Source organism: Nocardia rosealba (assembly GCF_020216065.1).
GTDB lineage: Bacteria > Actinomycetota > Actinomycetes > Mycobacteriales > Mycobacteriaceae > Nocardia > Nocardia rosealba.
On sequence record NZ_JAIWNA010000003.1, the window covers coordinates 474,291 to 531,961 of the forward strand.

Below are 57,671 nucleotides of genomic sequence, written 5' to 3' on the forward strand. Positions count from 1 at the left end.
GTGACGACGGGAGACGATGAATGACGAAGACCAAAGCAGCCCTTGTGCTGGAGGACGGCCGCGTGTTCCGCGGTACGGCCTTCGGCGCCGAGGGGCAGACCCTGGGTGAGGCGGTGTTCTGCACCGCGATGACCGGGTACCAGGAGACCCTGACCGACCCCAGCTACGACCGCCAGATCGTGGTGGCCACCGCCCCGCAGATCGGCAACACCGGCTGGAACGACGAGGACGACGAGTCCGGCAAGATCTGGGTCGCCGGCTACGCCGTGCGCGACCCGTCGACGATCTCGTCGAACTGGCGCGCCACCGGCACCCTGCAGGATCAGCTCGACAAGCAGAACGTGGTCGGCATCGCCGGCATCGACACCCGCGCGGTCGTGCGCCACCTGCGCACCCGCGGCTCGATGAAGGCGGGCATCTTCTCCGGCGCCGCCCTCGCCGGTGACGAGGAACTGCTCGCCCGCGTGAACGGTCAGCCGTCCATGCTCGGCGCGGACCTGGCCGAAGAGGTCAGCACCGACGGCATGTACACGATCGAGCCGGTGGGTGACCACCGCTTCACCGTCGTCGCGGTCGACCTCGGCATCAAGACCAACACCCCGCGCATGTTCGCCGAACGCGGTGTGCGCACCCACGTGGTGCCGTCGAACACCTCCCTCGACGACATCCTCGCGCTGAACCCGAACGGTGTGTTCCTCTCGAACGGCCCCGGCGACCCGGCCACCCAGACCGGCGCGATCGCGCTCACCCAGGGTGTGCTCGAGCGCGGGATCCCGCTGTTCGGTATCTGCTTCGGCAATCAGATCCTCGGCCGGGCACTGGGTCGCGAGACCTACAAGATGAAGTTCGGCCACCGGGGCATCAACATCCCGGTCATCGAAGAGGGCACCGGCCGCATCTCCATCACCGCGCAGAACCACGGCTTCGCCCTGGAGGGCGAGAAGGGCGAGCAGTTCGACACGCCCTTCGGCAAGGCCGAGGTCTCCCACGTCTGCGCCAACGACGGCACCGTCGAGGGTGTGCGACTGATCGACGGTCGCGCCTTCTCGGTGCAGTACCACCCCGAGGCCGCCGCAGGCCCGCACGACGCCGCATATCTGTTCGACCGTTTCGCCGGTCTCATGGAAGGAGCCTGATGCCTCGCCGCGAGGATCTGAAGCACATCCTGGTGATCGGCTCTGGCCCGATCGTGATCGGCCAGGCGTGCGAATTCGACTACTCCGGTACCCAGGCGTGCCGGGTGCTGCGGTCCGAGGGACTGCGCGTGTCGCTGGTGAACTCCAACCCGGCGACCATCATGACCGACCCCGAGTTCGCCGACTCCACCTACGTGGAGCCGATCACCCCGGAGTTCGTCGAGAAGGTCATCGAGAAGGAGCGCCCCGACGCGATCCTGGCCACCCTCGGCGGGCAGACCGCGCTCAACACCGCGGTCGCGCTGCACGAGAACGGGGTGCTCGCCAAGTACAACGTCGAGCTGATCGGCGCCGACTTCGACGCCATCCAGCGCGGCGAGGACCGGCAGAAGTTCAAGGACATCGTCGCCAAGGTCGGCGGTGAGAGCGCCCGCAGCGCCGTCTGTTACACGATGGACGAGGTGCGCGACACCGTCGCCGAACTCGGCTACCCGGTGGTCGTCCGCCCCTCCTTCACCATGGGTGGCCTCGGCTCGGGCATGGCCTACAACGAGGAAGACCTCGACCGCATCGCCGGTGGCGGCCTGTCGGCCTCGCCCACCGCGAACGTCCTGATCGAGGAGTCCATCCTCGGCTGGAAGGAATTCGAGCTCGAGCTCATGCGCGACGGCCGCGACAACGTGGTCATCGTCTGCTCCATCGAGAACGTCGACCCGATGGGCGTGCACACCGGCGACTCGATGACCGTCGCCCCCGCGATGACGCTCACCGACCGCGAGTACCAGAAGATGCGCGACCTGGGCATCGCCATCCTGCGCGAGGTCGGCGTCGACACCGGCGGCTGCAACATCCAGTTCGCGGTGGACCCGAAGGACGGTCGCCTGATCGTCATCGAGATGAACCCGCGTGTCTCGCGCTCCTCGGCGCTGGCATCGAAGGCCACCGGCTTCCCGATCGCCAAGATCGCCGCCAAGCTGGCCATCGGTTACACCCTCGACGAGATCGTCAACGACATCACCGGCGAGACCCCGGCCTGCTTCGAGCCGACCCTGGACTACGTCGTCGTGAAGGCGCCGCGGTTCGCGTTCGAGAAGTTCCCCGGTGCCGACGCCACGCTGACCACCACCATGAAGTCGGTGGGCGAGGCGATGTCGATGGGCCGCAACTTCTCCGAGGCCCTCGGCAAGGTGCTGCGCTCGCTCGAGACCAAGGCGGCCAGCTTCTGGACCGCCGAGGACGGGCAGTGGGCGCCCAAGGATCCCAGCGACCCGGCCTCGGTACGCGAGGCCATCGACGCGATTCTCGCCGACCTGCGTGTGCCGACCGAAGGCCGCATCTACCAGGTGGAGCGGGCGCTGCGCTACGGCGCCTCGATCGAAGAGGTCGCCGAGGCCTCCGGAGTGGACCCGTGGTTCGTCGCCGAGGTCGCCGGACTGGTCGCGCTGCGCCAGGAGGTGCTCGACGCACCCGTCCTCGACGAAGACCTGCTGCGTCAGGCCAAGCACTACGGCCTGTCGGACCGTCAGCTCGCCGCGCTGCGGCCCGAGCTCGCCGGTGAATCGGGCGTGCGCTCGCTGCGCCATCGCCTGAACGTGCGGCCGGTCTACAAGACGGTCGACACTTGCGCCGCCGAGTTCGAGGCGAAGACGCCGTATCACTACAGCTCCTACGAGCTGGATCCCGGCGCGGAGTCCGAGGTCGCGCCGCAGCGTGAGCGCGAGAAGGTCATCATCCTCGGCTCCGGCCCGAACCGCATCGGTCAGGGCATCGAGTTCGACTACTCGTGTGTCCATGCGGCGCAGACACTCTCGGCCGCCGGGTACGAGACCGTGATGGTCAACTGCAACCCCGAGACCGTGTCCACCGACTACGACACCGCCGACCGCCTCTACTTCGAGCCGCTGACCTTCGAAGACGTGCTCGAGGTGTACCACGCGGAGTCGGAGTCGGGCACCGTCGCCGGTGTCATCGTGCAGCTCGGCGGCCAGACCCCCCTCGGTCTGGCGCAGCGGCTCACCGACGCCGGTGTCCCGGTGGTCGGCACCTCCGCGGCCGCGATCGACCTGGCCGAGGACCGTGGCGAATTCGGTGACGTGCTCGTCGCCGCCGGCCTGCCCGCCCCCAAGTACGGCACCGCGACCACGGTCGAGCAGGCCAAGAAGATCGCCGCCGAGATCGGCTACCCGGTGCTGGTCCGCCCGTCCTACGTGCTCGGCGGGCGCGGCATGGAGATCGTCTACGACGAGAAGTCGCTCGAGGGCTACATCTCCCGCGCCACCGAACTCAATCCGGACCACCCGGTGCTCGTCGACCGGTTCCTGGAAGACGCCATCGAGATCGACGTCGACGCCCTGTGCGACGGCGAGGAGGTCTACCTCGGCGGCGTGATGGAACACATCGAGGAAGCGGGCATCCACTCCGGTGACTCCGCCTGCGCGCTGCCCCCGATCACCCTGGGCCGCAGCGACATCGAGGCCGTGCGCCGCTCCACCATCGCGCTGGCCAAGGGCATCGGCGTGAAGGGCCTGCTCAATGTGCAGTACGCCCTCAAGGACGACGTGCTCTACGTCCTCGAGGCCAACCCACGCGCCAGCCGGACGGTGCCGTTCGTGTCCAAGGCCACCGCGGTGCCGCTGGCCAAGGCGTGCGCCCGGGTGATGCTCGGCGCCACCATCGCCGAACTGCGCAAGGAAGGCATGCTGCCACCCGAGGGCGACGGCGGCCACGTGCCGCTCGACGCGCCGGTCGCGGTGAAGGAAGCCGTGCTGCCCTTCCACCGGTTCCGTCGCGCCGACGGAACCGGCGTGGACTCGCTGCTCTCCCCGGAGATGAAGTCCACCGGCGAGGTCATGGGCATCGACGCCGACTTCGGCACCGCCTTCGCCAAGAGCCAGGCCGCCGCCTACGGCTCGCTGCCCACCCAGGGCACGGTGTTCGTGTCGGTCGCCAACCGCGACAAGCGCGCCATGGTGTTCCCGATCAAGCGCCTGCACGACCTCGGCTTCCGCATCCTCGCCACGGCGGGTACCGCGGAAACCCTGCGCCGCAACGGCATTCCCTGCGAACAGGTGCGCAAGCACTCCGACCCGGCGACCACCGATCCGGCCACCGGCATGCCGGAGGCCTCCATCGTGGAGCAGATCCGCGACGGCGAGATCGACATCGTGTTCAACACCCCCTACGGCAACTCGGGTCCTCGCGTGGACGGCTACGAGATCCGCACCGCCGCGGTGGGCGCGAACATCCCGTGCATCACCACCGTGCAGGGCGCGGCGGCCGCGGTGCAGGGCATCGAGGCCGGCATCAACGGTGGTCTCGGGGTGCGTTCGCTGCAGGAACTGCACTCGAAACTGCGTGGCTGACATGACATTCGGTCACCGGTTGCAGCACGCCATGCGGCAGTTCGGTCCGGTGTGCGTCGGCATCGACCCCCACCCCGCCCTGCTGCGGGCGTGGGGGCTCGGCGAAGACGTCGAGGGGCTCGAGGCGTTCGCCGAGATCTGTGTGGAGGCTTTCGACGGTCGCGTCGCCCTGGTGAAGCCGCAGGTCGCGTTCTTCGAGACCTACGGTTCGGGCGGTATCGCGGTTCTGGAGCGCACCATCTCGGTGCTGCGCGCCTCGGGCACCCTGGTGCTCGCCGACGCCAAGCGCGGCGATATCGGCTCCACCATGGACGCCTACGCGCACGCCTGGCTCGGTGACGGGCCGCTCGGTTCCGACGCTGTGACGGTCTCGCCGTACCTCGGTTTCGGATCACTCGAGCCGGCGCTGAGCCTGGCCGAGACCAACAACCGTGGCGTGTTCGTCCTGGCGGCGACCTCGAATCCCGAAGGGGCGCAGCTGCAGCGGATCGTGGCGGCCGACGGGCGAACGATCGCGCAGACGATGGTCGACGAGGCAGCCGCACGCAACACGGGCGACGGATTCGGCTCCGTCGGTGTCGTCGTCGGCGCGACGCTCACCGAGGCGCCCGACCTGTCGAAGCTCAACGGGCCCATTCTCATGCCGGGAGTGGGTGCCCAGGGTGGGGGAGCGGACTCGATCCGCGCGCTCGTCCCCGCGGCGAACCTGTCGGCGGTGGTCCCGAATGTGTCGCGTGAGGTGCTCAACGCCGGCCCATCGGTGACGGCGTTGTGCGACAAGACCGCTCAGCTGCAGGAGGAGTTCGCCTTCCTGCAGGCCTGACATCTGCTGTGACGGAGCCGGAGTGGCGTGCGAGCCGCTCCGGCTCCGTTGTCGTACCCCCGTAATGGCGCCGAAATGGCCTCTGGCGCAATTGTTTTCGAGTTCCGGATGGTCTGGGTGGATCGACGCGTTCAGGCGGCGACGAGAGCGTTCCTGGCCCGCCACCAACCGAACGCGCCGACTCCGACCGGGACGAGCAAGGTGACGAACCCCGACAGCGGTTGGTAGATCAGCCCGCACGCCGTCACCAGCGCCAGCGTGCCGAGCACCGGGGCGGGCACGAACCCGCGCGCCCGTTCCAGGTCGATCATGGCCAGCCCGAGGCCGACGCCGACCACGCCGAACAGGGTGAACCAGAACGACAGCTCCGTGTCCTGATCACTCGCCGCGAGCAATGCGATGCCCATGACCGTGTGCACGCCCGCGATGAAGATCAACGACGCTCCGGCGACCGGAAAACGAGTTTTTGAATTCATATTCATAAACTGTGCCACTAGGCTGACGCGGTGGCAAGACCCCGTCTCTTCACCGACGATCAGGTGCTCGACGCCGCCCGTGACCTGCTCGCCGACCCGGCCGTGACCAGGCCGTCGATCGCCGCGATCAGCAAGGCCGCGAGCGTGCACTCCGGCTCCATCTACGTGCGTTTCGCCTCACGTGACGAACTCCTCGCTCGCTTGTGGCTGCGTTCGATCCGGCGCTTCCATGAGGGTTTCGTCGCCGCGCTGCGCGGTCCCGAGCCGTTGCTGTCGGCAGCCGTCTTCCTGCCTCGCTACTGCCGTGAGCGGCCCACCGAGGCCAGGGCGATGAAGATGTTCCATCGGGAACAATTGCTCGATGTGGGGCCCGAGGAGTTGCGCGCCGCGATCGCGAGCGTCAACGACGAGATGCAGGCCGCGCTGCTGGCCGCCGTGTCGACCGAATTCGGCGTCGTCGACGACGAATCCCGGGCCGTCGCCGAGGCTGCGGTGAAGGCGATTCCGTACGGATTGGTCCGCGATTACATCGCCCGCGCCGCCCCGATTCCGGACTGGATCGACGACGTGACCGCGACCGCCGTCGAGGCTGTGCTGGACCGATTTCGTGCCCGGAAGTGACGACACGCGGTACGAAAACGTGCGACACGCGCATAAATTCGGGAAAGTCGCTGGTCGCGCCGCACCGGGTTTGCCGGACCGGCCGACCGTGCTCACGCTACCGAGTGGCTAACATCGCCCAAAACGGTATAACCGCAGGTCCAGACGTGTTTTCAGAATTCGGCGGTACGATCGGATGGCGGGAATCCGACCTCGCCGCATCATGCCCGCGCGCGCCATACGGCATCCGTAATCCGCCCCTGACCTGGGGGTCGGGTTCGCAATCGGCGGGCACCGTGGGTACGGTCGCACAGACCGTCCGGGTAACCGGCGGTAGATCTAGCAATGAACGATGAGACGGAGGAACCCGTGGCCCTTCCCCAGCTGACTGACGAGCAGCGCGCCGCTGCTCTGGAGAAGGCGGCTGCCGCTCGCCGCGCTCGGGCAGAGCTCAAGGAGCGCCTGAAGCGAGGCGGCACCAACCTGAAGCAGGTCCTCACCGACGCCGAATCCGACGAGATCCTCGGCAAGATGAAGGTGTCGGCGCTGCTCGAGGCTCTGCCGAAGGTGGGCAAGGTCAAGGCCGCCGAGATCATGACCGAGCTGGAGATCGCCCCCACCCGGCGTCTCCGTGGCCTGGGCGACCGTCAGCGCAAGGCGCTGCTGGCTCGCTTCGACTTCGACTCCTGATCCAGGTGGTCGAACAACACACGCGGAAGGGCCGACTGGTTGTACTGGTCGGCCCCTCGGCCGTCGGCAAGTCCACGGTCGTGCGGTGCGTGCGGGAACGTCTGCCCGAGCTGGTTTTCAGCGTGTCGGCCACCACCAGGGCCCCGCGGCCCGGTGAGGTCGACGGACGCGACTACCGCTTCGTTTCCCGAGCCGATTTCGACGCCATGATCGAGGCGGACGAATTGCTCGAATGGGCGGACATCCATGGGGGGTTGCAGCGATCGGGCACCCCCGCGGCGCCGGTGCGTGAGGCACTGGACGCCGGACGATCGGTACTGCTCGAAGTCGACCTGGCCGGTGCGCGGTCGGTCCGGCAGGCGATGCCGGAAGCGCTGCTGGTGTTTCTCGCCCCGCCGAGCTGGGAAGAACTGGTCTCGCGGCTGCGTTCACGCGGTACCGAGACCCCCGAGGTGATCGAGCGCAGGCTCGAGACCGCCCGGGTCGAATTGGCCGCACGTGACGAGTTCGACACGGTCATTGTGAACGCCGAGGTGACGACCGCCTGCGAGCAGTTGGTATCCTTGTTCGTTAGCACAAATTCGAGTTCTTGACCCACTAAACCGCAGGAGCCTCCCCTAGTGAGCACGGACATCACCGCTGCACCCGCGTACGACACTCCCATCGGCCTGACCAACCCGCCGATCGATGAGCTGCTCGAGCGCACCTCGTCCAAGTACGCCCTCGTGATCTACGCGGCCAAGCGCGCCCGGCAGATCAACGACTACTACAACCAGCTCGGTGACGGCATCCTCGAGTACGTCGGCCCGCTCGTCGAGCCGGGTCTGCAGGAGAAGCCGCTGTCGGTCGCCATGCGCGAAATCCACTCCGACCTGCTCGAACACACCGAGGGCGAGTGACAATCCCCAGCCGGGAGGCGTAGAGACCATGCGGATCGTCGTCGGGGTCGGCGGGGGCATCGCCGCCTACAAGGCGTGTGCCCTCGTTCGCCGTTTCACCGAGACCGGGCATCAGGTGCGGGTCATTCCCACCGAGGCGGCGCTGCAGTTCGTCGGCAAGGCGACCTTCGAGGCGCTGTCCGGTCAGCCGGTGCACACGGACGTGTTCACCGACGTGCCCGAGGTGCCGCATGTGCGGATCGGCCAGGAGGCCGATCTCGTCGTCATCGCCCCCGCCACCGCGGATCTGATGGCTCGCGCCGCCCAGGGGCGCGCCGACGATATGCTCACCGCCACCTTGCTGACGGCCCGATGTCCGGTGTTGTTCGCACCCGCGATGCACACCGAGATGTGGGAGCATCCGGCGACGGTGGCCAATGTCGCGACGCTGCGCGCGCACGGCGCCAACGTCATGGAACCCGCGTCGGGCCGGCTCACCGGTGCCGACACGGGTCCAGGACGGCTGCCGGAACCGGAGGAGATCTTCGGTCTGGCCTCGCTGCTGCTCGAGCGCGCCGACGCACTGCCCCGCGACCTGACCGGTCGTCGCGTGGTGATCACCGCAGGCGGGACGAGAGAACCTCTCGACCCGGTGCGTTTCCTCGGCAACCGCAGCTCCGGTAAGCAGGGCTACGCCCTGGCCAGGGTCGCCGCCCAGCGTGGCGCCCAGGTGACGCTGATCGCGGGCAACACCATCGAGCTCGCCCCGCCCGCCGCGGTCGAGCTGGTCCACATCACCACCGCCGAACAGCTCAAGACGGCCGTCGACAAGCACGCCGTGGGCGCCGATGCGGTCGTCATGGCGGCCGCGGTCGCCGATTTCCGTCCGACCCATGTGGCGGCAGCGAAGATCAAGAAGGGCGCCGACGAACCCGACGTGATCCCGTTGACCAAGAACGCCGATATCCTCGCCGGTCTGGTCGACGCCCGCACCGAGGGCAGGCTCGACGGCACCGCGATCGTCGGTTTCGCCGCCGAGACCGGGGACGACAACGGTGACGTGCTCACCCACGCCCGCGCGAAACTGGCCCGCAAGGGCTGCGACCTGCTCGTGGTCAACGCCGTGGGTGAGGGCAAGGCGTTCGAGGTCGACACCAACGACGGGTGGCTGCTCGGGGCCGACGGCACCGAGGTGGCACTCGATCACGGTTCCAAGGCACTGCTGGCGAGCCGGGTGCTCGATGCGCTCGTGCCGCTGCTGCGCTGACCGGGTAAAACCGCCGTTTCGTGCGCGAAAACCGTTGCGCCGCAACGATCTCGCGCAGTGTACCGCGCACGGGTGTGTTCGTGGTGTGGGTTGTCCTAACCCGCCACCTTGTCGGTGGTTTGGAATAGTCTGAAGAGAAGTAACCCGTTGAGGGAGAGGGAATAACTGTGCGTACGACAGGTAGTCGGCTATTCACCAGTGAGTCTGTGACCGAGGGCCATCCGGACAAGATCTGTGACGCGATCAGCGATTCCATCCTCGACGCATTGCTCGCCGAGGATCCGGGCAGCCGCGTCGCGGTGGAAACCCTGGTCACCACCGGCCAGGTCCATGTCGCGGGCGAGGTGACCACGTCGGCCTACGCCGACATCCCGCGGATCGTGCGCGAGAAGGTCCTCGAGATCGGATACGACTCCTCCGCAAAGGGTTTCGACGGCAACTCCTGCGGTGTCAACATCGCCATCGGCGCGCAGTCGCCCGATATCGCCCAGGGTGTCGACACCTCGCACGAGGCGCGCGTCGGCGGGTCCGACGACGAGATCGAACGCCAGGGCGCGGGCGACCAGGGCCTGATGTTCGGCTACGCCACCACCGACACTCCCGAGCTCATGCCGCTGCCGATCGCGCTCGCGCACCGGCTCTCGCGCAAGCTCACCGAGGTCCGCAAGTCCGGCGTGCTGCCCTACCTGCGGCCCGACGGCAAGACCCAGGTCACCATCGAATACGACGGTGACCGCCCGGTCCGCCTCGACACGGTCGTCATCTCCACCCAGCACGCCGCCGATATCGACCTGGACAACCTGCTGGCACCCGATATCCGCGAGAAGGTCGTCGAGGCGGTCATCGGCGATCTGGAGATCCCGTCGCTCGACACCTCCGACATCCGCCTGCTGGTCAACCCGACCGGCAAGTTCGTGCTCGGTGGCCCGATGGGTGACGCCGGTCTCACCGGTCGCAAGATCATCGTCGACACCTACGGCGGCATGGCCCGCCACGGTGGTGGCGCGTTCTCCGGCAAGGACCCGTCGAAGGTCGACCGTTCGGCCGCCTACGCCATGCGCTGGGTCGCCAAGAACGTGGTGGCCGCCGGCCTGGCCGACCGCGTCGAGGTGCAGGTCGCCTACGCCATCGGCAAGGCTGCCCCGGTCGGTCTGTTCGTCGAGACCTTCGGCACCGAGAAGGTCGACCCCACCCGCATCTCGACCGCCATCTCCGAGGTGTTCGACCTGCGTCCGGGCGCGATCATCCGCGATCTCGACCTGCTGCGCCCGATCTACGCGCCCACCGCGGCCTACGGTCACTTCGGCCGCACCGATGTCGACCTGCCCTGGGAGCACACGGACCGCGCCGACAAGCTGCGCGCGGCCGTCGGCCTGTAGTACCCACGGCCCGCGTGACCGCGGACGAACCATCGACAGCAGCGGGACACCCGATCGCCCGGGTGCTCCCGCTGCTGTCGCCCGCGCACCTGGACCGCGATTTCGACTACCTCGTCCCGCCCGAACTGGACGAGATCGCCCAGCCCGGTGTGCGCGTGCGCGTCCGCTTCGCCGGCCGCCTCGTCGACGGCTATCTCCTGCAACGCCTTTCGTCCACCGAGCACACCGGCAAAATGGTGAAGCTCGAGCGCGTGGTCTCCCCGGAACGCGTCCTCACCCCCGAAATCCTGCGCCTGGCCACCACCGTCGCCGCCCGCTACGCAGGCACCCGCGCCGACGTCCTGCGCCTGGCCATCCCACCCCGCCACGCCCGCACCGAGGCGAGCGGGGCATCAGCCACCACATCGAAGAAGTCCGCCGCCCGCGAGGGAGAAACGCGCGGCACGGACAAGGGCGCAGCCCCCGGATCCGTTCAGGCCCTCCACGTCACGGCCACATCAGTCGGCGCGACCGCCGAGCCGCCGACATCCGACGGCGCCATGCCTGGACCTTCCGAGGCCGGGACTGAATCATCGAGTGCGGCAGCCGAATCCAGCGCTGGGCCCGCTCAATCCGACCGCGCTGCCGACGCACATGGTTCCCCTGCGGCTGGGTACACCGCCGCGGGTGGTTCTGTTGCGTCGGGTCCGGTCGCCGCCGAGTCAGGTTTCGGCGGCGGTGTGACTGGATCTGCCGCCGTCGGGGCCGAGACCGATTCAGCCACAGCGGAATCGGCAGTGGATGTCGACGTGTCGGCCTGGGAGCGGTATCTGCACGGCGGGGCGTTCGTGGCGGCGTTGCGGCAGGGGAAGGGGCCTCGGGCGGCGTGGCAGGCGATGCCGGGGGAGGACTGGGCGGCACGGTTGGCCGAGTTGGCGGCGACTGTGGTCGCGGCGGGGCGCGGGGCGGTGTTGATGGTGCCCGATCAGCGGGATCTGGACCGGCTTCTCGCGGAATGTGTTCGGCTGGTGGGTGATTCGGCGGTCGGGTTGTCGGCGGGGTTGGGGCCCGCGGCGCGGTACCGGCGGTGGTTGTCGGTGTTGCGGGGGCAGGCGCGGATCGTGGTCGGTACGCGGGCGGCGGTGTTCGCGCCCGTTCGTGACCTCGGCATGATCGCCATCTGGGACGACGGGGACGACACCTACGCCGAACCGCGCGCACCATATCCGCACGCGCGGGAGGTCGCGATGCTGCGCGCCCACGAGACAGGTGCGGCCTTCGTGGCCGCCGGTTTCGCGCGCACCGCCGAGATCCAGGCGGTTGTCGAAACCGGTTGGGCCCATGACCTTCTCGCTGAGCGTGCGACCCTGCGCGCGGTGATGCCCCGGATCAGCGCCCCCGGCGACAGCGACTTCGCGCTGGAACGCGACGCGCTGGCCAGAGCCGTACGCATCCCCGGTGTGGCCTTCACCGCCGCCCGTGCCGCGATCAAAGAGAACGCGGCCGTGCTGGTTCAGGTGCCCCGCCGCGGATATGTGCCGTCGCTGGCATGTGCCAAATGCCGAACCCCCGCGCGCTGCCGACATTGCAACGGGCCCTTGGCATTACCCCATTCGAACAATGGTGAAGCAGCCAGTCCGCACTGCAAATGGTGCGGCATCACGGAGGCGGCGTTCCGCTGCCAGGCGTGCGGGGCCCGCGCACTCCGGGCGATGGTGATCGGCGCCGCCCGCACCGCGGAGGAGCTGGGCCGGGCCTTCCCCGGTGTGCCGATCCGGACATCCGGGGGCGGCGACATGCTCGACACCGTGGAGCCGGGCGCCCAGGTCGTGGTCGCGACCGTCGGCGCCGAACCCTTGGTGCGCGGCGGATACGGCGTCGCGCTGCTCCTCGACGGCTGGGCCCTGCTGGGTCGCGCCGACCTGCGTGCCGCCGAGGACACCCTGCGCCGCTGGATGGGTGCCGCCGCCATGGTCCGCCCCCGTGGCCAGGTGATCGTGATGGCCGAACCGTCCCTGCCCACCGTGCAGGCCCTGGTCCGCTGGGACCCGGTCAACCACGCCGCCGCCGAGCTCGAAGCCCGCGCCGAGGTGGGGTTCCCCCCGGCTGTCCGCATGGCCGCCGTCGACGGAACCACCGAGTCGATCACCGAACTGCTCGAGGCCGCCCAACTGCCCGACCAGGTGGAGATCCTCGGCCCCGTCCCGCTCCCGCCCACGGCTCGCAAACCGTTCTCCGGCGCCGACGAACCCGCCGAAGTGGAACGCATGCTCCTGCGTGTGCCCCGCTCCTCGGCGGCCCCCCTGTCCCGCGCCCTCGTCGCAGCCCAGGGCGTCCGCAGCTCTCACCGCTCCGACGCCCCCCTCCGAGTCCAGATCGACCCGGTCGACATCGGCTGACCTCGCCCGGACCGATTCGAGCGCCATCCGCCTCGGCCTGGTGGATGTCGACTGATGCGGGCGGGCCGATTCCGGGCCCTTCCACGTTGGACCCGAGGACATCAACTGAATCAGACCCGCAGTCACCCCGTGGGGATCGCCCGACAATGGTTGGCCCTGCACTCGACAGCGATCTGTGCCGAGAAGTCGGGTGCATCGCCGGACTGGCGGAAGCGCAATGAAGTCGACGCGTCGCCGTTGGGGGCCACGGGCGCATGCCATCGCGACGAGGGCCGAGGCGCCTGATCGGGTCGAACCCCGCGCGGACCCGGTATGAGCCGCGGCGGGTTCAGCGGAACATCGCGCTGTGGCGCCGCGCCCACTGTGCGTACGACGTGGCCGGGCGCCCGAGTACCCGCTCGATATCATTGCTGACCTGCTGCTCCTCGGGAGTCGGTGTGCCGAGGATGGTCAGGGTGTGGTCGGCGACCGGTTCCGGCATGAAGTGCAGCATGTTCTGCTTCGCCTGGGCGGGTGTGAGCTCGACGAAGGTGATCGGTTCTTCGATCGCCTCGGCGAGGGCGATTGCCTGTTCGCGCGGAGTCACCACGGCCGGGCCGGTGAGCGTGTAGGCGTGGCCGTGGTGGCCGTCCTCGCGCAGGGCCGCGGCCGCGACGGCGGCGATATCGGCGGGATCGACCGAGGGCAGGCCGACATCGCCGAAGGGAGCCGCGACCGTGCGGGCGGTGCGAACGGATTCCAGCCAGGCGAAGGTGTTGGAGTTGAACGCGCCCGGTCGCAGCGCGGTCCATTCGAGGTCCGAGGCCGCGAGGGCCTGCTCGAAGGCGATCGTTCGCGCGTACCCGGCGGAATCGGGGCGGGTGACCGCGCCTTGGGAGGACACGAAAACCACCCGGTGCACACCGGCCGCCGACGCCGTCTTCAGCACCTGTTCCGGCTCCGGTCCGCTCATCAGCTGCTCACCCGTGATGAGCAGGAACAGTGCGTCCGCACCGGCGAGGGCGGGGGAGAGGCTGTCGAGGTCGCCGAGATCGGCGACGACGTGCTCGACGCCTGCGGGCAGGTCGACGGGCGTGGTTCCGCGCGACACCGCACGAACCGCTTCTCCCGCCGAGTGCAGTACCTCGACAAGCTGACGTCCGATATTGCCGGTCGCACCGGTGACAACGATCATGATCACTCCTGAGTTAGTTGGCTGACTAAAAAGAACATAGCACCGAGGTCGCCACCGTGTCTATAGTTAGTTGCATGACTGACTCACCAACGCGAGGTGCCCCGAGAGCGGGGAAGCGGGAACGTCTCGTCGAGGCGGCCGCGCGGGTGTTCTACGAGCAGGGCATCGAGAAGACGACCATCGCCGATATCGCCACCGCGGCCGATGTCCCGGTCGGCAACGTCTACTACTACTTCAAGACCAAGGATCAATTCGTCCACGCCGTCATCGAGACCCATGCGAGCACGCTGGCCGAGGTGGTCGCGAAGCTCGCGCCGTTGCCCACACCGGCCGGGCGATTGAAGGCGATGGTCGACTCGTGGGTGGACCAGCGTGAACTCGCCGCCCGCTTCGGCTGCCCGACCGGTTCGCTCGCGGCCGAACTCGACAAGCGACCCGACGGTTTCGGGGGCGAACCGGCGCGGCTGATGAGCCTCCTGATCGATTGGGCGCGTGATCAATTCACCGAACTCGGAAGGGCGGACGCGGCCGAACTCGCCGTGGCCTTCGTGGCCGCCTATCAAGGAATTTCCTTGATCACCAACACGTTTCGTGATCCCGACCTGATGATTACCGAGGGTGACCGGCTGAAACGGTGGATCGATGAGGTTGCCGGGCGGGGCTGATCAGGCCCGGGCACGGACAAGTCGTTTCTGCCGGTTCGCGGCCACCGAGGTCGGGGGAGAAGACGGTGCTGTGGTAAGACCGGATGACCCTGCCCGATGACGTGCGGCGGGCCTGCGGAGAGGACCGTGGTGGAGTTCTTCAGGATGTCTGACGGTGAGTTCGTGCCGACAGAAGTGGCGATCAGCCGCTGGTCGCCCAATCAGCTGCACGGTGTCGCGGTGTGCGGTCTGCTCGCCGTGGAGGCCGAGAAGCACAGTCCTGGCGAAGGTTTCGTGCCGGCCAGGTTCACCGTCGACCTGTTTCAGCAGGTGACGACCGACCCGATCTCGCTGCGCAGCGAAGTGGTGCGCGACGGCAACCGCATCAAGGTCGCCGATGTCCGGCTCGTGCAGCAGGGCCAGACGCGCTCCCGCGCCACCGTCACCTTCCTCGCGGCCACCGACGACCCGCCCGGCACCATCTGGCAGCCCGATCTGGAACTACCCGTCCCCGAGCAGCGCATCGACGAGCCGGGCGGCGCCGCACCGCTGTTCAAATCCGGTGCGGGCGAATGGCTCACCGATTTCCGCACCGCCCGCGACGCGGAACGCAAGGTCACCTGGAACAACCTGCCGACCCTCGTCGCGGGTCAGCCGTTCTCGCCCTTCCAGCGCGCCGCCGCCAGCGGCGACCTCACCAACCTCGTCTGCCACTGGGGTTCGCACGGCGTCGGCTACATCAACGCCGACATGACCCTAAGTCTCTCGCGCCTCCCCGAGGGCGTGGAGGTCGGTCTGCAAGCCCTCGACCACACCTCCCATGCGGGCGTCTCGGTGAGCAGTGCCGTCCTCTACGACCGCCGGGGCAAACTCGGCACCGCCACGATCACCGCCATCAGCAACGACCGCCGACGCTCGCCCTCGACCACGGTGAGCGAGCCGGTCGCCGTGGCCGCCGAGTAGTTCGCTCACCTTCCGCAACCCCACCGCACTCGCGGGGAGGGGTGATCCGGTGCTGCCGTGAGGCGGCGCACAGCGAGAACACCCTTGCGCTAGATGCATTGCCGATATATCGTCGATAACGTCAAATGGAAACGAACATGCCGAGGAGGCTGTTATGCACGACGATCGACAAAGAGAATTCGGACACTTCGAGCGGGGACGCGGTCAGGGGCACCCGGAATTCGGGCCCGACCGCAGGCACTTCCGGCGCGGTGGCCGCCACGGTCACGGTCCGGAGTTCGGACCCGGCTTCGGCCCGGGCTTCGGTCCCGGTTTCGGACCTGGCTTCGGCCGGGGACGTGGTCGCGGCGGCCGGGGCAGGCGCGGTGACGTCCGCGCCGCCGTCCTGTTGCTGCTCGCCGAACGACCCATGCACGGCTACGAACTGATCCAGCAGATCCGCGAGCGCAGCGACGACATCTGGCGTCCGAGTCCGGGTTCCATCTACCCGGCATTGGCCCAGCTCGAGGACGAGGGGCTGGTCCTCATCGAGAAGGTGGCCGGTCGTAAAACCGCGCAACTCACCGAGGCGGGCAAGGCCTATGTCGAGACCGAGCGCGACGAGCTCGGCGACCCCTGGGCCGAGGTCCGGCAGGATGTCGGCGCCCAGGCACTCGATCTGCGTGGCCTCGTCGGCCAGGTGATGGGTGCGGTCGGTCAGGTCGCCCAGGTCGGCACACCGGAGCAAGCCGCGCGCGCGGCCGAGGTGCTCACCGAGACCCGCCGGGCGCTGTACCGGATCCTCGCCGAGGACGATGTCCCCGCCACCGGTGACGCAACCCCCGATAAATGAGGGCGGTGTGAACCCCCTTTTCGAGGTGCTTTTGCCCAGGCAATGGAGTAAATCATTGGGGTATGGAACAACCGCGAGGTCTGTGGGGTTGGGGATCATCACAATGGGGAAGGGCGGTGTCGCGCACGGCGCTCGCCTGCGCGGCGGTGATCGGGGCGGCACTCGCCCCGATCGCCACCGCCGAACCGCCGGGCTACCGTCCGGCAATCGTCCCGACTCAACCGGGTCCGGCACAGTTCGACCACCTGGCCGCCGCCCGCTACATCGGTGACCATCCCGACGCGGTTCCCCTGGGCGTCAACAACTTCGGCTGTACGCCGAGTGGCGAGCACCCGCGCCCGGTCGTGCTCGTCCACGGTACCGACTCGAGTGCCTACTCCGACTGGTCGGGTATCGGCCCGCAACTCGTGGCGGCCGGCTTCTGCGTGTTCGCGCTGAACTACGGCGGTGCGCCCGGCGCCGACACCTACGGCACCGAGGACATGCGCGTCAGCTTCGCCCAGCTCGCCGCCTTCGTCGAGCAGGTGCGCACCGCGACCGGGGCGGCCGAGGTCGATCTCGTCGGCTTCTCGCAGGGGGCCAATGTCAGCCGGTACTACGTCAACAAGCTCGGCGGCGCCGACGTGGTGAACACCTGGGTGGGGCTCGCCTCCCCGAGCTACGGTGGCGTCATGTACGGCCTCGTACCGGTCGGCCAGGCGGTGCCCGGCATGATGGATGTGTACGCGAAGGTGACCTCGACCGCCGCCGTCCAGCAGGCGCAGGGCGAGCCGATCATGGTCGAACTGAACGCGGGCGGCGACACCGTGCCCGGTGTCCGTTACGTCACTGTCGGCAGTCGAGTCGACGAGATGATCCAGCCGTTCGAGAACATCGCCCTGCGCGGTCCGGGCGCGGAGAACCTCGTCCTGCAGGACCTGTGCCCCGACGACCTGACCGGGCATTTCAACCTCGTCTACGACCCGTTCGTGCAGCAACTGCTGCTACGGGTGCTCGACCCGGCCCGGCCCGCGCCCGTCTGCACGCCGGTGCCGCTGGGGACGGGCATCCCGCAGGTCATCATCGCAGGCAACTCCTGACGGCCGCGCCGGTCGGAACCACCCCGGCGGGTCTCTAGAATGGGACGACCGCACATCGTCCAGCCGGGAGCCGCCGTGACCATTCAGCCCGTTCGCCTGTTCGGCGATCCCATCCTGCGCTCACGTGCCGACGAGGTCACCGAGTTCGGTGCCGAGCTCGCGCAGCTCGTCACCGATCTCACCGAGACCATGCACGACGACGGCGGCGTCGGGATGGCGGCGCCGCAGATCGGCGTGGGGCTGCGGGTGTTCGTCTACGACACCGGCGACGCCGCCGGGCACGTGGTGAACCCGGAGTGGACCGCGATCGGTGAGGACGAGCAGGTCGGGCCGGAAGGCTGCCTGTCGATCCCCGGCGTGCGCTACGACGTGCGCCGGGCGCTGCGGGTGCGCGTCACCGGCGTCGACAAGACCGGCGCGCCGGTCGAATTCGACGCCGACGGGCTGCTGGCGCGGTGCGTGCAGCACGAGCACGACCACCTCGACGGCGTGCTGTTCGTGAACCGGCTCGAGCAGGCCGACCGCAAAGAAGCGATGCGAACCATCCGCGAATCCGATTGGTTCCGTGCCGGTGTCACCGTGCGCGAATCCAGCGGTGTCGGCGGTGGCCGCTGATGCGTCTCGTCTTCGCTGGTACCCCCGAACCTGCTGTTCCCTCGCTGCGGCGGCTGCTCGACAGCGAACGCCACGAGGTGGTCGCGGTGGTCACCCGGCCCGACGCGGTCGCCGGTCGCGGGCGCAAGATCATGCGCTCACCGGTCGGCCTGCTGGCCGACGAGCACGGCATCCCGGTGCTCACCCCACGCAAGCCTTCGGATCCGGAGTTCGTCGAGGCGCTCACCGAGCTCGCGCCGGACTGCTGCCCGGTGGTGGCCTACGGCGCCCTGCTGCCTCAGCAGATCCTCGACATTCCCGCGCACGGCTGGATCAACCTGCACTTCTCGTTGCTGCCCGCGTGGCGTGGCGCGGCGCCGGTGCAGGCCGCCATCCTCGCCGGTGACGAGATAACCGGTGCCAGCACCTTCCAGATCGAGGCAGGGCTCGACACCGGACCCGTCTACGGCGTGATGACCGAGAAGATCGGCCACACCGACACCTCGGGTGAGCTGCTCGCGCGGCTCGCCGAGGCGGGCGCGGTGCTGCTCGAGAAGACCATGGACGGTGTCGAAGACGGGACGCTGCAAGCGATTCCGCAATCCAACGACGGCGTGTCCTACGCGCCGAAGGTGACCGTCGAAGCGAGCCGCATCCGGTTCGACGAGCCCGCCCTGGCGATCCACCGCCACATCCGCGCCGTCACCCCGGCGCCCGGCGCGTGGACCGAGGTGAACGGGCTGCGCCTCAAACTCGGCCCGGTGGAGCTGGTGGAGGAAACCTTGCCCGAAAGCGAGATCGAGGTGCGCAAATCCGGCGTCTTCGTCGGCACGTCGACCACCGCGGTCCGCCTCGGCCAGGTCCAACCACCCGGCAAGAAGATGATGAACGCCCTCGACTGGGCGCGCGGCGCCCGTCTCGCACCGGGCACGGTGATCGGATGAGCGAGCGAACGATGAGCACAGCCGCCCAGGCGGTCATGGCGGAGCCGAGCGTCAGCGGGATGCGGGCATGAGCGCCTCCGACCGCAGGCGTCGCCGCGAAGCCGACCAGCGCAGCGGCGCCGCACCTCGCGACGACCGCAAGATCACGGGCAAGAACGTCGACGGTGGCTGGGCCGCCCGCGCCGCCAAGGGTCGCGACAACAAGGCCCCCCGCGCCGAGGACGACCGTCGCCCGCGTCGTGGCGACGGCGAGTCCCGAGGATGGGACTACGACCGTCGCGGTCCTGCGCGCACCGACGACACCCGGCGCCCCGCTGCCGGTCGCGGACGCGACGCGGACGACCGCTCCGGCGCCGCCCGCGGGTATGACCCGGCCGATCGGCCCGGCACCTCGCGGGGCAATCGCGATGCGGGTGATCGCGGTGCCAGTGATCGGCCGCGCGGTGGGGACTTCGGTCGCTCCGACGGCGCAGCTGAGCGATCCGGCAGGCGTGCGGACGGCGGCACGGAACGGCGTGCTTCATCGGAAAGGGCTGAACGCCAGGGCAATTCGCGCGGAAGCGGTGGCCCTGGACGATCCGACGATTCCGGCCGTTCCGGCGGTGTGCGCGAAGGGGATACGCGGGGCGTGCGCGGCGGGCAGCCGACCGATCGAGGGGGAGACGGCGGCCGTTTCGGACGCGACGGCGAATCTCGGGGTGGGCAGTCGGCCGAACCGGGCGGCCGTTCGGGACGCGACAGCGATTCGCGGGACTCGCGCGGCGGGAAGCGAAGCGACCGTACCGGTGACAGCAGTCGTTCCGGTAGCGCGCGCCAGGGTGGCGGTAAGCCGGCCGGGCAGCGGAGTGAACGGCAGCGGGCCGATCGGCCGGATCCGAGTGTGCCGAGTCCGCGCAAGCGGCGGGGTGAGCCGGTGGATGTGGCGCGGGAGGTGGCCCTCGACGTGTTGCGGGCGGTGCGTGAACGTGACGCCTACGCCAACCTCGTACTGCCGAAGTTGTTGCGGGAGCGCAAGATCAGCGGGCGTGATGCCGCGTTCGCGACCGAGCTCACCTATGGAGCGTGCCGGTCGCAGGGGCAGCTCGATGCCGTGATCGCGGCGTGCGCGGGCCGTCCGGTCGGTGAGATCGACGGGCCGATCCTCGACATCCTCCGCCTCGGCGTCTACCAGCTGCTGCGCACGCGGACCGGCGCGCATGCCGCCGTCGACACCTCCGTCGATCTGGCCCGTGCCGAATTCGGCCAGGGCCGTGCCGGTTTCGTGAACGCGGTGCTGCGCCGGGCGGGGGAGAAGACCGCCGACCAGTGGATCGCGGAGCTGGCACCGGCCGATCCGGTCGGCAAGCTCGCCTTCGAATTCGCGCACCCCACCTGGATCGCCCAGTCCTTCGCCGACGCCCTCGGTGCGCAGGCGGGTGAACTGTCCGACCTGCTGGCCGCCGACGACGAACGTCCGGTGGTGCACCTGGTCGCGCGTCCCGGTGAGATCACGTCCGAGGAATTGGCGTTGGTCACCGGCGGCGAGGAAGGTCGCTGGTCGCCGTACGCGGTGTACCTCGACGGCGGCGATCCCGGTCAGCTCGAACCGGTGCGCGAGGGAATCGCCGCGGTGCAGGACGAAGGTTCTCAGCTCGTGGCGCTGGCCCTGAGCCGGGCACCCCTCGAAGGCCCCGACCAGGGCCGATGGCTCGACCTGTGCGCGGGGCCCGGCGGAAAGGCGGCGCTGCTCGGTGCCCTGGCCGCGATCGACCTGTTCACCGTCGACGCGGTGGAACCGTCGGAGCATCGCGCCGAACTGGTCCGCAAGTCCACCCGTGACCTGCCCGTCACGGTGCACGTGAAGGACGGGCGTGATACAGGTCTGGAACCCGGCTACGACCGCATCCTGGTCGACGCTCCCTGCACGGGCCTGGGCGCACTGCGCCGCCGCCCCGAGTCGCGCTGGCGTCGCATCCCCGCCGACGTCCCGGAACTGGTCACTCTGCAACGCGAACTCCTCACCGCCGCATGGGATCTCCTACGCCCCGGCGGCGTGGTCGTGTACTCCACCTGCTCCCCGCACCTGTCCGAAACCCTCGCGGTGGTCGCCGACTTCGTCCGCCGCACCGGCGCCGAACAACTCGACACCCGCGAGCTGCTCCCCGGCGTCACCGACCTCGGCGAAGGCCCCTCGGCCCAACTCTGGCCCCACCGCCACGGCACCGACGCGATGTTCCTGTCGGCCTTGCGCAAGAAGTAGGCCCGATCACGCGCTGCGGCGGTGCGATCCGAGTCGACCGCACCGCCACAGCATCCGCCGGGCGGCTCGTCCGCCACGTGCTGGGGCCGCCGGTGTTCGAGTCCGGGTCGCACAACCTGGGCGTTGATGCTCGCTCGGGTGACGGCGCGAAGGAGTGGACGCGCCCACCGCGTTTCGCAACCTACGTCTCAGGTGTGTCGCCGAAGGAGATCGCGGCAGGCCGTGGCTGTGTGACGGGTGGCGTGTGCCCGATTCGGACCGACCGCGACTCGACAGCGAGCGGTGACATTCGTCCAAGGCGTGGCGTGTCTCGCGGGGGAGAATTCGCGTATGGCGATGACGTGGGAACAGGTGGTGGCGATCGCGACCGCTCTGCCGGGGGTGGCGGAGGGGACGTGGTGGCGCAGTCCGGGGCTGTCGGTCGGCGGGAAGAGTTTCGCGCGGCTGCGGTCGGAGGCCGAGGGCGGGCTGGTGCTCTTGTGCGAGCCGTCCGAGAAGGAGGCGCTACTCGCCTCGGGGGATCCGGCGTTCTATACGACGCCGCACTACGACGGGCACCCGTATGTACTCATCGATCTGGAAGTGGTCGATCGGCAACAGCTCGCCGAGCTGATCGACAGCGCGTGGTGGTTGCGCGCGCCTGCGAAACTGCGGCGCGAACGCGCATAGGGGGACACCGTTGTCCCCGCGGCGGACTCAGTCCCGCTCGGACAGATCACGCAGGCGCGCAAGGGTTTTCGCGAGAATGCGCGAGACGTGCATCTGCGAGATGCCGAGCTGGTTCGCGATCTGGGTCTGGGTCATCGACTCGAAGAAGCGCATCGTGAGGATCCGCCGCTCCCGCTCGGGCAGGCCCGCCAGCAGCGGGCGCACCGCGATGTACTCCTCGACCCGGTCGAACTGCGACTCCTCCTCGCCGAGGGTGTCGAGCAGCGAGGCGTCGCTGTCGCGACCGACCGAGGCGGCATCGATCGAGGTGGGCTGGTAGGCGTTGCCCGCGATCACCGCCTGGGTCACCTCGTCGGGGTCGACATCGAGTTCGGCCGCGATCTCCTTGGCCGTCGGCGAGCGACCCAACCGCTGCGAGAGCTGATCCACGGCCGCACCGATGCGCAGATGGGTTTCTTTCACCCGCCGCGGCACTCGCATGGCCCAGGTGTTGTCGCGGAAGTACCGCCGCACCTCACCCATGATCGTCGGCACCGCGAACGACAGGAAGTTCGAGCCACGGCTCAGATCGAACCGGTCGACCGCGTGCACCAGACCGACCCGCGCCACCTGCGACAGATCGTCGAACGGCTCACCACGGCCGCTGAACTTGCGGGCGATGTGGTCGGCCAGCGGAATGCAGCGGTTGATCAGCGCGTCCCGGGCCACGGCGTGCGCGACGCTGCCGGGTTCGGTCGCCGCGAGCCGTTCGAACAGCGCGCTCACATCGTCGTACCCGGAGGGGGCCGCAGGCGCGGGCTCGCTCAACTGCTCCTCGACGACCTGCTCCTCGATGACCGGCTCGTCGAGCACGGCTTCGGCGGGCTGTTCGAGAATTTCCGGATCGGGCTTGTGCTCTTCGTTGGTGTCGCCGTGCACTACGCCTTCCCCCGGACCCGACGGATACGGACACTCGTCGGATACCCGGACCGGGCGGCGTCGAATCCTTGCTGGTCGGCGTTCACCTCGTCGCTCAGCGTGCGCAGGACATGCCAGCCGAAGCTGCGCTGGTCGGGCAACCCCTCCGCGGCCGCGACACCCTCCACCCGCACGACGAGTTCGGTGTCACCGACGACGAACTCACAGGTGAGCTGCGAGCCGGGCGCGGCGATCGCGATGAGCGTGGAGCACACCTCGTCGACCGCCAGGCGCACGTCGGCCACCTCGTCGAGGGTGAAATCGCTGAGCAGGACCAGTGTTTCGGCCAATCCACGCAGGATCGGCAGCTGGGTCACCGACGCTGCCACGCGGATCTGCACCGGATCGCTGAACAGCTCTTGTTCCGCCGAAATGTTGGTCACGCTCTGTAGGCTACCCACAACCGGCCGCCGATCACCACGCGGTCGCTACACTTGCGCGCTGTGTCCACACCGACGTTCCACCGCCCGGCCGAGCCGATGATCGCCCCGTCCATCCTGTCCGCGGACTTCGCGAACCTGGCCGCCGAGGCCGCCGCTGTCGAAGGTTCCGACTGGCTGCACGTGGACGTGATGGACGCCCACTTCGTGCCGAACCTCACACTCGGTCTTCCAGTGGTGCAGAGCCTGCTGAAGGCCACCGACATCCCGTTCGACTGCCACCTGATGATCGAGGACCCGGGCCGCTGGGCGCCCGGCTACGCCGAAGCGGGCGCCTACAACGTCACCTTCCACGCCGAGGCCACCGACGATCCGATCGCCGTCGCCCGCGATATCCGCGCGGCGGGCGCCAAGGCCGGGCTGTCGGTGAAGCCGAACACGCCGATCGAGCCGTACCTGGAAATTCTGCGCGAATTCGACACCCTGCTCGTGATGAGCGTGGAGCCCGGTTTCGGCGGTCAGTCGTTCATTCCGGAGGTCCTGGAGAAGGCGCGCATCGTGCGCAATCTCGTGGACGCGGGCGAATTGCAGCTCATCGTCGAAATCGACGGTGGCATCAATACCGACACCATCGAGCAGGCCGCCGCGGCGGGCATCGATTGTTTCGTGGCCGGGTCGGCGGTCTACAACACCGCCGACCCCGGTGCGGCCGTCCAGAATCTGCGCAGTCTGGCAACCGCCGCCTGGTTGCCGTAACCCGGTTCGGTCAGTGCGGGTGCAGGGCGTGGCTGCCCAGCGCCCGCGCTGTCTCGATCACGGCCTCGAGCGGTGGCCGGTTGTCGGCCGCCTCCGGTGCGCGCACCCAGGTGCGGTAGCCGGTGCGTTCGTCGTCGGGCGAGGGCAGCACGATGTGGCTGCCCGCGCAGGCGACGCTCGCGTAGAGGCGGAACAGTTCGGCTTCGGCTGTCGGCGTGAGGGTGTCGAGGTGGCAGGGCCCGGTGAGGAAGGTCCAGCAATGGGCGCGCGGATGGTCGACGACCGGTCCGGCGATACCGTCGGCACGCAACTGTGCCTGTACCCGCTCACCCAGGTCACCCGGCATGGTCACCGCACCGTAGTGGGTGCCGATCTGCAGGAGGATGCGCCGGGAGTCCGGGTCGACCGTCGCGGGCAGGTGTAGTTCCCGCCGGTAATGGACGCAGCGACTTTCCAGCGTGGAATCGAGCAGTGGGTAGCTCACAGTGTTGTCTCCCGGTATCGCATCGTTGAACGTCGGGAATCGTTGACGTAACAATATTGCGTCAGTGGCCAGGGCGTGGCAAGTCCGTGGATCTCCGTGTTTCTTCTTTCGGCGCTCGGGGTACAAAGCGGCGTGGTCGTGGCCGGAAAATCTATTGCACCGGCACACGGAGAAAATCGAACGAAGGATTGCCGCCGCATTCTCTTTCGGCGGTGATTCTTTATGTCCGGATTCTTTTCCCGCGATTTTCCGGCGCTGTGCGGGTTTTGCGGCCTCCCGCTCAGCGCGCGGTCGGATTCCACCCTCACCTGTGCCGCCACTAGGCTGTGCGTCGAGCGGGAATAGCGGTCGTCTACCCGCTGTTGGGCCCAACGGGTACGGATGACGCGACAAGGGAGTCAGACATGTTCACAGGGATCGTCGAGGAACTCGGCGAGGTCGTGGCCACCGAGCAGCTCGCCGACGCCGCCCGGTTGACGATCCGCGGCAAGCTGGTGACTTCCGATGCCGGACACGGCGATTCGATCGCGGTGAACGGCGTGTGTCTCACCGTCGTCGATGTGATCGACGGCGACAGCTTCACCGTCGACGTGATGGCCGAGACTCTCGACCGGTCGAGCATCGGCGCCCTCGTGCCCGGCTCCCGGGTGAACCTCGAACGCGCCGCCGCGATCAACAGTCGCCTCGGTGGACATCTCGTCCAGGGCCACGTCGACGGGACCGGCACCGTGCTGGCCCGCACCCCCTCCGAGAACTGGGAGGTGGTCCGCATCTCCCTGCCCGACGCCATCGCTCGCTATGTCGTCCAGAAGGGCTCGATCACCGTCGACGGCGTCTCGCTCACCGTGTCGAACCTCGGTATCGACGACGAATCCGCCGCCGACGGCAACCGCGACTGGTTCGAGGTCTCGCTGATCCCTACCACTCTCGCGCTGACCGTGCTCGGCACCGCGCCGGTCGGCACGACGGTGAATCTCGAGGTCGATGTCATCGCGAAGTACGTGGAGCGCCTGGCACAGCGAGGCTGACACACCCGGCGCGGGCACCCCCGGACGCCCTTGAAGCACGCCGTACTGTAGTAGTCATTGTCAGTTTCTCGGCCGCCTCGATCTGGACTGACCAGAGGGTGCGACGAAGGAGTGCCCGCCGGGAGGGAAGATCGAGGCCCCCAGGGCCGAGAAACACCGCGGCCCCGGCCGCCAAAATTACGGAGCAAGCAGACGTGACCAGGTTGGACAGCATCGAGCGCGCGATCGCCGATATCGCGGCCGGCAAGGCTGTTGTCGTCATCGACGACGAGGACCGTGAGAACGAGGGCGATCTCATCTTCGCGGCCGAGAAGGCCACCCCGGAGCTGGTCGCGTTCATGATCCGCTACACCTCCGGCTACATCTGTGTGCCGTTGACCGCCGACGACTGCGACCGCCTCGGTCTGCCGCCCGCGTACGCGATGAATCAGGACAAGCACGGCACCGCCTACACCGTGTCGGTCGACGCGCGCGAGGGCATCACCACCGGTATCTCCGGTGCCGACCGCGCCGTCACCATGCGGCTGCTGGCCAGCGCCGAGGCCAAGGCCGACGATTTCACCCGGCCGGGTCATGTGGTGCCGTTGCGCGCCAAGGACGGCGGCGTGCTGCGCAGGCCCGGCCATACCGAGGCCGCGGTGGACCTGGCGCGCATGGCCGGGTTGCGGCCGGCGGGTGTGATCTGCGAGATCGTCAGCCAGAAGGACGACGGGCACATGGCCCGCACCGACGAGCTGCGGGTATTCGCCGACGAGCACGACCTGGCTATGATCTCGATCGCCGACATGATCGCCTGGCGGCGCAAGCACGAGAAGCATGTGGTGCGCGTGGCCGAGGCGAGGATCCCGACCGCGCACGGCGATTTCAAGGCCGTCGGCTACCAGAGCATCTTCGACGAGGCCGAGCATGTGGCGCTGGTGCGCGGCGACATCGGCGACGGCGAGGACGTGCTGGTCCGGGTGCACTCGGAGTGCCTGACCGGTGACGTGTTCGGTTCGCTGCGCTGCGATTGCGGCCCGCAGCTCGACGCGGCCCTGGAGATGGTCGACACCGAGGGTCGCGGCGTGGTGCTGTACATGCGTGGGCACGAGGGCCGTGGTATCGGTCTGATGCACAAGCTGCAGGCCTACCAGTTGCAGGACACCGGGCGCGACACCGTCGACGCCAACCTCGACCTGGGCCTGCCCGCCGATGCCCGCGACTACGGCACGGGTGCGCAGATCCTGGTGGACCTGGGAATCCGGTCGATGCGGCTGCTCACGAACAACCCGGCCAAGCGCGTCGGGCTCGACGGGTACGGGCTGCGGATCACCGAGCGGGTGCCGATGCCGTTGCGTGCCAACGCCGAGAACCTGCATTATCTGCGGACCAAGCGCGATCGCATGGGCCACGACCTGGTCGGTCTGGACGACCTGGATCTCGGCGAAACCGCGCAGTAACTCTCCCGAAAGGCAGCATCAGACGATGAGCGGCACCGGCGTACCGGAATTCGCGCTGGCCAAGGCCACCGACCTCAAGCTCGCCATTGTGGCCTCGCGCTGGCACACCGAGATCTGCGACACCCTGGTCGCGAACGCGGAGCGCGTCGCGAAGGAGGCCGGGGTCGAGCACGTCACCGTCGTGCGCTGTGCCGGGGCGATGGAATTGCCCGTCGTCGCACAGGAATTGGCGCGCAGCCATGACGCTGTTGTCGCGCTCGGCGTCGTGATCCGTGGCGGCACACCGCATTTCGAGTACGTGTGCGATGCGGTGACCGCCGGACTCACCCGGGTGTCGCTGGACGAGTCGACCCCGGTCACCAACGGCGTACTCACCACCAACACCGAGGAGCAGGCGCGCGACCGTGCCGGGCTGCCCGGTTCGGCCGAGGACAAGGGCGAGCAGGCCTGCGCCGCCGCGCTGGACGCCGCCCTCACCCTGCGCGCGCTGCGATCGGCGTGACCGTGCCGGTGGAACAGCACGCGGACTGGGAGCTCGAGGTGCGTCCTCGGCGCGCGACCCGGACCGCCGTCGTGGTCGCGGTGCTCGTGCTCGCGTTCTTCACCGCGGGCGGGTTGCTGTTGCGCACCGGATCCACCGGGGTGAACTTCCGGGTCGCCGACCAGGTCGCGATGATCCTGATCGGTGTCATCGGCGCGGGAGCGGTGCTGCTGCTCACCCGGCCACGGGTGCGTGCCGGCGCGCGCGGGGTGGCCGTGCGCAATATCCTCGGCTACCACGAATACCCGTGGGACGTCATCCGCGGCGCCGCCTTCCCCGACCGCAAGGCGTGGGCGCGGCTCGAACTCGTCGACGACGACTACGTGCCGATGCTGGCCATCCGGTCCAACGACAAGTCCTACGCCGCCGACGCTATCGAGCGTCTGCGTGAACTCGGCGCCCGCTACAGCGCCTGAGTTCACGCGCCGCGGATCTGATTTGGACACCTGCTCGCCACGCTCTGGTGGCGTTGCGCTCTCGCGCGATGCCGCCACCACAGCGTGGTCGAGGCGGTTCTCGCGGTGTGCGAGGTCCCGGGGTGGTCAGCGGGTGTCGCCGAGGACCGCACCTTCACGGCGGGGGTCGGCGCCACCGATCCAGCCGTCCTTGCCGTCGCGCTGCAACGCGCTCAGGCCGCTGGACTGCGGTGCGACCGTCACCTGGTGACCCATCTCGCGCAGCTTGCGCACGAGAGGGTCGTTGTCGCCGTTGGCCGTGGCGTCGATCGCCGGATGCTCGCCGCCGACACCCGTGCTCGGCGAATTGCCCGCCCCGAAGGACACTCCGGACACCGCCTGCTGCGGATTCAGGCCCCAATCGAGCGCTCCGACAAGTGTTTTCACCACGAACTGGATGATCACCGAGCCGCCGGGGGAGCCGGTGACCAGGGCGAGCTCGCCACGGTTGCCCTGGTCGTCGCGATCGAACACCAGGGTCGGGCTCATCGAACTGCGCGGCCGCTTACCCGGCTGCAGACGGTTGGCCACGGGGGTGCCGTCGGGGTCGAGCGGGTCGGCGGCGAAGTCGGTGAGCTGGTTGTTCAGCAGGAACCCGTCGACGAAATGGAACGAACCGAAGGCCGATTCGACCGTGGTCGTCATCGCGGCCGCGTTGCCGTACTTGTCGACCACCGAGATGTGGCTGGTGCCGTGCTCGGGCGGCTGCGGGCCGTTGCCCAGCGGCACCGGGCCGAGATTGCCCGGCTGGGCGGTGCCCATGCTGCGGTCCGGATTGATGAGCGTGGAGCGTTCCTTCAGGTACTGCGGGTGGACCAGCGACAGCGCCGAATTGCCCGGCAATGGAATGAAATCCGGGTCGGCGACGTACTTGTTGCGGTCGGCGTAGGCGAGGCGCTCGGCCTCCGAGATCAGGTGCACGGCACGCGCATCGGGCTTGCCGCCGTTGCGGTTCACGTCCTGCGGGCCGAGCGCGGCCAGATCGAAATTGGCGAGGATGCCCATCGTGGCCGCCACGGTGCTGCCGCCCGACGACGGCGCGGGCATGCCGCACAGTTCGTACTTGCGGTACCCGGTGCACAGCGCGGTGCGCTTCTTGGGTTCGTAGTTCGCCAGGTCGGTGGTGGTGAGCAGGCTCGGTGTGCGCCCGCCGGCCGTGCTGCCCGCCGCCTCGACGATGTCCTGGGCGATCGGGCCGCTGTAGAGGGCCTCGGCGCCGTCGGTGGCCAGGGCCGAGAGGGTTTTCGAGTAGGCGGGGTTGGTGAGTACGGTGCCGGTGCGTTTCGGCGAGCCGTCCGGCTCCAGGAAGTAGGCGCGCGCGCCCTCGTCGGTCGCGAGGTCCTTGGCCGATTCGGCGATCTGGCCCGCCAGCCGCGGGCTGATCTCGAAACCGCTGTCGGCCAGGCCGATCGCGGGATCGAACAGTTCCTTCCAGGCGGTCATGCCGTGCTCGCGGTGCGCGAGCTCCAGCATCCGCACCACACCGGGCACCCCGATCGAACGGCCGCTGGCGCGGGTGTTCGGCGCCGGTTCGGTGCGGTCGGTGTCGCTCACCCAGCGCAGGTAGTTCTCGGTGGCGGCGGCGGGTGCGGTCTCCCGGCCGTCGTAGGCCTCGACCGTGCGGGACTTCGCGTCGTAGTGCACGAGGAACGCGCCGCCGCCGATGCCGGAGGCCTGCGGTTCCACCAGCCCGAGCACCGCCTGGGCGGTGACGAGGGCGTCGGTGGCGGTGCCGCCCGCGCGCAGCACCCGGCAGGCGGCCTCGGTGGCGATGGGGTTCGCCGTCGACACCGCGTAGGTGCTGGTGCGCACCGGTGACATGTCGCTGCGGTAGCCCGAGGCGATCTCGGGGTTGGTACTCAGATTCTGGGTGGTCGGGCCCGTCGCGGTCGCGGGCGCCGCCGAGATCGGGGTGCCGTTGGGCGGGCTGGTGCACTCCGCCGCCTCGGTGTCGTCTGTCGAACAACCGGCCAGCAGCCCCACTGTGAGCACTGCGGCCGTCGTGGCCCCGATCCACGTCCGTCGCCTTGGCGTCATCGTGGCAGCGTAACCCCGAACCGTCGTCGCGCACAGGGATTTCCGGCCGGGCGCGGCAGCGTTACCCTGGCTGACATGGCGATCGATGCGGTGCTGTTCGATTTCTCCGGCACGGTGTTCCGGTTGGAAGACGACCCGAGCTGGGCTGATGTCCTCGTCGGCGACGACGGCACCCCGTTCGACGTGGCGGCCAAGGCCGAGGTCCTGCGGCGCATGACGGCACCGGTCGAACAGTTCATGACCTTCGACCCGCCCGGCCAGCACGCCTGGGACAACCGCGACCTCGATCCAGCCCTGCACCGCCAGGCCTATCTCGAGGTGCTGCGCGGTTCGGGCGTTCCCGAGGCGCAGGCCGCCGACCTGTACGGGCGGCTCATCGACCCGCTGGCCTGGACGCCGTACCCCGACACGGGGACCGTGCTGAAAGCCCTTGCCGCCCAGGGCATTCCCGTGGGAGTGGTGAGCAATATCGCCTTCGACATCCGGCCCGCGTTCGCCACCCGCGGCTGGGACACACTGGTGGGCGCGATGACTCTGTCCTACGAGGTCGGCGCCATCAAACCCGATGCGCGCATCTTCCAGGACGCGATCGACCGCCTCGGCGTCGACCCGAACCGTGTCCTCATGGTCGGCGACAGCGCCGAAGCCGATGGTGGTGCCACCGCCCTGGGTGCCCAGTTCGCCCTCGTCGAACCGCTCCCGACCACCGCCCGGCCGCGCGCCCTGATCGATGCCCTGGCGCTACACGGAATCACGACGGGATAGGGGATCGACACGGTCACCGGGACCATCCCGATCGCCGCGCCGACCGAGTAGGTGCCCCGCGGTCGCCCCGTCCCGCGGCCCGAGAGTTCGCGGTCGCGCCAACGTGCGACCGGCGGCCACGCACAGATCGTGGCGGCGGCGCGTGTCAGCGTTCGCGGGTGAACCAGGTCTCGGCGGACGGGCGGAGCAGGAGCGCGGCGACGGCGCCCGAGGCGACGATGCCCACGGCGCCCGGCGGGAGGCCGGTGAGGATGCCGGTGCAGGAGGTGAGTGCGCCGACGGCCGCCAGGGTCACCGCGGCGACGCGCACGCGGTCGCCCGCCCGGCCGAAGAGCACGACCAGCGGGACCAGGGCGAAGGTCGGGAGGTAGCCGACCACCACGCCGAGTGGGCTCTGCTTGCCGAGTGCGGCACCGATCACGATCAGCACCACGCCGACCGCCGCCGAGACCAGGGCGATCAAGCGTGCGCCGCGCACCGTGGCGGGCATCAGCCACGACGGGGTCGCCTCGTCGTCCAGGTCGTCGTAGGGGTGCAGGGCGGGGGCGTTGGTCATCGGGGGTCCTTTCCGGCGGCAAGCCGAACATCAACGCTACACACCGGCCTCCGGCGCCGGACCCGACGGTTCGCCCGTGCCGTCCCACCCAGCACGGGGGGCGGGATTGTCGGTAGGCCTCGCTACCCTGGATACGTGGCAGATCCCGCGACATACCGGCCGGCGCCGGGCACGATTCCCGTCGAACCCGGTGTGTACAAATTCCGGGACGCCTACGGGCGGGTGATCTATGTCGGTAAGGCCAAGAGCCTGCGCAGCCGGTTGAACTCCTACTTCGCCGACGTCGCCTCACTGCATCCGCGCACCAGGCAGATGGTGACAACGGCCGCGAGCGTGGAGTGGACCGTGGTGTCCACCGAGGTCGAGGCGCTACAGCTCGAATACAACTGGATCAAGGAATTCGATCCGCGCTTCAATGTGCGCTACCGCGACGACAAGTCCTACCCGGTGCTGGCGGTGACCCTCAACGAGGAATATCCGCGGCTTTTCGTCTACCGGGGCGCCCGCAAGAAGGGCGTGCGCTACTTCGGCCCCTACGCTCACGCCTGGGCCATCCGCGAAACTCTCGACCTGCTGCTTCGGGTGTTTCCCGCGCGCACCTGTTCCAACGGAGTCTTCAAGCGGCACAACCAGATCGGGCGCCCCTGCCTGCTGGGCTACATCGACAAGTGCTCGGCGCCGTGCGTCGGCCGGGTCAGCGCCGACGAGCACCGACACATCGTCGACGACTTCTGCGACTTCCTGTCCGGCAAGACCGACAAGATGGTCCGCGCCATCGAACGCCGCATGCACGAGGCCGCCGACGACCTCGACTTCGAGACCGCCGCCCGCCTGCGCGACGACGTGCAGGCCCTGCGCCGGGCGCTCGAGAAGCAGGCGGTGGTGCTCGGCACCGGCACCGATGCCGACGTGATCGCCTTCGCCACCGACGAACTCGAGGCCGCCGTGCAGATCTTCCACGTGCGCGACGGGCGCGTGCGTGGCCAGCGCGGCTGGGTGGTCGACAAATCCGGCGACGCGCTCGACATCGCCGAGTCCGGCACCGAACTCGCCGCCCTCGTCGAACAGTTCCTCACCCAGTTCTACGGCGAACAGGCCGCCATGGCCGACACGAGTGTGGAACCCGAGGCGGCGAACGTCGTCCCGCGCGAGGTGCTCGTCCCGGTGCTGCCCGCCGACGCGCCCGAGATCCAGGCGTGGTTGAGCAAACTGCGCGGTTCGGCGGTGTCGCTGCGCATCCCGCAGCGCGGTGACAAGAAGGCGCTCGCCGAAACCGTGCAGCGCAACGCTGGTGAGGCGCTTGCCCAGCACAAGCTCAAGCGCGCGGGCGATCTCACGTCGAGATCGCAAGCGCTGCAAGACATCCAGGACGCACTCGAACTCGACAGTGCCCCGCTGCGCATCGAATGCGTCGATATCAGCCATGTGCAGGGCACCGACGTGGTCGCCTCGCTTGTGGTGTTCGAGGACGGCCTGGCCCGCAAATCCGAGTACCGCCACTTCGCCATCAAGGAGGCCGCGGGCGGCGGCCGCTCCGACGACGTCGCCAGCATCGCCGAGGTGACCCGTCGCCGCTTCGCCCGGCTGGCGCGCGAACGCCAGCAGCCCGTCGACCTGCCTGCGGAACTCGCCGCCGACGACACCGACGAGCCCGGCTCACGCCCCGGCATCGATCCGACGACCGGCAAACCGCGCCGCTTCGCCTATCCACCCAACCTCTACGTCGTCGACGGCGGCGCACCGCAGGTCGCCGCCGCCGCGGAGGTGCTCGACGAACTCGGCATCACCGATGTGGCGGTGATCGGCCTGGCCAAACGCCTGGAAGAGGTATGGGTCCCCGGCGAACCGGATCCGGTCATCATGCCGAGGACAAGCGAGGCGCTCTTCCTGCTGCAACGCGTGCGCGACGAGGCGCACCGCTTCGCCATCAACTTCCACCGCAGCAAGCGCTCCCGCCGGATGACGGCGTCGGCACTCGACTCGGTGCGCGGGCTCGGCGAGACGCGACGCGCCGCGCTGGTCACCCATTTCGGTTCGGTCGCGCGGATCAAGGACGCGACGGTCGACGAGATCACCGCGGTGCCCGGAATCGGCGTTTCCACGGCCAAAGCGGTACTCGAGGCACTCAACAGCACGTAGCGATCAGCGAGACGCAACATTGCGAGTGCCGTACGTTGTGTCTGCGCCCGATACCCGAACCGGTGCGGAATGATCGAAAGGCACCCAGAAACGGATCCGGTAGGACATGACAAGCGTCGAATCGAACAACAAGGCGGGGGCGGCACCGGACAACGCCGGGACAGTCACCGACACACAGCAGCCAGTAGAAGTGGTCATCGTTACCGGCTTGTCCGGCGCGGGCCGCGGCACTGCCGCGCGCGTCCTGGAGGATCTCGGCTGGTACGTCACCGACAATCTGCCACCGGAACTGATCGGCCGCATGGTCGAACTCGGTGCCGCCGCCGACCCGCCGATCCGGCGGCTCGCGCTGGTCATGGACGTGCGGAGCCGGTTCTTCACCGGTGACCTCTCCGGTGTCACCGAACAGTTGCGTGCGGCGGGCATCCGTACGCGGGTGCTGTTCCTCGAGGCCTCCGACGACGTGCTGATCCGGCGTTTCGGCTTCGCCAGGCGCAGGCATCCGCTGCAGAGCGACAGCCCCGACGGCACCCTCTCGGCGGGCATCACCGCCGAACGGGTCCGGCTGTCGGCCGTGAAGGCCGCCGCCGATGTCGTCATCGACACCACCGAGCTGTCGATCCACCAGCTGCACCGCAAGCTGGAAGAGGTGTACGGCGCGGGCGTGCCCGCCGCGCTGCAGCTCACTGTGCAGTCCTTCGGTTTCAAGTACGGTGTTCCACTCGACGCCGACACGGTGTTGGATGTGCGTTTCCTGCCGAATCCGCATTGGATTCCCGAGTTGCGGGAACACACGGGCCAGGAGTCGGTGGTCAGCGACTATGTGCTGTCGCAGCCGGGCGCGCAGGACTACCTGCGCACCTGCCACCACCTGGTCGACCTGACCACGACCGGATACCGGCAAGAGGGGAAGCGATACATGACGGTGGCAGTGGGGTGCACCGGCGGGAAACACCGCAGCGTCGCGATCGCCGAGGCGCTCGGCGAACGCATCGGTGCCGACACCGGCCCCGCGGCGGTCGACGTCGTGCGCGTGGTGCATCGGGACCTGGGGCGCGAATGAGTGGATGGGAAGCCGACCCAGCCGTCGTCGCGCTGGGCGGTGGTCACGGCCTGTACGCGACACTCACCGCCGTGCGCAGGCTGACCAGGCGGATCACCGCCGTGGTCACGGTCGCCGACGACGGTGGGTCATCCGGACGCCTGCGCGCCGAACTCGGCATGCTCCCGCCCGGTGACCTGCGGATGGCGCTCGCCGCGCTGGCCGAGGACGCCGACGGCATCTGGGCGACCACCGTGCAGCATCGTTTCGGCGGATCCGGCGCGCTCGCCGGGCACTCGCTCGGCAACCTGCTGCTCGCCGGACTCACCGACATCCTCGGCGACCCGGTCGCGGCGCTCGACGAGGTGGGCAGGCTGCTGCGCATCACGGGCCGGGTGCTGCCGATGTCGCCGATCCCGCTCGACATCGAGGCGGAAGTATCGGGGCTGGAATCGGATCCGCGAGTCGGCCGGTGTGTACGCGGTCAGGTCGCGGTGGCGACCACACCGGGTAAGGTCCGCCGGGTGCGGCTGATTCCCTCGGATCCACCGGCCAGCCCGGCGGCCGTCTCGGCGATCGAACACGCGGATGTCGTTGTGCTCGGGCCGGGTTCGTGGTTCACCAGTGTGATCCCGCACGTGCTCGTCCCCGGTCTGCGCGACGCGCTTGTCCGCACCAGGGCACGTAAGGTACTCGTGCTGAATCTGGCCGCGGAGCCGGGGGAGACGGCCGGCTTTTCCGCCGAGCGTCACCTCCATGTATTGTCCCAGCACGCACCGGGTTTCGCGGTCGACGAGGTGCTCGTCGACTCGGCGTCGGTGCCCGAGGGGCGGCAGCGGGAACATGTGTCAAGAGCCGCCGAACAGTTGCGCGCACGGGTAACGTTCTGCGATGTGGCCGAGCCGGGAACGGATCGGCATCATCCCGGAAAACTAGCCGCCGCACTGGATCAGCTGATTCGGTCGCCGCGGTCGCAACTGGCTGGGCTTCGAGTCGAGAGACAGCACAGTGCCACGGATGTGCACAGTGTTGCAGATGAGCGTTCGGGGTCGGTGGGAAAGGAGCGCGTCTCGTGGCGATGACAGCCGAGGTGAAGGACGAGCTGAGCAGGCTCGTGGTGTCGCAGGTCAGCTCACGCAAGGCGGAATTGTCGGCATTGCTGCGATTCGCGGGCGGTCTGCACATCGTCGGGGGCCGGGTGATCGTGGAAGCCGAGGTGGACATGGGGTCCATCGCCCGCAGGCTGCGCCGCGAGATCTTCGAGTTGTACGGCTACGGCTCCGATGTGCACGTGCTCGGCGCGGGTGGCTTACGCAAGACCTCCCGCTATGTGGTCCGGGTGTCCAAGGAGGGCGAGGCGCTGGCCCGCCAGACCGGGCTGCTCGACGTGCGCGGCAGGCCGGTGCGCGGATTGCCAGCCCAGGTGGTCGGCGGCAGCATCGGTGACGCCGAAGCCGCCTGGCGCGGTGCTTTTCTCGCCCACGGTTCGCTCACCGAGCCGGGGCGGTCCTCCGCGCTCGAGGTGAGCTGCCCTGGCCCGGAGGCGGCGCTGGCGCTGGTCGGCGCGGCCCGTCGGCTCGGGATCACCGCCAAGGCCCGTGAGGTGCGCGGCACCGACCGGGTGGTGGTGCGTGACGGCGAGGCGATCGGCGCGTTGCTCACCCGCATGGGCGCCCAGGACACCAGGCTCACCTGGGAGGAGCGCCGCATGCGCCGCGAGGTGCGCGCGACGGCCAACCGGCTGGCCAACTTCGACGACGCCAACCTGCGCCGCTCGGCCCGCGCGGCCGTCGCGGCCGCGGCCCGGGTGGAGCGCGCGCTCGAGATCCTCGCCGACGACGTGCCCGACCACCTGGCCGCGGCGGGCAAGCTGCGCGTGCAGCACCGGCAGGCCTCGCTGGAGGAACTGGGTCAGCTCGCCGAGCCGCCGATGACGAAAGACGCTGTCGCGGGCCGCATCCGGCGCCTGCTGTCGATGGCCGACCGGCGCGCCAAGGACCTCGGTATCCCCGATACCGAGTCGGCGGTGACGGCCGAACTTCTCGACGACGCCTGAGGATTCGCGCCACGCGGTTGTGGCGTATCCGACGTTTAGGGCATAGCGGTCATGTGCGATCGCTATGCCCTTTACTCTGTGCATTCCAGGTGCTCAGGGGCGCGCGACTCACAAACCGCAGGTGGCTGTCGGTGGGGTTGGGTCGGCTACTACTGTGGTGACCGTCGGAATGAATCCGCTTGAAAGCTGAGGAGCGATAACGTGACTGTCCGGGTAGGTATCAACGGCTTCGGTCGTATCGGACGTAACTTCTTCCGTGCGGTGGAGGCGCTGAAGGCTGTCGGCAAGACCGATATCGAGATCGTCGCGGTCAACGACCTCACCGACATCAACACTCTTGCGACGCTCCTGAAGTACGACTCGATCCTGGGTCGCCTGCCGCAGGACGTGTCCGTCGACGGTGACACCATCGTCGTCGGCGAGCAGCGCATCAAGGCGCTCGCCATCAAGGAAGGCCCGTCGGCGCTGCCGTGGGGCGAACTGGGCGTGGACATCGTCGTCGAGTCGACCGGTATCTTCACCGACGCCGCCAAGGCCAAGGGTCACCTGTCCGCGGGTGCGAAGAAGGTCATCATCTCCGCGCCGGCCTCCGGCGAGGACATCACCATCGTGATGGGCGTCAACGACGACAAGTACGACGGCAGCCAGAACATCATCTCCAACGCCTCGTGCACCACGAACTGCCTCGGCCCCATCGCCAAGGTGCTCAACGACGAGTTCGGCATCGTCCAGGGCCTGATGACCACCATCCACGCGTACACCCAGGACCAGAACCTGCAGGACGCGCCGCACAAGGACCTGCGTCGCGCCCGCGCCGCGGCCCTGAACATCGTGCCCACCGGCACCGGTGCGGCCAAGGCCATCGGCCTGGTGCTGCCCGAGCTGCAGGGCAAGCTCGACGGCTACGCGCTGCGCGTCCCGGTCCCGACCGGCTCGGTCACCGACCTGACCGCCACGCTGGCCAAGCCCGCCACCATCGACGAGATCAACGCCGCGATGAAGGCTGCCGCCGAGGGCCCGCTGAAGGGCATCCTCAAGTACAACGTCGACCCGATCGTGTCGAGCGACATCGTCACCGACCCGCACTCCTCGATCTACGACGCCCCGCTGACCAAGGTCATCGGCAACGAGGTCAAGGTCGTGTCCTGGTACGACAACGAGTGGGGCTACTCCAACCGCCTCGCCGACCTCATCGGTCTCGTCGGCAAGTCGCTCTGACGCGATGACGGTCAAGACACTCCAGGATCTCCTGGCCGAGGGTGTCGAGGGTCGGGGCGTGCTCGTGCGCTCCGACCTGAACGTCCCCCTCGACGACAACGGCCAGATCACCGACCCGGGCCGCATCATCGCCTCGGTGCCGACGATCCAGGCGCTGGTCGAAGCGGGCGCCAAGGTCGTCGTGATGGCGCACCTCGGCCGCCCGAAGGGTGCGCCGGACCCGAAGTTCTCGCTGGCCCCCGTGGCCACGAAATTGGCCGAACTGCTGGGGCGCAATGTCCAGCTGGCCGGTGACGTGGTCGGCTACGACGCGCTCTCGCGCTCGGAGGGCCTCACCGACGGTGACGTGCTGCTGCTCGAGAACGTGCGTTTCGACGCGCGCGAGACCAGCAAGGACGACGCCGAGCGGGCCAAGCTGGCGGCGGCGTACGTGGAACTGGTCGGCGACGACGGCGCGTTCGTGTCCGACGGCTTCGGCGTTGTGCATCGCGAGCAGGCCTCGGTCTACGACGTGGCCGAGCTGCTCCCGCACTACGCGGGCACGCTGGTCGCCGCCGAGGTCGAGGTGCTGCAGAAGCTCACCCAGGACCCGGCCCGCCCGTACGCGGTGGTGCTCGGCGGTTCCAAGGTCTCCGACAAGCTCGCGGTGATCGAGGCGCTCGCCCCCAAGGTCGACACCCTGGTGATCGGCGGCGGCATGTGCTTCACCTTCCTTGCCGCACAGGGTGTTTCGGTCGGCAGTTCGCTGCTGCAGGAAGAGATGATCGACACCTGCAAGGGCCTGCTCGAGCGCTTCGGCGACGTGCTGCACCTGCCGGTCGACATCGTGGCGGCCGACAAGTTCGCGGCCGACGCCGACAGCAAGACCGTCGCCTCGACCGAGATCCCCGACGGCTGGATGGGCCTGGACATCGGCCCGGAGTCGGTGTCGCGGTTCGCCGCACTGCTCACCGAGGCCAAGACGGTGTTCTGGAACGGCCCGATGGGCGTGTTCGAGTTCGAGAAGTTCGCCGCGGGCACCCGTGGTGTCGCCGAAGCCATCGTGACCGCCACCGGCAAGGGTGCGTTCACGGTCGTCGGCGGCGGTGACTCGGCCGCGGCCGTGCGCACCCTCGGCCTGCCCGACGACGGCTTCTCGCACATCTCCACCGGTGGTGGCGCGTCCCTGGAATACCTGGAAGGCAAAGAGCTGCCCGGTATTTCGGTGCTGGAGGGGTGAGCGATGGCAGCACGTAAGCCGCTCATCGCGGGCAACTGGAAGATGAACCTCAACCACCTCGAGGCCATCGCGCTGGTGCAGAAGGTGGCGTTCGCGCTGCCGGAGAAGTACTTCGCGAAGGTCGATGTGGCGGTCATCCCGCCGTTCACCGACATCCGCAGCGTGCAGTCGATCGTCGACGGCGACAAGCTGCTGCTCACCTATGGTGCGCAGGACGTGTCGGTGCACGATTCGGGTGCCTACACCGGTGAGATCAGCGGGTCGATGCTGGCCAAGCTGGGCTGCACCTTCGTGGTGGTCGGGCATTCGGAGCGGCGGCAGTACCACACCGAAGACGACGCCACTGTGCTGGCCAAGGCCAAGCAGGCGCTGAAGAACGACCTCACCCCGATCGTCTGCATCGGCGAGGGGCTCGGTGTTCGCGAGGCGGGCACGCACGTCGAGTTCAACCTCGAGCAGCTGCGTGGTTCGCTGAAAGGTCTGACGGCCGAGGAGATCTCGAAGGTCGTCATCGCCTACGAACCGGTGTGGGCCATCGGCACCGGCAAGGTGGCCTCGGCGGCCGACGCGCAGGAAGTGTGCGGTGCGATCCGCGGCGAGCTGGAGAAGCTGGCCTCCCCGGAGGTCGCCGCCGGTGTCCGCGTGCTCTACGGCGGGTCGGTGAACGCCAAGAACATCGGCGAACTGATCGGTCAGCCGGATATCGACGGCGCGCTCGTCGGCGGTGCCTCGCTCAAGGGTGACGAGTTCGCCACCCTGTCCGCGATCGCCGCCGGTGGTCCGCTGCCCTGACCTGTTCTGCTGTGCCGAAAGGCCGGAATCCGTGAAATCGGGTTCCGGCCTTTCGTATTGCTACTGAGCGCGCAGTTCCAGGCCCGTGCCGTTGGCATTGCGCAGGGTGAGGGTGTCGGCGTCGATGGTGGCCTCGGTGTGACCGTCGAGGACACCGAGGACGTGCTGTTCGACTTCCATCACCTCCGGCGGGCACATCATTTTCGTGGTGGCGACCTCGAAGCTCACCTCGTCGCCGGGGCTGAGCTGCGCGGTGCCGGTCAGGCGGTTGCATCCGGTGGTGCCGCTGACCTGGCCGTCGGCGGTGATCGTGAGGGTGGGCCGGGCCTCGTCGAGCGCGGCCGAGCGGACCTTGGCATCCGGGGTGAGCAGGGTGGTCGCGATCCAGGTGGTCCCGGTCAGCGGTTTGTCCGGGGTGACGATCTTCTTGTCGGTGAGGTGGACGGTGACGTCCTTGCCGGTGAGGATCAGGTTGTCGCCGTCGAGCCGCCAGGCGGGGCTCGCCTCGAGGAACGAGTTCTGCCAGGCGTCGGCCTGGCCGCGTTCGCCGGGACAGCCCATCAGGGTGCCGGCGAGCCGGGAGGTGCGCAGCACGTTGTCGCTCAGGTCGACGGTGCCGCTGCTGGTGTTGCACCCGGAGTTCGCGGTGATCCGGCCGTCGTCGAAAGTGAGCGTCATCGGACCGCCGCCGGGAATCGCCCCACCCTCCACCCGCGTCGACAGATAGGTATGCCCCATCGGCGTCGGCTTCGGTGGCGCGTCACCCGAATCACCGGACGAACAGGCGCCTGCCGCGACGGCGAGCGCACAGAGAGCGGCGAGGCGGAGCGGGAATCCCGGCATCGGCCCATCGTACGTCCGCCCGGCGACAGCCGATCAAGATCACCACGCGCTGGTGGCGTTGGGCTCTCGGCCGATGCCGCCACCACAGCGTGGTGAGCGTGCGTCCAGGTGGGGGGCCGGGGATATGCTCGGGAATGTGACGGGTGTGGCGGGTGAGCGGGTGTCGACCTGGGCTCCGCTGCGGTCGCCGGTGTTCCGGGCGTTGTGGATCGCGCAGCTCGTGTCGAATCTGGGCACCTGGATGCAGACCGTCGGCGCACAGTGGATTCTCGTCGACCAACCCAATGCCGCAGTGCTCGTCTCGTTCGTGCAGACCGCGATCACGCTGCCGGTGATGTTGCTGTCCATTCCGTCCGGGGTGCTGGCGGATCTGATCGATCGGCGGCGGTTGCTGCTCGGCGCGCAGGCAGGCATGGCGGTGGCCTCGCTGACGTTGACCGTCTTCACCGCGACCGGCCACACCACGCCCGCGGTGCTGCTCACGCTGTTGTTCCTGCTCGGCTGCGGTCAGGCGCTCACCGCACCCGCGTGGCAGGCGATCCAGCCCGAGCTCGTGCCGCGCGACCAGATCACCTCGGTGGCGGCGCTGGGCAGTATGAGCGTGAACATCGGTCGCGCGGTCGGACCCGCCGTGGCGGGTGTGCTGGTTTCGGTGGCCGGGCCGACGGTGGTGTTCGGGTTCAACACGCTCTCGTTCGTCGGCATCGTCGCGGTGTTGCTGGCGTCGAAATGGCCGGTCCGGGTGCGCTCGCTGCCGAGCGAACGTCCGCTGGCCGCATTGCAGGCGGGCACCCGGTTCATCCGGGCCGCGCCCGCCATCCGGCGGGTGTTGTTCCGCTCCATTCTGTTCATCGCGCCCGCGAGTGCGGTGTGGTCTCTGCTTCCGGTGATCGCGCACGACCGGCTCGGGCTGGCCTCCGACGGGTACGGTCTGCTGCTCGGCGCGCTCGGGCTCGGTGCGGTGTGCGGTGCACTCGGGTTGTCGCGGTTGCGGGTGCTGTTCACGCCGACTCAGCGGTTGGCGCTGGCCGCCGTGCTGTTCGGGATCGGTGCGGTGGCGACCGCGCTGGTGCACAGTGTCGTGCTGGTGCTCGTGCTGCTCGTCGGCGCCGGGCTGGCCTGGCTGCTCGCCATGTCGACACTGAACTCGACCATGCAGTTGCTGCTGCCCGCCTGGGTGCGTGCCCGCGGGCTGTCGGTGTACATGCTGGTGTTCATGGGTGGGCAGGCCATCGGCTCGCTGCTGTGGGGTCTGGTCGCCGGGGCCTACGGCGCCGTCACCGCATTGCTGATCGCGGCGGTGCTGCTCGGGGCGTGCGCGGTGAGCACGGTGTGGTGGCCGATCCGGCACAACGTCGAGGAGATCGACCTCTCACCGGCCGCGTACTGGCCCGAACCGCAACTCGTCGTCGAACCCGACCCCACCGACGGGCCCGTGCTCGTGCTGCGCGGTTACGACGTGCCGCCGGAGGACGTACCGGCCTTCACCGACGCGATGGCCCTGGTCGGACGGTCGCGACAGCGCACGGGGGCGATGGAGTGGCGGCTGTATCGCGACGTCGGGACCGTCGACCGGTTCGTCGAGGCGTTCGTCGTGCGCTCGTGGGCCGAGCATATGCATCAGCATCAGGTGCGGCTCACCGCGCGTGATCGCGAGATCGAACAGGCCGTGGCGCACTACGCCGCGGGCCCCGAGACCGTCTCGCATCTGGTCGCTGTCGAGCCTGGTTAGACCGGGCGCCCGCCCAGCACCTAGGATGGTCGCCATGTCGCTGTTCCTCGATATCCTCCTTGTGATCACCAGCGTGCTGTTGGTGCTGCTGGTGCTGCTGCACCGCGCCAAGGGCGGCGGCCTGTCCAGCCTCTTCGGTGGCGGCGTGCAGTCGAGCCTGTCGGGTTCCACCGTCGTCGAGAAGAACCTCGACCGTGTCACCATCTTCGTCGGCATCGTCTGGCTGATCGCCATTCTCGGTATCGGCCTGGAGATCAAGTTCTCCTGATTCCGCAGGGGTGATCCGCCACGTACGGTGACGGTCATGAACTCTGGGGGAGTCGTGCGATCCCGTCGGCCGGTGCCGACCTGGTGGACCGTCGTCATGCGCTGCATCGCGGTCGCGACCGCACTGTGCTGTGGGGTCGTGTTCTGGCAGGAAATGGTCGATGGGCCGATCGAACGCCTGCTGGTCGCCTTCGTGGTGCTCGTTGCAGTCGGTGTGCTGTGGTTCGCGTTCGGGATCGTCGGGTTGGTGGCTTTTCGTGGGACCTGGCTGACCGTGGTCGCACCGGTGATCGTTGTGCTCACCGCGGTGCTCGGCGGAACAGGTGCCACGCAGCGATTCGGTTGGTCCCTGTCCAAAGCGGACTTCGAACGCGCCGCGCAGGCGTGTGAGTCGTCCACCGACGACCAGCGCATCGGCGTGTTCACCGTGACGAAGGTTTACCGGGAAGACGGCGGATGCCTCTTCCGCACCCCCGGCGAGCTCATCGGCAGGGTCGGCTTCGCCTATCTGCCCGGCGGCGCACCCGAGCCGACCGGTGAGTACGACGAGACCTACCGACCGTATGACGGTGTGTGGTACCGGTTTTCGGGGTGGTGATCACCACGGCTCGTCGGCTGCGGTAGTCGCGAGTGCCGGTTCGGAAGGTTCTTCCACCCGGTCGAGGTGACGAGCGAGCAGCGGGCCGATGTGGGCCAAGACCGAAGTGTTGGTGAGCTGGGCGTGGGTGGCCTCGACCGGATGCTCGACCACCTTGCCCGTGACGAACGGCTGCCACATGTCGGCGTCGAACATCGCGGTCACGCCGCGCGTCGCCGAGAAATACAGCAGGCCACCGTCGAAGCGCGCGGGGCGGTAGGTGTGCGACAACCGCACACCCGCGAGATAACCCCGGTGCAGGCGTTCGAGCTGGCTGGCCGAAAGTCCGGTGCCGAAGGAGGTTTTCGTGCTCGCGAGGATCGCGGCCGCTTCGGTGGCGGTGACCTCGGGGGCAGCGTCGGCGTCGTCGGGTTCGTCGCCGAGCAGGTGGGTCAGCAGGTCGCGCATGCGCGGCGTGGGTGGTTCCTCCGGGGTGTAGACGACGCTGTCGAGCATGGTCAGCACGCCGACCCGGGCGCCGGTGTCGCGCAGGCGGACGGCGAGGGCGTGGGCGATCTGGCCGCCCAGCGACCAGCCGAGCAGGTGGTACGGGCCGTCGGGTCGGAGTTCGAGGATGGCGGCGAGGTAGTGCTCGACCAGGTCGTCGATGGTCGGGGTGCCGGTGAGTTCGGTGGCCTGCAGGCCGTAGACGGGGCGGTCGGGCAGATACCCGGCCAGGCCCGCGTAGCACCACGCCAGCGGCACCGCGGAGTGCACGCAGAACAGGGGTGGGCGAGAACCCCTGCGGCGCAGGACGAGAACGGTGCCGAGGGCGTCGTCGTCGCCGCTGTGACCGTCGAAGGTGGCGATGCGTTCGGCCAGCGCCTGCACGGTCGGGCTGGTGTAGAGCCAGCGCACGGTGACGGGGACGCCGGTCGCGGCGGCGATGTCGGACGAAACCAGCACGCCGAGAAGAGAATTGCCGCCGAGTTCGAAGAAGTCGTCGTCGAGGCCGACGGGGGTGCCGAGCGTTGCGGCGATGCGGTCGGCGATCAGGCGTTGGAGCTCGGTGGCCGGTGGACGGGTGGGGTTCGTGGTGATCGTCGGTGCGGGGAGGGCGGAGCGCACGACTTTCCCGTTGCCGCCCAGGGGAAGTCGCTCGAGTTCGATCAGGGTGGTCGGGACGATGGCTTGCGGCAGTGCGGCACGCAATCGGGCCAGGACGGCGGCGGTGTCGACGTGCCTTCCCGGTACTGGAACCACGTAGCCGATCAGGCGCGCGCCCGGTGTGCCCGCATCGGCGACGGTGACCACGGCGTAGGCGATCTCGGGTTCGGTGAGCAGCGTCGCCTCGATCTCCGCGGGTTCGATACGCCGGCCGTGGACCTCGAGCTGGGCGTCGAGCCTGCCGAAGAATTCGAACTCTCCGTCGGGTCGCGCACTGACCAGATCGCCGGTGCGGTACAGGCGGGAGCCGTCACCGAACGGGTCGGCGACGAAACGTGACGCGGTGGCGGCCGGGTCGTTCAGATAGCCGTCGGCGACACACGCGCCGCCCACATACAGCTCACCCCGCGCAGTGACCGGCGCCTGCCGCAGGCGCGTATCGAGGACCCACGCGGACACGCCCGGGAGGGGATGACCCACCGTCACCGCGCCGTCGGGGCGCATGGCATCCGTCTCGGTCACCATGATGGTGGTCTCGGTCGGCCCGTACCCGTTGAACAACCGCACCCGCGTTGCCCACTCGGCCATCAGCGCCGCCGGGCACGCCTCGCCACCGATCGCGACGACCTCGACGGTCGGGAGTTGCTCGGGTGACAGCGTGGCGAGCACGGCGGGCGCTGTCTGGAAGACGGTGCAGCCGGTAGCGCGGATCAGCTCGGCCATTTCCTGACCGGCCACGACCGTCGGCGGGGCGACAACCACCCGGGCACCTGCCGCGAAACCGGCGAGCAGCTCGAGCAGGTGCGCGTCGTAGGTGGCGCTGTGGGAGTGTAGAAGGACCGAATCACGTTCCAGCGCATACTGTTTCAGCAGGTAGTCGGTGAGATCACCCAGTGCGTGGTGAGCGACGACGACACCTTTGGGTGTGCCGGTGGTGCCCGAGGTGTGGATCACGTAGGCCGGATCACCCGGCAGCAGCGGCCGAGGACGATCGTGGTCACCGACCGGGGTACCCGGGTAGCGGTTCGCCTCGGCCGGGTCGTCGATGGCGAGCCAGGTGATCGCGTCGCAGCCGACGCTCACCCACGAAACCGTCACCCCGAGCCGTGCCCCACAGCGCGCGATGATGGTGGACAACCGGTTCGCGGGTTCGTCCGGATCGACGGGGACGAAGCAGGCCCCGGTCTTCGCCACCGCCCACAACGCCACCACCGATTCCAGCGAACGCGGAATCGCGACGACGACGAATGCCCCGGGCCCGGCGCCGCGTACGAGGAGTGCCCGGGCCCACCGCGACGAGATCTCGTCCAGCTCGGAGTAGGTGAGCGTACGATCCCGATCTTGCAGTGCGACTGCGGAATACGCGGATTCACAGGTAGCGTTGTTGCCCGCCGTCGGCGGGGCGTAGCGGGTTGACTGTGTCGGTGGCCAGGTGTCCGTCTGCGGTGCCGGTCGCAGTGTGTCGGCTCGGTGTGGTGTCGAGAGAGCTGAGCGCAGGAGTTCGGGCAGGGTTCGTGATGCTGTGTTCGGGCGTACCGCATTGGGGGACAACCAGTTCGGTGACCGCATGGAAGCGGCGGTCGGGGCGTGCATGGTGATGGAGTCGTGGGGGTGGGCGGTGAGGAAGTGGGTGAAGTAGGTGAGGAACGTGCCGTGGTGGGTGAGGACGGCGTCGTGGGAGTAGCGGGCGGGGTTGGCCTGGAAGTCGATGGAGACCTCGTCCGGGCCGATCTGGTAGCCGTTGACATGCAGATCCGTGACCGGACCCAGGGCGAGCAAACGCACCTGACCCGACAGCGGGCCCAGGTGTAAGGGCTCGGTGAAGGCGAGGGTGTTGACCACCGGACCGAACCCCTCCCGCAGGGTGGGGTGGTCGCCGCGGATGTCCTCGTGCCGGTGCCGTTGATGACGCAACGCCCCGATCACCGCCGCCCGCACCTGCGCGATGACAGCGCCGACGGTGATGTCGTCCAATCCGGACAGCCGCAGCGGAACCACATTCGACATCGAACCCGCCGAACGGCGCAGCACGGCGGTCGGTCGCGCGGTGACCGGGATGGTCAGGGTCACCTCCGCGCTCCCGGTCATCCGCGCCAGATAGCCGGCGAAAGCGGCGATGACCAGCTCCGGGAACGTCGCACCGTGCCGGGCCTTGGCGTCCGCGAGCTGCCGCACGGTTCCGGCATCGAGGGTGGTGTTCACCTGATGCGGGCGGGGCGCGGGTGCCGCCGCCCGGCGTGTCAAGCTCACCGGCTCACCGACCCGGGTCAACTGCTGACGCCAGTAGCTGCGGTCGGCTTCGGCGCGGGAGGATGCTTTGTAGGCGCGGTCCTCTTCCAGCAATTGCGCGACTGTCAACGGTCTTTGGTCCGACTTGGCTGCCCTGCTCGGCTGTGGGGCGGCGTGCTGCGATTCGTCGAGGACGCTCGTCTCTCGGAGGGCGGTGCGGTAGAGGTCGCCCGTTCGGGCGAGGAGGGCGGCGGCGCCCATACCGTCGAGGACGATGTGGTGGCTGCGCAGGTACAGCAGGTGGCGGGTGGGGGTGATGATGAAGATCGAGGCGACGGTCAGATCGGGGGCGAGCGGGTCGAGAGGGGCGCTGTGGTCGCGTTCCATGTGGTCGAGAGCCACCGCGACGGCGTCGGGGGCGGTGGACAGGTCGACGATGTCGAAGGCCAGCGGAGTCGCGGAGTCGACGAATTGGTGCGGGATGCCGTCCACGAGAGTGAGCCGCACATGGGGAGATTCGAATTCGGCGGCGGCCCGCCGGGTGCAGCGGACGAGCAGGTCGAGGTCGGCCGCGCCGGTCAGATCCAGGTACATCGCGACCGTGGCGGGGACCTCGGGGTGCAACTGCTGGGCCAGCCACCAGCTCCATTGCGCTTGGGACAGTGGGCAGGTGACCCCGACATCCGACCGCACCGTGAACACGCCTCCATGGGTTGACACCGCACCGCTGAAATGTTCCCGGCAAACCTACGGCACATGGCGTGCCCGCGGCCCGTTTTCGGCGGCGGGTGTGTCCCCGGAGGGCAGCCGAGGCGGCGGACGCGCGCCCCGGCAAGAGGGGTCGGGTCAGCTGATGTCGATCGTTCCGTCGAACATCAGCGGCGTCGCGCCGGGCAGACAGTCGGTGAACGAGCTGGTCGGCATCGGTACGCCGTAGCCGATCATGTTGGAGGCACCGTTCTCGCCCTTGGCCACCGTGATCTGGATGGCCATCGAATCCGGTGCGAACAGCATCACCGGTTCGGCGGTGGTGATCGGATACACCAGCGACACCTTGTTGCCCTGAACCCGCAGGCACGTCACCGGCCCGGTGACCTTCACCGGCAACGGCATGTTCCCGAACTGCCCGGTGGCGACGTAGGTACCCGTGGCGGGCCCGTCGCCCTGTCCTTGCGCGTCGACGTGCAGGATGTTCAACCCGAGTACCTGCATACTGCCGTCGATCGACACCGTCGCCGGTGCCGCCGCGGCCTGCCCCGCACCCGCGGCGACCGCCGCTGCCGCCACCGTCGCGATGCCGAAACGTGTAAGCCCTGTCCTCATGACGAAATCCTCCGAGTAGGCGAGTGTGTGCGGCGTGTACCCGGCGCGCGGTCACCAAACCGCGCCGATCGCGTACTTGTCGACAGGATTCGGCGAATTCCTCGCAAAGGGGACCAAATTCAGTGCAGGAGGGCCAGCGCCGCCTTTTCGATGTCCGTTTCGCTCAGCAGCACGGTGTCCGCGGCGGGGCCGAGCGGCACGAAACTGTCGAGGCTCGTGACGCGGGCGAGGGTGCCGCGGTAGCCGGCGTCGAGGAGCGCGGCGTAGACCGATTCGGACACGCCGCCGCTGTGGCGGGTCTCGTCGGCCACCAGCACCCGGCCCGTCGCGACGGCCTGCTCGAGCAGGTCCGTGATCGGCAACGGATTCAGCCACCGCAGATCGAGGACGCGGGCGCGCACCCCCCGGTCCGCGAGTCGATCGGCGGTGCGCAAACTCATCGGGACACCGTTGCCGAAGGTGACGATGGTGAGATCGGTGCCGTCGCCGTAGACGCGGGCGCTCCCGATCGGGACGTGTTCGGTGGTGGGCGAGGCGAGCCATCCGTCGTCGCCGGGATGCAGGTCGCGGGTGTGATACAGGGCGATCGGTTCGACGAACACGCAGACCCGGCCGTCCACCCGCGCCGCCGAGACGCACGTCCGCAACAGTGCGGCAGCATCGTCGGCGCGGGCGGGGACGGCCACCACCACACCGGGGATGTCCCGAAGCGCCGCAAGGGAATTGTCGTTGTGGAAGTGCCCGCCGAAACCCTTCTGGTAGGCCAAACCCGCGATGCGGACCGCCATCGGATTGCGGTACCGCCCGGCCGAGAAGAACTGCAGCGTCGCCGCTTCGCCCCGGATCTGATCGGCCGCATTGTGCACATACGCCAGGTACTGGATCTCCGGAATCGGCACGAACCCGGCCAGCGCCGTACCGAGCGCGGTGCCGAGTACGGCCTGCTCGTCGAGCAAGGTGTCGAACACCCGCCGTGCCCCGAATCGCTTCCGCAGACCCTTCGTCACCCCGTACACCCCGCCCTTGCGGCCCACGTCTTCACCGAAGACCAGCACGTCGGGGTCGCGGGCGAGGAGTTCACCGAGGGTGTGGTTGATCGCCTGGGCGAGGGTCATCCTGGGGCTGATGGTGGGTGTGAGTGTGGTCCGGGGCGTCGTCGTGGTGCCGATGGCGGGCTTCGGCGTACGGAGAACGTCCGCGCGGACGGCCGGCGGGTGGGACGGGGCGAGGGGAGCGATCACGGCCGACGCGGAATCCAGCCTCGCCTCGCGCACCACCTCGTCGCTGACCGCGCGCACCCGGTCGGCGATGCGGTCGTAGCGGGCGAGCAGGTCGGATGTGTCGGTGACGCCGGTGGCGAGCAGGTAGCGGGCGGTGCCGAGGAGGGGGTCGCGGGCCAGGTCGGCGGCGATATCGGCCGGGCCACGGTAGCCCGCCTCCACATCCGAACCCGCGTGGCCGCCGAGCCGGACCGTGCGCATGTGCAGGAAGACCGGCACCCGCCAGGTGCGGGCCAGATGCACCGCGTCCTCGGCGGCACCGAGCACATCGGGCAGGTCGCATCCGTCGGCGGCGAGATAGGTCAGGCCGGGGCGTGGACCGTAGGCGCGCTCGATCCAGTCGGCCGGTGTCGGCACGCTGATCCCGAGCCCGTTGTCCTCGCAGACGAACACGATGGGCATCGGCACACCCTGGTGGGAGGCGTGCACGGCGGCATTGATCGCACCGGTCGCGGTGGAGTGGTTGGCCGAGGCGTCACCGAAACTGCACACCACCACGGCATCTCGGGGCCACCGGCACGAAATCCCTTGGCGGGCAGCTCTTTCTATCGCGAACGCGAGGCCGACGGCGCGGGGTAGGTGCGAGGCGATGGTCGAGGTCTGGGGAATGATCGACGCCGCAGCGCTACCGAACACCTTGTGCCGTCCACCGGAGATCGGATCGCTCGCCGCCGCGACCACCCCGAGCAGCACATCCCGGATCGGATCCAGGCCGGACACCCGTTTGCACCGCTGCACGAAGAACGCCCCGGACCGATAGTGCAGCAAAGCCGGATCATCCACCCGCAAGGCCGCCGCCACTGCCGCATTCCCCTCGTGCCCCGACGACCCGATGCTGTAGAACCCCTGCCTGGCAACCCCCAGCCGCCGCGCCGCCAGGTCGAGATGCCTACTCGCCACCTGCGATTCGAACAACTCCAACCCGAACGCCGCATCGATCCCCGCCCCGGCATCGACCGCCCCCGCCCCGAGCCCCACCACGGCCGTCCGGAACGCTGCATCCAGATCAACCGACCCTCTACCCACCTCGCCCATTGCCCACTCCTCGCCCGCAGCCGAGCCGACGCCGATCGCCATGCCGAGAGCCCCGATGCTAACGCCGCGACCCCTTCTCCACGGCTGACTCGGCCACTAGAGGAAAGCCCGGACAGATTCTGTTCCACCTCGTCCGGCACTAGGCGCGCCGGTCCGTTTCGGCGGACATCGGGGGTGTGACCAGGGACGAATCGTGCGGGTATGTGAGGCGGTCCATGCGCTCGGGCAGCGGGAAATCCGGACAACGGTCACTGCGATCGCGGACGAGATCGGGATCGGGATCGACCAGAGTGGCGTTGGACGTCTGAGCGGTCGGACAAAGCTGACGGTGCCGATCATGTCGAACCGGTCGGCACCGTCAGTCGCGCGTCACTCTTCTTCGTCGTCTATGTCGACCAGCAGGTCCGTCGCGGCGGCTTCGTCGATGACCCAGGTGGTGGATTCGATGCCGACCGCGCCTGCGGAGGGGACGTCGTCGGGGGAGGCGCCGTTGACGGCGGCGGCTACCGCGGCGGCCTTGCCTTCACCGCTGACCACCAGCATCACGTGGCGGGAGCGGTGCACGGCGGGCAGGGTGAGGGAGACGCGGGTGGGTGGCGGCTTGGGGCAATCGTGGACCGCGACAACGTAATCCGTCTGCTCGCGGACGGCGGGGGAGTGCGGGAAGATCGAGTCGATATGTCCTTCGGGGCCCATGCCGAGCACCGTCAGGTCGATGTCGCCGCGCTCGTCGAGCTCGGTGTGCAGCAGCTGGGCGTACGCGGCCGCGGCTTCCTCGGGCGAACCGTACGGGCCGTCGGAGGCGGCGATCGGGAACACCTTCGCGGGATCGAGCGGGACGAAGTCGAGCAGCGCCTCGCGCGCCTGCAGCTCGTTGCGGTCCGGGTCGCCCGAGGGAACGAAACGCTCGTCGCCCCAGTAGACGTACAGGTTCGACCAGTCGATGTCGCCGGGCGCTTGGCGCACCTTCTCGAGCAGGCGGATGCCGTCGCTGCCACCGGTGAGCGACACCGAGGCGTTGCCGCGCTCGGCCTGGGCCGCGACGATCACGGCGACGAAACGTTCGGCGGCGGCGTCGGCGAGCAGTTCCTTGTCGTCGTGCACCTCGACGGTGTTGGCGGGGAATTCCTCGCCGAGCTCGTCGTGCAGCTCGATACGGTCACTCATAGGTCACCTTTTCGATTCCGGCGAGCGCCTCGGCGTAGATCTCGTCGGCGTCGAGCCGGCGCAGTTCCTCGGCGAGACAATCGCGAGTTTCCCGGCGCGCCAGCGCGATTCGCTGGTCGGGGGCACCGGTGCGGGTCAGCGTTGCCGTCCTGCCCAATTGCGGTCGAGCGATGGCGATCGAATCGGTGGCCCGGCGGATCTCCACCCGCAGCTCACCGGTCCTGCGGACGACCGGGCAGTCCAGCCGCGCGGCCAACCACCCCGCCAGCGTATCCAGCGCGGGCTCACTGGCCAGCCCGGACACGCTCACCGACAGCACCGGTTCGAACGGCGGCTCGTCCAGCGCGGCCGCGAGCAGCGCCCGCCAGTAGGTGATGCGGCTCCACGACAGGTCGGTGTCGCCGGGCGCGTAGGAGGCACAGCGTTTGCCGAGCGCGGCCTGCGGATCGGGCGCGAACGTGGCGTCGGTGATGCGCCGCTTGGCCAGCTTGCCCACCGAGTCCTGGGAGGGAAAGTCCGGTGCGCCGCGTGGCCACCACGCCACCACCGGGGTGTCGGGCAACAAGAACGGCGTCACCACACTGCTCTCGTGGTTCACCAGCGGGCCCTGCAACCGCAGCACGATCACCTCGGCCGCCCCGGCGTCACCGCCCACGCGGATCTGGGCGTCGAGCCTGGTCTCGGCGTCGCGGTCGCCACGGGCGAGCACGATCACGCGACAGGGGTGTTCGCGGCTGGCGTCGTTGGCGGCGTCGATGGCATCCTCGGCCTCGGACGAATCGAGGGTGCACACGACAAGGGTGAGCACCCGGCCCTGGGTGATGACACCGTTGGACTCGCGCAGCTGCACCATCCGCTTGGCGACCTCGACGGTGTTGGTGTCGGGCATGTCGACGATCACGGGCGCCGCCATTCGCGCCCGCTGCGCGCGAGCATCTCGTCGGCCGAGGTGGGACCCCAGGTGCCTGCCTCGTAGGGTTCGGGTTTGCCCTCGGCGGCCCAGTGCGCGATCACCGGATCGAGGATGCGCCAGGACAATTCGACCTCCGCGTTGACGGGGAACAGGGACGGCACGCCGAGCAGCACGTCCAGGATCAGGCGTTCGTAGGCCTCGGGGGAGGACTCGGTGAACGCCTCGCCGTAGCTGAAGTCCATGTTCACATCGCGCACCTCCATTCCCGAGCCGGGCACCTTGGAACCGAAACGCAGGGTGATGCCCTCGTCCGGCTGCACCCGGATGACCAGAGCGTTCTGGCCGAGCTCCTCGGTCATGGTCTGGTCGAAGGGCAGGTGCGGCGCGCGCTTGAACACCACCGCGATCTCGGTCACCCTGCGGCCCAGGCGTTTTCCGGTGCGCAGGTAGAACGGCACCCCGGCCCAGCGCCGGTTCTCCACGTGCAGGGTGATCGCGGCGTAGGTTTCGGTGCGCGACTGCGGGTCGAACCCCTCCTCCTGATGCAGGCCGACCACGTGTTCGCTGCCCTGCCAGCCCTCGGTGTACTGGCCGCGCGCGGTGGTCTCGTCGAGTGGTTCGACGAGTTTGGTCGCCGAGAGCGCCTTGATCTTCTCGGTGGTGAGCTGCATCGGTTCGAAGGAGGTCGGTTCCTCCATGGCGGTCAGCGCCAGCAGTTGCAGCAGGTGGTTCTGGATGACGTCGCGCGCGGCGCCGATGCCGTCGTAATAGCCCGCGCGCCCGCCCAGTCCGATGTCCTCGGCCATGGTGATCTGCACGCTGTCGACGAAATTGGCGTTCCAGATCGGCTCGTAGAGTTCGTTGGCGAAGCGCAACGCCAGGATGTTCTGCACCGTCTCCTTACCGAGATAGTGGTCGATGCGGAACACCTGCTCCTCCGGGAACACCCGGTTGACCAGGGCGTTGAGTTCCTGGGCGCTGGCCAGGTCGTGCCCGAAGGGCTTCTCGATCACCACCCGCCGCCACGGGGTGTAGCCCTCGGGGCGCGGGGCGGCCTTGGCCAGTTCGTGTTCGGAGAGCTGGTCGAGGACCACCGGGAACATATTCGGTGGAATCGACAGGTAGAAGGCGTAATTGCCGCCGGTGCCACGGGTGGCGTCGAGGTCCTTCAGAGTGGTGGCGAGGGTGGCGAAGGCGGTGTCGTCGTCGAAACTGCCCTGCACGAAACGCAACCCCTCGGCCAGGTGGTCCCAGACCTCCTGGCGGAACGGGGTGCGCGCGTGCTGCTTCACCGCGCTGAGCACCACCGCGGCGAAATCCTCGTCGGCGTAATTGCGCCGGGCGAAACCGACCAGGGCGAAACCAGGGGGCAACAGCCCCTGGTTCGCCAGGTCGTAGATGGCCGGCATCAGCTTCTTACGGGACAGATCCCCGGTGACACCGAAGATCACCATGCAGCAGGGCCCCGCGATGAAAGGCACCCGTTTGTCGCGTTCGTCGCGCAGCGGGTTGTGCCACAGCCCCGCCTTGTCCGTCGTTGCTGTGCCGGCCATCAGTTCAGTTGCCCCCTGCCGCCGCGGTGCGCAGTTCCTCGGTGGTGGCGTCGATCAGCTCACCCCAGGAGGCCTCGAACTTGTCGACACCCTCGCGCTCGAGCACCTCGAACACGTCGGCCAGGTCGATGCCGGCGGCCTCGAGGTCGCTGAACACCTGCGCGGCTTCGACGGCCTTGCCGCTGAGCGTGTCGCCCCGCACCTCGCCGTGGTCGGCGAAGGCCTGCAGCGTCTTCTCCGGCAGCGTGTTGACCGTGTTCGGGCCGACCAGCTCGGTGACGTACAGGGTGTCGGGGTAGTCCGGGTTCTTCACACCGGTGGAGGCCCACAGCGGCCGCTGCCGGTTGGCACCCTGGGAGGCCAGGTGGTTGTAGGTGGAGGTGTGCGCCCCACCGTCGAACACGTCCTGGTACTCGGCGTAGGCCAGCCGGGCGTTGGCCACGCCCGCCTTGCCGCGCAGCGCGAGCGCCTCGGGGGTGCCGATCGCCTCGAGCCGCTTGTCGATCTCGGTGTCCACACGGGAGACGAAGAACGACGCAACCGAGTGGATCTTGGCCAGGTCGTGGCCGGCGACCTTGGCCTGCCGCAGACCGTCGAGGTAGGCGCCCATCACCGCGCGGTAGCGCGGCACCGAGAAGATCAGCGTCACGTTCACGCTGATGCCCTCGGCGATCACCGAGGTGATCGCGGGCAGGCCCGCCTCGGTGGCCGGGATCTTGATGAACAGATTCTTGCGGTCGACGATCTTCCACAGCTCGATCGCCTGGGCGACCGTCTTGTCGGCGTCGAAGGCGAAGCGCGGGTCGACCTCGATCGACACGCGCCCGTCGACACCGCCCGTCGACTCGAACACCGGGGCGAGCACGTCGCAGGCAGCGCGCACGTCGTCGGTGGTGATGGTGCGGATCGCCGCGTCGGCGTCGGCGCCCTGGGCCGCAAGGTCTTTCACCTGCGCGTCGTAGGCGTGACCGACACTGAGCGCGGCCTGGAAGATGGACGGGTTCGTGGTGACGCCGACGACGCCCCTGGTCGCGATCAGGTCGGCGAGGTTGCCGGACTTGATGCGGTCACGGGACAGATCGTCGAGCCACACCGAGACCCCCGCTGCCGCGAGTGCGGCGAGATTCTCGTTCTGTGCCATGGTTTTACCCCTTCACCTTGTCGAGCGTGCGCTGCGCGGCGGCGACGACGGCATCGGCGGTGATACCGAATTCGCTGTAGAGCTTCTTGAAGTTCGCGGACGCGCCGAAGTGCTCGATCGACACGATCTCGCCCGCGTCACCGACGAGCCGGTACCACGGCATCGCGATGCCGGCCTCGACGACGACCCTGGCGCGGACCGCGGGCGGGAACACCTCGTCGCGGTAGGCCTGGTCCTGTGCGTCGAACCATTCCACACACGGCATCGAGACCACGCGGGTCGGAATGCCCTGTGCCTCCAGGGTAGTGCGTGCTTCGACGGCCAGCTGCAGCTCCGAACCGGTGCCGACGAGGATCAGCTCCGGGGTGCCGGTGGACGCCTCGGCCAGCACGTAGCCACCCTTGCGCACGCCCTCGTAGCTGGTGCCCTCGAGGGTCGGCACGTCCTGGCGGGTGAGCGCCAGCGCGGACGGGCCGTCCTGGTGGGGAGCGTCGTAGGTGTGGAAGTGCGAGGCGTGCTCGTCGGAGTCGCGCTCGAGGATGGTGCGCCAGGCGTAGGCGGTCTCGTTGGCGTCGCCGGGGCGGACCACGTTGAGGCCGGGGATGGCGCGCAGCGCGGCCAGGTGCTCGATCGGCTGGTGCGTCGGGCCGTCCTCGCCGAGGCCGATGGAGTCGTGGGTCCACACGTAGATCGCGGGCACCCGCATCAGCGCGGCCAGGCGAACCGCCGGGCGCATGTAGTCGGAGAACACCAGGAAGGTTCCGCCGTAAGGGCGGGTCGGGCCGTGCAGGGCGATGCCGTTGAGGATCGAGCCCATGGCGTGCTCACGGATACCGAAGTGCAGGGTGCGGCCGTAGGGCTGCGCCTTCCACATGCCGGTGGAGATGGCTTCGGGACCGAAGCTGGGCTGGCCGGGCATGGTGGTGTTGTTGGACTCGGCCAGGTCGGCCGAACCGCCCCACAGTTCGGGCAGCACGTCGGCGAGCGAGGCCAGCACCTTGCCGGAGGCCTTGCGGGTGGCCATGCCCTTCGGGTCGGGCTCGAAGGTGGGCAGGTGCTCGGTCCAGCCCTTGGGCAGCGAGCGGGTGAGCAGGCGGTCGAACAGTTCCTTGTTCGACGGGTTCGCCGCGGCCCAGGCGTCGTAGTCGGCCTGCCAGGCCTGCTGGGCCGCCGTGCCGCGCTCGAGCGCCTTGCGAGTGTGCTCGATGACGGCCGGGTCGACGTCGAAGGACTTGTCCGGGTCGAAGCCCAGCGCCTTCTTCACCGCGGCGACCTCGTCGGGGCCGAGCGCCGCGCCGTGCACGCCACCGGTGTTCATCTTGGAGGGGGCCGGGAAGCCGATGATGGTGCGCAGGATGATGATCGACGGCTTGTCGGTCACCGCCTTGGCCGCCTCGATGGCCGCCTCGATCGCCACCACGTCCTCGCCGCCCATGACGGTCTGCACGTGCCAGCCGTAGGCCTCGTAGCGCGCGGCCACGTCCTCGGTGAAGGCGATGTCGGTGTTGTCCTCGATGGAGATCTCGTTGTCGTCGTAGATCAGCACAAGGTTGCCCAGCTGCTGGGTACCCGCGATCGAGGACGCCTCGGCCGTGACACCTTCCTGCATGTCACCGTCGGAGGCGATGACGAAGATGTGGTGATCGAACGGGCTGGCGCCTTCCGGGGCGTCGGGGTCGAACAGACCGCGCTCGCGCCGGGCCGCCATCGCCATGCCGACCGCGGAGGCGAGGCCCTGGCCGAGTGGGCCGGTGGTGATCTCGACACCGTCGGTGTGCCGGAACTCGGGGTGACCCGGGGTCAGCGAGTCCCACTGGCGCAGTTGCTCGAGATCGGACAGCTCGAGGCCGAAACCGGCCAGGTACAGCTGGATGTAGAGGGTGAGGCTGGAATGCCCACACGAGAGCACGAAGCGGTCGCGGCCGGACCAGCTCGGATCGGCCGGGTTGTGGCGCATGACGCGCTGGAAGAGGCTGTAGGCGACGGGGGCGAGGCTCATCGCGGTACCCGGGTGACCGTTGCCCGCCTTCTGCACCGCGTCGGCGGCGAGAACACGGGCGGTATCGACGGCCTTGGTGTCCAGGTCCGTCCAGTCGCTGGGATAGTTCCGCTGAGTGAGGGCGCGAATGTCGTCTGTGACTGACACGACCGTGGTTCTCCTGACCTAGGTTTCGTCGACGGCGAGTAGATGGCAGCGGCGATGGTGTCGTACTGGACCGCACGCGGCCGGGGGTGCGTACCGATGTACAGGAATACCCTAGAGGTGCTGTTCCACCTGATCGGCGCGAACCCTGAGTGTGAGTCTAGTTGCCTGTCCCACGATCACGCTGGGGGTCGTCGCCGGGAATCGGCGCGGCGCGCGGCACGTCGTTCACCTGCGCGTCGGGACCGGTTCACCGCCGGACGGGCGGCGCGACCCGGGTGACGGCGCCCACGGTGGCAGGGGCCTGGCG

At 68.8% G+C, this 57,671-nt stretch carries 51 protein-coding genes (1 of these 51 only partly in view); 35 read left to right on the forward strand and 16 right to left on the reverse strand.

All coding sequences use genetic code 11. The features are described from left to right. The 4 genes in view from LDL21_RS15685 to pyrF are tightly spaced (at most 1 nt apart) and all read left to right on the forward strand, a layout consistent with a single transcriptional unit that may run on beyond the window. Nucleotides 1-24: the final stretch of a PH-like domain-containing protein gene (locus LDL21_RS15685; protein WP_225280652.1), read on the forward strand. 483 nt of this gene lie to the left of the window's left edge; 24 of the gene's 507 nt are visible here — the last part of the coding sequence; its start codon lies off the left edge, out of view; it ends in the stop codon at nucleotides 22-24. Continuing rightward, nucleotides 21-1,136: a glutamine-hydrolyzing carbamoyl-phosphate synthase small subunit gene (gene carA, locus LDL21_RS15690; protein WP_225280653.1), complete on the forward strand. Its 1,116-nt coding sequence runs from the start codon at nucleotides 21-23 to the stop codon at nucleotides 1,134-1,136. The genes LDL21_RS15685 and carA overlap by 4 nt, the downstream gene beginning before the upstream one ends. Continuing rightward, nucleotides 1,136-4,498, forward strand: coding sequence for a carbamoyl-phosphate synthase large subunit (gene carB / locus LDL21_RS15695; protein WP_225280654.1), 3,363 nt, complete (start codon nucleotides 1,136-1,138; stop codon nucleotides 4,496-4,498). The genes carA and carB overlap by 1 nt, the downstream gene beginning before the upstream one ends. Nucleotide 4,499: 1 nt before the next feature. Next, nucleotides 4,500-5,321 carry an orotidine-5'-phosphate decarboxylase gene (pyrF, locus tag LDL21_RS15700; protein WP_225280830.1) on the forward strand — a complete coding sequence of 274 codons (822 nt, stop codon included), beginning with the start codon at nucleotides 4,500-4,502 and terminating at the stop codon, nucleotides 5,319-5,321. Between the two features lie 131 nt (nucleotides 5,322-5,452). On the opposite strand, the gene LDL21_RS15705 is transcribed toward pyrF, so the two are convergent. Beyond that, on the reverse strand, nucleotides 5,453-5,797 hold the full coding sequence (locus tag LDL21_RS15705; RefSeq protein ID WP_225280655.1) for a DUF6463 family protein: 345 nt from the start codon (nucleotides 5,795-5,797) through the stop codon (nucleotides 5,453-5,455). A gap of 30 nt (nucleotides 5,798-5,827) precedes the next feature. Between LDL21_RS15705 and LDL21_RS15710 the strand changes: the two genes are divergently transcribed. The 7 genes from LDL21_RS15710 (at nucleotide 5,828) to LDL21_RS15740 (ending at nucleotide 12,989) form a co-directional block, all read left to right on the forward strand. Further along, nucleotides 5,828-6,418 carry a TetR/AcrR family transcriptional regulator gene (locus tag LDL21_RS15710; protein ID WP_225280656.1) on the forward strand — a complete coding sequence of 197 codons (591 nt, stop codon included), beginning with the start codon at nucleotides 5,828-5,830 and terminating at the stop codon, nucleotides 6,416-6,418. 348 nt (nucleotides 6,419-6,766) lie between these two features. Beyond that, on the forward strand, nucleotides 6,767-7,087 hold the full coding sequence (mihF, locus tag LDL21_RS15715; RefSeq protein ID WP_030203531.1) for an integration host factor, actinobacterial type: 321 nt from the start codon (nucleotides 6,767-6,769) through the stop codon (nucleotides 7,085-7,087). Nucleotides 7,088-7,092: 5 nt separating this feature from the next. Further along, nucleotides 7,093-7,680: a guanylate kinase gene (gene gmk, locus LDL21_RS15720; RefSeq protein ID WP_174550285.1), complete on the forward strand. Its 588-nt coding sequence runs from the start codon at nucleotides 7,093-7,095 to the stop codon at nucleotides 7,678-7,680. Between the two features lie 27 nt (nucleotides 7,681-7,707). Then, nucleotides 7,708-7,986, forward strand: a complete 279-nt coding sequence (gene rpoZ / locus LDL21_RS15725; protein WP_067493623.1) for a DNA-directed RNA polymerase subunit omega — start codon at nucleotides 7,708-7,710, stop codon at nucleotides 7,984-7,986. A 28-nt stretch (nucleotides 7,987-8,014) separates the two neighbouring features. Beyond that, the gene (coaBC, locus tag LDL21_RS15730) at nucleotides 8,015-9,232 is read left to right on the forward strand and encodes a bifunctional phosphopantothenoylcysteine decarboxylase/phosphopantothenate--cysteine ligase CoaBC (protein WP_225280657.1); all 1,218 of its coding nucleotides are present in this window, start codon (nucleotides 8,015-8,017) and stop codon (nucleotides 9,230-9,232) included. A gap of 167 nt (nucleotides 9,233-9,399) precedes the next feature. Further along, a complete protein-coding gene (gene metK / locus LDL21_RS15735) occupies nucleotides 9,400-10,611 on the forward strand; it encodes a methionine adenosyltransferase (protein ID WP_225280658.1) in 1,212 nt (403 codons plus the stop codon). A gap of 14 nt (nucleotides 10,612-10,625) precedes the next feature. Continuing rightward, nucleotides 10,626-12,989: a primosomal protein N' family DNA-binding protein gene (locus LDL21_RS15740; RefSeq protein WP_225280659.1), complete on the forward strand. Its 2,364-nt coding sequence runs from the start codon at nucleotides 10,626-10,628 to the stop codon at nucleotides 12,987-12,989. Nucleotides 12,990-13,317: 328 nt separating this feature from the next. On the opposite strand, the gene LDL21_RS15745 is transcribed toward LDL21_RS15740, so the two are convergent. Continuing rightward, nucleotides 13,318-14,163, reverse strand: coding sequence for an SDR family oxidoreductase (locus tag LDL21_RS15745; protein WP_225280660.1), 846 nt, complete (start codon nucleotides 14,161-14,163; stop codon nucleotides 13,318-13,320). 74 nt (nucleotides 14,164-14,237) lie between these two features. Here LDL21_RS15745 and LDL21_RS15750 point away from each other — a divergent pair, with 74 nt between their 5' ends. The 8 genes from LDL21_RS15750 (at nucleotide 14,238) to LDL21_RS15785 (ending at nucleotide 22,127) form a co-directional block, all read left to right on the forward strand. Next, nucleotides 14,238-14,828: a TetR/AcrR family transcriptional regulator gene (locus LDL21_RS15750; RefSeq protein WP_225280661.1), complete on the forward strand. Its 591-nt coding sequence runs from the start codon at nucleotides 14,238-14,240 to the stop codon at nucleotides 14,826-14,828. Nucleotides 14,829-14,972: 144 nt separating this feature from the next. Continuing rightward, entirely contained in the window at nucleotides 14,973-15,770 is a 798-nt protein-coding gene (locus tag LDL21_RS15755; RefSeq protein ID WP_225280662.1) for a thioesterase family protein, read from the forward strand. A gap of 154 nt (nucleotides 15,771-15,924) precedes the next feature. Continuing rightward, nucleotides 15,925-16,602: a PadR family transcriptional regulator gene (locus tag LDL21_RS15760; protein WP_067636049.1), complete on the forward strand. Its 678-nt coding sequence runs from the start codon at nucleotides 15,925-15,927 to the stop codon at nucleotides 16,600-16,602. A gap of 62 nt (nucleotides 16,603-16,664) precedes the next feature. Continuing rightward, nucleotides 16,665-17,681, forward strand: coding sequence for an esterase/lipase family protein (locus LDL21_RS15765; protein WP_255675058.1), 1,017 nt, complete (start codon nucleotides 16,665-16,667; stop codon nucleotides 17,679-17,681). Nucleotides 17,682-17,756: 75 nt separating this feature from the next. Next, a complete protein-coding gene (def, locus tag LDL21_RS15770; protein ID WP_225280663.1) occupies nucleotides 17,757-18,296 on the forward strand; it encodes a peptide deformylase in 540 nt (179 codons plus the stop codon). Beyond that, nucleotides 18,296-19,219: a methionyl-tRNA formyltransferase gene (gene fmt, locus LDL21_RS15775; RefSeq protein ID WP_225280664.1), complete on the forward strand. Its 924-nt coding sequence runs from the start codon at nucleotides 18,296-18,298 to the stop codon at nucleotides 19,217-19,219. Before def ends, fmt begins: the two co-directional genes overlap by 1 nt. A gap of 880 nt (nucleotides 19,220-20,099) precedes the next feature. Further along, entirely contained in the window at nucleotides 20,100-21,458 is a 1,359-nt protein-coding gene (locus LDL21_RS15780; protein WP_225280832.1) for an RsmB/NOP family class I SAM-dependent RNA methyltransferase, read from the forward strand. 330 nt (nucleotides 21,459-21,788) lie between these two features. Further along, nucleotides 21,789-22,127, forward strand: coding sequence for an MmcQ/YjbR family DNA-binding protein (locus LDL21_RS15785; protein WP_225280665.1), 339 nt, complete (start codon nucleotides 21,789-21,791; stop codon nucleotides 22,125-22,127). A 27-nt stretch (nucleotides 22,128-22,154) separates the two neighbouring features. Here the strand turns inward: LDL21_RS15785 and LDL21_RS15790 are convergent, their stop codons facing one another. Then, complete coding sequence (locus tag LDL21_RS15790) at nucleotides 22,155-22,961, reverse strand: RNA polymerase sigma factor SigF (RefSeq protein WP_372462192.1); 807 nt, start codon at nucleotides 22,959-22,961, stop codon at nucleotides 22,155-22,157. 83 nt (nucleotides 22,962-23,044) lie between these two features. Then, nucleotides 23,045-23,467 carry an ATP-binding protein gene (locus tag LDL21_RS15795; protein ID WP_067493638.1) on the reverse strand — a complete coding sequence of 141 codons (423 nt, stop codon included), beginning with the start codon at nucleotides 23,465-23,467 and terminating at the stop codon, nucleotides 23,045-23,047. A gap of 96 nt (nucleotides 23,468-23,563) precedes the next feature. Between LDL21_RS15795 and rpe the strand changes: the two genes are divergently transcribed. Further along, a complete protein-coding gene (rpe, locus tag LDL21_RS15800) occupies nucleotides 23,564-24,220 on the forward strand; it encodes a ribulose-phosphate 3-epimerase (RefSeq protein WP_225280833.1) in 657 nt (218 codons plus the stop codon). Nucleotides 24,221-24,230: 10 nt separating this feature from the next. Here the strand turns inward: rpe and LDL21_RS15805 are convergent, their stop codons facing one another. After that, nucleotides 24,231-24,704 carry a hypothetical protein gene (locus LDL21_RS15805; RefSeq protein WP_225280667.1) on the reverse strand — a complete coding sequence of 158 codons (474 nt, stop codon included), beginning with the start codon at nucleotides 24,702-24,704 and terminating at the stop codon, nucleotides 24,231-24,233. A gap of 404 nt (nucleotides 24,705-25,108) precedes the next feature. Here LDL21_RS15805 and LDL21_RS15810 point away from each other — a divergent pair, with 404 nt between their 5' ends. The 4 genes from LDL21_RS15810 to LDL21_RS15825 all read left to right on the forward strand — a co-directional run bounded on the left by LDL21_RS15810 (nucleotide 25,109) and on the right by LDL21_RS15825 (nucleotide 28,128). Next, entirely contained in the window at nucleotides 25,109-25,732 is a 624-nt protein-coding gene (locus LDL21_RS15810; protein ID WP_225280668.1) for a riboflavin synthase, read from the forward strand. Nucleotides 25,733-25,926: 194 nt separating this feature from the next. Beyond that, nucleotides 25,927-27,171: a bifunctional 3,4-dihydroxy-2-butanone-4-phosphate synthase/GTP cyclohydrolase II gene (locus LDL21_RS15815; RefSeq protein ID WP_067493641.1), complete on the forward strand. Its 1,245-nt coding sequence runs from the start codon at nucleotides 25,927-25,929 to the stop codon at nucleotides 27,169-27,171. A gap of 25 nt (nucleotides 27,172-27,196) precedes the next feature. Next, on the forward strand, nucleotides 27,197-27,673 hold the full coding sequence (gene ribH, locus LDL21_RS15820; protein WP_225280669.1) for a 6,7-dimethyl-8-ribityllumazine synthase: 477 nt from the start codon (nucleotides 27,197-27,199) through the stop codon (nucleotides 27,671-27,673). Next, the gene (locus LDL21_RS15825; RefSeq protein WP_225280670.1) at nucleotides 27,670-28,128 is read left to right on the forward strand and encodes a PH domain-containing protein; all 459 of its coding nucleotides are present in this window, start codon (nucleotides 27,670-27,672) and stop codon (nucleotides 28,126-28,128) included. Before ribH ends, LDL21_RS15825 begins: the two co-directional genes overlap by 4 nt. A gap of 126 nt (nucleotides 28,129-28,254) precedes the next feature. Here the strand turns inward: LDL21_RS15825 and LDL21_RS15830 are convergent, their stop codons facing one another. After that, nucleotides 28,255-30,204, reverse strand: coding sequence for a gamma-glutamyltransferase family protein (locus LDL21_RS15830; protein ID WP_225280671.1), 1,950 nt, complete (start codon nucleotides 30,202-30,204; stop codon nucleotides 28,255-28,257). Nucleotides 30,205-30,279: 75 nt separating this feature from the next. Between LDL21_RS15830 and LDL21_RS15835 the strand changes: the two genes are divergently transcribed. Then, entirely contained in the window at nucleotides 30,280-30,969 is a 690-nt protein-coding gene (locus tag LDL21_RS15835) for an HAD family hydrolase (protein ID WP_225280672.1), read from the forward strand. Between the two features lie 145 nt (nucleotides 30,970-31,114). Here LDL21_RS15835 and LDL21_RS15840 read toward each other — a convergent pair whose 3' ends face one another. After that, on the reverse strand, nucleotides 31,115-31,525 hold the full coding sequence (locus LDL21_RS15840) for a hypothetical protein (RefSeq protein ID WP_225280673.1): 411 nt from the start codon (nucleotides 31,523-31,525) through the stop codon (nucleotides 31,115-31,117). Between the two features lie 135 nt (nucleotides 31,526-31,660). Between LDL21_RS15840 and uvrC the strand changes: the two genes are divergently transcribed. From uvrC to tpiA, 7 genes are all read left to right on the forward strand, one after another. Next, nucleotides 31,661-33,664, forward strand: coding sequence for an excinuclease ABC subunit UvrC (gene uvrC / locus LDL21_RS15845; protein ID WP_225280674.1), 2,004 nt, complete (start codon nucleotides 31,661-31,663; stop codon nucleotides 33,662-33,664). A gap of 106 nt (nucleotides 33,665-33,770) precedes the next feature. After that, nucleotides 33,771-34,727, forward strand: a complete 957-nt coding sequence (gene rapZ, locus LDL21_RS15850) for an RNase adapter RapZ (protein ID WP_084456406.1) — start codon at nucleotides 33,771-33,773, stop codon at nucleotides 34,725-34,727. Continuing rightward, entirely contained in the window at nucleotides 34,724-35,788 is a 1,065-nt protein-coding gene (locus LDL21_RS15855; protein ID WP_225280675.1) for a gluconeogenesis factor YvcK family protein, read from the forward strand. The genes rapZ and LDL21_RS15855 overlap by 4 nt, the downstream gene beginning before the upstream one ends. Continuing rightward, nucleotides 35,779-36,762: a DNA-binding protein WhiA gene (gene whiA, locus LDL21_RS15860; RefSeq protein ID WP_067493655.1), complete on the forward strand. Its 984-nt coding sequence runs from the start codon at nucleotides 35,779-35,781 to the stop codon at nucleotides 36,760-36,762. The genes LDL21_RS15855 and whiA overlap by 10 nt, the downstream gene beginning before the upstream one ends. Nucleotides 36,763-36,963: 201 nt before the next feature. Beyond that, nucleotides 36,964-37,980 (forward strand): type I glyceraldehyde-3-phosphate dehydrogenase, encoded by a 1,017-nt coding sequence (gene gap / locus LDL21_RS15865; RefSeq protein WP_225280676.1) that lies wholly within the window; start codon nucleotides 36,964-36,966, stop codon nucleotides 37,978-37,980. 4 nt (nucleotides 37,981-37,984) lie between these two features. After that, entirely contained in the window at nucleotides 37,985-39,199 is a 1,215-nt protein-coding gene (locus LDL21_RS15870; RefSeq protein WP_225280677.1) for a phosphoglycerate kinase, read from the forward strand. 3 nt (nucleotides 39,200-39,202) lie between these two features. Continuing rightward, nucleotides 39,203-39,991, forward strand: a complete 789-nt coding sequence (gene tpiA, locus LDL21_RS15875) for a triose-phosphate isomerase (protein ID WP_067493662.1) — start codon at nucleotides 39,203-39,205, stop codon at nucleotides 39,989-39,991. Nucleotides 39,992-40,051: 60 nt separating this feature from the next. Here the strand turns inward: tpiA and LDL21_RS15880 are convergent, their stop codons facing one another. After that, a complete protein-coding gene (locus tag LDL21_RS15880; protein ID WP_225280678.1) occupies nucleotides 40,052-40,834 on the reverse strand; it encodes an META domain-containing protein in 783 nt (260 codons plus the stop codon). 124 nt (nucleotides 40,835-40,958) lie between these two features. On the opposite strand from LDL21_RS15880, the gene LDL21_RS15885 reads away from it, so the two are divergent. From LDL21_RS15885 to LDL21_RS15895, 3 genes are read left to right on the forward strand one after another with little or no spacing between them, the layout of a single operon-like run. Then, nucleotides 40,959-42,566, forward strand: a complete 1,608-nt coding sequence (locus LDL21_RS15885; RefSeq protein WP_372462186.1) for an MFS transporter — start codon at nucleotides 40,959-40,961, stop codon at nucleotides 42,564-42,566. 34 nt (nucleotides 42,567-42,600) lie between these two features. After that, the gene (secG, locus tag LDL21_RS15890) at nucleotides 42,601-42,834 is read left to right on the forward strand and encodes a preprotein translocase subunit SecG (protein ID WP_067493884.1); all 234 of its coding nucleotides are present in this window, start codon (nucleotides 42,601-42,603) and stop codon (nucleotides 42,832-42,834) included. Between the two features lie 36 nt (nucleotides 42,835-42,870). Further along, nucleotides 42,871-43,431: a hypothetical protein gene (locus tag LDL21_RS15895; protein ID WP_225280680.1), complete on the forward strand. Its 561-nt coding sequence runs from the start codon at nucleotides 42,871-42,873 to the stop codon at nucleotides 43,429-43,431. On the opposite strand, the gene LDL21_RS15900 is transcribed toward LDL21_RS15895, so the two are convergent. The 8 genes from LDL21_RS15900 to tkt form a co-directional block, all read right to left on the reverse strand. Continuing rightward, on the reverse strand, nucleotides 43,432-47,508 hold the full coding sequence (locus tag LDL21_RS15900) for a non-ribosomal peptide synthetase (RefSeq protein WP_225280681.1): 4,077 nt from the start codon (nucleotides 47,506-47,508) through the stop codon (nucleotides 43,432-43,434). A 144-nt stretch (nucleotides 47,509-47,652) separates the two neighbouring features. Then, a complete protein-coding gene (locus LDL21_RS15905; protein WP_225280682.1) occupies nucleotides 47,653-48,129 on the reverse strand; it encodes a hypothetical protein in 477 nt (158 codons plus the stop codon). 119 nt (nucleotides 48,130-48,248) lie between these two features. After that, nucleotides 48,249-50,444, reverse strand: a complete 2,196-nt coding sequence (locus LDL21_RS15910; RefSeq protein WP_372462193.1) for a thiamine pyrophosphate-dependent enzyme — start codon at nucleotides 50,442-50,444, stop codon at nucleotides 48,249-48,251. A 369-nt stretch (nucleotides 50,445-50,813) separates the two neighbouring features. Further along, complete coding sequence (gene pgl, locus LDL21_RS15915; RefSeq protein ID WP_084456401.1) at nucleotides 50,814-51,611, reverse strand: 6-phosphogluconolactonase; 798 nt, start codon at nucleotides 51,609-51,611, stop codon at nucleotides 50,814-50,816. After that, nucleotides 51,604-52,512 (reverse strand): glucose-6-phosphate dehydrogenase assembly protein OpcA, encoded by a 909-nt coding sequence (gene opcA / locus LDL21_RS15920; protein WP_067636576.1) that lies wholly within the window; start codon nucleotides 52,510-52,512, stop codon nucleotides 51,604-51,606. The genes pgl and opcA overlap by 8 nt, the downstream gene beginning before the upstream one ends. Then, a complete protein-coding gene (zwf, locus tag LDL21_RS15925) occupies nucleotides 52,509-54,077 on the reverse strand; it encodes a glucose-6-phosphate dehydrogenase (protein WP_181698048.1) in 1,569 nt (522 codons plus the stop codon). Before zwf ends, opcA begins: the two co-directional genes overlap by 4 nt. Before the next feature lie 4 nt (nucleotides 54,078-54,081). Then, nucleotides 54,082-55,218, reverse strand: coding sequence for a transaldolase (tal, locus tag LDL21_RS15930; RefSeq protein WP_067493676.1), 1,137 nt, complete (start codon nucleotides 55,216-55,218; stop codon nucleotides 54,082-54,084). A gap of 4 nt (nucleotides 55,219-55,222) precedes the next feature. Continuing rightward, complete coding sequence (tkt, locus tag LDL21_RS15935) at nucleotides 55,223-57,364, reverse strand: transketolase (RefSeq protein WP_225280684.1); 2,142 nt, start codon at nucleotides 57,362-57,364, stop codon at nucleotides 55,223-55,225. Nucleotides 57,365-57,671 lie beyond the last annotated feature (307 nt).

What these genes read in the sequence shown, in the direction of transcription:
- fmt (WP_225280664.1), top strand. Translation starts at nt 18,296, where the DNA reads ATGCGTCTCGTCTTCGCTGGTACCCCCGAACCTGCTGTTCCCTCGCTG.
- LDL21_RS15810 (WP_225280668.1), top strand. Translation starts at nt 25,109, where the DNA reads ATGTTCACAGGGATCGTCGAGGAACTCGGCGAGGTCGTGGCCACCGAG.
- zwf (WP_181698048.1), bottom strand. Translation starts at nt 54,077, where the DNA reads ATGGCCGGCACAGCAACGACGGACAAGGCGGGGCTGTGGCACAACCCG.
- LDL21_RS15840 (WP_225280673.1), bottom strand. Translation starts at nt 31,525, where the DNA reads ATGACCAACGCCCCCGCCCTGCACCCCTACGACGACCTGGACGACGAG.
- carA (WP_225280653.1), top strand. Translation starts at nt 21, where the DNA reads ATGACGAAGACCAAAGCAGCCCTTGTGCTGGAGGACGGCCGCGTGTTC.
- LDL21_RS15785 (WP_225280665.1), top strand. Translation starts at nt 21,789, where the DNA reads ATGGCGATGACGTGGGAACAGGTGGTGGCGATCGCGACCGCTCTGCCG.
- LDL21_RS15885 (WP_372462186.1), top strand. Translation starts at nt 40,959, where the DNA reads ATGCTCGGGAATGTGACGGGTGTGGCGGGTGAGCGGGTGTCGACCTGG.
- LDL21_RS15745 (WP_225280660.1), bottom strand. Translation starts at nt 14,163, where the DNA reads ATGATCGTTGTCACCGGTGCGACCGGCAATATCGGACGTCAGCTTGTC.
- LDL21_RS15910 (WP_372462193.1), bottom strand. Translation starts at nt 50,444, where the DNA reads ATGGGCGAGGTGGGTAGAGGGTCGGTTGATCTGGATGCAGCGTTCCGG.
- ribH (WP_225280669.1), top strand. Translation starts at nt 27,197, where the DNA reads ATGAGCGGCACCGGCGTACCGGAATTCGCGCTGGCCAAGGCCACCGAC.
- LDL21_RS15905 (WP_225280682.1), bottom strand. Translation starts at nt 48,129, where the DNA reads ATGAGGACAGGGCTTACACGTTTCGGCATCGCGACGGTGGCGGCAGCG.
- LDL21_RS15750 (WP_225280661.1), top strand. Translation starts at nt 14,238, where the DNA reads ATGACTGACTCACCAACGCGAGGTGCCCCGAGAGCGGGGAAGCGGGAA.
- secG (WP_067493884.1), top strand. Translation starts at nt 42,601, where the DNA reads ATGTCGCTGTTCCTCGATATCCTCCTTGTGATCACCAGCGTGCTGTTG.
- LDL21_RS15895 (WP_225280680.1), top strand. Translation starts at nt 42,871, where the DNA reads ATGAACTCTGGGGGAGTCGTGCGATCCCGTCGGCCGGTGCCGACCTGG.
- tpiA (WP_067493662.1), top strand. Translation starts at nt 39,203, where the DNA reads ATGGCAGCACGTAAGCCGCTCATCGCGGGCAACTGGAAGATGAACCTC.
- pyrF (WP_225280830.1), top strand. Translation starts at nt 4,500, where the DNA reads ATGACATTCGGTCACCGGTTGCAGCACGCCATGCGGCAGTTCGGTCCG.
- LDL21_RS15830 (WP_225280671.1), bottom strand. Translation starts at nt 30,204, where the DNA reads ATGACGCCAAGGCGACGGACGTGGATCGGGGCCACGACGGCCGCAGTG.
- LDL21_RS15755 (WP_225280662.1), top strand. Translation starts at nt 14,973, where the DNA reads ATGTCTGACGGTGAGTTCGTGCCGACAGAAGTGGCGATCAGCCGCTGG.
- pgl (WP_084456401.1), bottom strand. Translation starts at nt 51,611, where the DNA reads ATGAGTGACCGTATCGAGCTGCACGACGAGCTCGGCGAGGAATTCCCC.
- LDL21_RS15705 (WP_225280655.1), bottom strand. Translation starts at nt 5,797, where the DNA reads ATGAATTCAAAAACTCGTTTTCCGGTCGCCGGAGCGTCGTTGATCTTC.
- rpe (WP_225280833.1), top strand. Translation starts at nt 23,564, where the DNA reads ATGATCGCCCCGTCCATCCTGTCCGCGGACTTCGCGAACCTGGCCGCC.
- rapZ (WP_084456406.1), top strand. Translation starts at nt 33,771, where the DNA reads ATGACAAGCGTCGAATCGAACAACAAGGCGGGGGCGGCACCGGACAAC.
- carB (WP_225280654.1), top strand. Translation starts at nt 1,136, where the DNA reads ATGCCTCGCCGCGAGGATCTGAAGCACATCCTGGTGATCGGCTCTGGC.
- coaBC (WP_225280657.1), top strand. Translation starts at nt 8,015, where the DNA reads ATGCGGATCGTCGTCGGGGTCGGCGGGGGCATCGCCGCCTACAAGGCG.
- LDL21_RS15835 (WP_225280672.1), top strand. Translation starts at nt 30,280, where the DNA reads ATGGCGATCGATGCGGTGCTGTTCGATTTCTCCGGCACGGTGTTCCGG.
- LDL21_RS15760 (WP_067636049.1), top strand. Translation starts at nt 15,925, where the DNA reads ATGCACGACGATCGACAAAGAGAATTCGGACACTTCGAGCGGGGACGC.
- tal (WP_067493676.1), bottom strand. Translation starts at nt 55,218, where the DNA reads ATGGCACAGAACGAGAATCTCGCCGCACTCGCGGCAGCGGGGGTCTCG.
- LDL21_RS15765 (WP_255675058.1), top strand. Translation starts at nt 16,665, where the DNA reads ATGGAACAACCGCGAGGTCTGTGGGGTTGGGGATCATCACAATGGGGA.
- LDL21_RS15880 (WP_225280678.1), bottom strand. Translation starts at nt 40,834, where the DNA reads ATGCCGGGATTCCCGCTCCGCCTCGCCGCTCTCTGTGCGCTCGCCGTC.
- LDL21_RS15855 (WP_225280675.1), top strand. Translation starts at nt 34,724, where the DNA reads ATGAGTGGATGGGAAGCCGACCCAGCCGTCGTCGCGCTGGGCGGTGGT.
- LDL21_RS15870 (WP_225280677.1), top strand. Translation starts at nt 37,985, where the DNA reads ATGACGGTCAAGACACTCCAGGATCTCCTGGCCGAGGGTGTCGAGGGT.